General features: G+C 70.7%; 35 protein-coding genes and 1 pseudogene (1 of these 36 cut by a window edge). 21 read left to right on the top strand and 15 right to left on the bottom strand.

Annotated features, from left to right (window positions below; all coding sequences use genetic code 11):
- The 5 genes from RM590_RS30725 to RM590_RS30745 all read right to left on the bottom strand — a co-directional run.
- Positions 1 to 972: the 5' portion of a type I polyketide synthase gene (locus tag RM590_RS30725; protein WP_311708046.1), read on the bottom strand. Its footprint begins 7,572 nt before the window's first position; 972 of the gene's 8,544 nt are visible here — the first part of the coding sequence; the start codon lies at positions 970 to 972; its stop codon lies off the left edge, out of view.
- Between the two features lie 37 nt (positions 973 to 1,009).
- Positions 1,010 to 2,485 (bottom strand): amino acid adenylation domain-containing protein, encoded by a 1,476-nt coding sequence (locus RM590_RS30730; RefSeq protein ID WP_311708047.1) that lies wholly within the window; start codon positions 2,483 to 2,485, stop codon positions 1,010 to 1,012.
- Positions 2,482 to 3,621: an acyl-CoA dehydrogenase family protein gene (locus RM590_RS30735; protein WP_311708048.1), complete on the bottom strand. Its 1,140-nt coding sequence runs from the start codon at positions 3,619 to 3,621 to the stop codon at positions 2,482 to 2,484. Before RM590_RS30735 ends, RM590_RS30730 begins: the two co-directional genes overlap by 4 nt.
- The gene (locus RM590_RS30740) at positions 3,599 to 4,975 is read right to left on the bottom strand and encodes a cation:proton antiporter (RefSeq protein WP_311708049.1); all 1,377 of its coding nucleotides are present in this window, start codon (positions 4,973 to 4,975) and stop codon (positions 3,599 to 3,601) included. The genes RM590_RS30735 and RM590_RS30740 overlap by 23 nt, the downstream gene beginning before the upstream one ends.
- Before the next feature lie 313 nt (positions 4,976 to 5,288).
- Positions 5,289 to 6,878: an MFS transporter gene (locus RM590_RS30745; RefSeq protein WP_311708050.1), complete on the bottom strand. Its 1,590-nt coding sequence runs from the start codon at positions 6,876 to 6,878 to the stop codon at positions 5,289 to 5,291.
- 76 nt (positions 6,879 to 6,954) lie between these two features.
- On the opposite strand from RM590_RS30745, the gene RM590_RS30750 reads away from it, so the two are divergent.
- The gene (locus RM590_RS30750) at positions 6,955 to 7,575 is read left to right on the top strand and encodes a TetR/AcrR family transcriptional regulator (protein WP_311708051.1); all 621 of its coding nucleotides are present in this window, start codon (positions 6,955 to 6,957) and stop codon (positions 7,573 to 7,575) included.
- A 118-nt stretch (positions 7,576 to 7,693) separates the two neighbouring features.
- Here RM590_RS30750 and RM590_RS30755 read toward each other — a convergent pair whose 3' ends face one another.
- The 3 genes from RM590_RS30755 to RM590_RS30765 are packed head-to-tail and all read right to left on the bottom strand — an operon-like array spanning position 7,694 to position 14,271.
- Positions 7,694 to 8,197, bottom strand: a complete 504-nt coding sequence (locus RM590_RS30755) for a methyltransferase family protein (protein WP_311708052.1) — start codon at positions 8,195 to 8,197, stop codon at positions 7,694 to 7,696.
- Between the two features lie 57 nt (positions 8,198 to 8,254).
- Positions 8,255 to 9,916 (bottom strand): NAD(P)/FAD-dependent oxidoreductase, encoded by a 1,662-nt coding sequence (locus RM590_RS30760; RefSeq protein ID WP_311708053.1) that lies wholly within the window; start codon positions 9,914 to 9,916, stop codon positions 8,255 to 8,257.
- The gene (locus RM590_RS30765) at positions 9,913 to 14,271 is read right to left on the bottom strand and encodes a type I polyketide synthase (protein WP_311708054.1); all 4,359 of its coding nucleotides are present in this window, start codon (positions 14,269 to 14,271) and stop codon (positions 9,913 to 9,915) included. Before RM590_RS30765 ends, RM590_RS30760 begins: the two co-directional genes overlap by 4 nt.
- Positions 14,272 to 14,357: 86 nt before the next feature.
- Between RM590_RS30765 and RM590_RS30770 the strand changes: the two genes are divergently transcribed.
- Together RM590_RS30770 and RM590_RS30775 are read left to right on the top strand one after the other, a co-directional pair.
- Positions 14,358 to 14,573, top strand: a complete 216-nt coding sequence (locus RM590_RS30770) for a hypothetical protein (RefSeq protein ID WP_311708055.1) — start codon at positions 14,358 to 14,360, stop codon at positions 14,571 to 14,573.
- Between the two features lie 271 nt (positions 14,574 to 14,844).
- Entirely contained in the window at positions 14,845 to 15,705 is an 861-nt protein-coding gene (locus tag RM590_RS30775) for a helix-turn-helix transcriptional regulator (RefSeq protein WP_311708056.1), read from the top strand.
- A 15-nt stretch (positions 15,706 to 15,720) separates the two neighbouring features.
- On the opposite strand, the gene RM590_RS30780 is transcribed toward RM590_RS30775, so the two are convergent.
- Both RM590_RS30780 and RM590_RS30785 read right to left on the bottom strand, forming a co-directional pair.
- A complete protein-coding gene (locus RM590_RS30780) occupies positions 15,721 to 15,939 on the bottom strand; it encodes a hypothetical protein (RefSeq protein WP_311708057.1) in 219 nt (72 codons plus the stop codon).
- Between the two features lie 55 nt (positions 15,940 to 15,994).
- The gene (locus RM590_RS30785; protein ID WP_311708058.1) at positions 15,995 to 16,579 is read right to left on the bottom strand and encodes a TetR/AcrR family transcriptional regulator; all 585 of its coding nucleotides are present in this window, start codon (positions 16,577 to 16,579) and stop codon (positions 15,995 to 15,997) included.
- An 80-nt stretch (positions 16,580 to 16,659) separates the two neighbouring features.
- Here RM590_RS30785 and RM590_RS30790 point away from each other — a divergent pair.
- From RM590_RS30790 to RM590_RS30805, 4 genes and pseudogenes are all read left to right on the top strand, one after another.
- Positions 16,660 to 17,880: pseudogene (locus tag RM590_RS30790) on the top strand (MFS transporter); the annotation flags it as partial.
- Between the two features lie 80 nt (positions 17,881 to 17,960).
- Positions 17,961 to 19,118, top strand: a complete 1,158-nt coding sequence (locus tag RM590_RS30795) for a LacI family DNA-binding transcriptional regulator (RefSeq protein ID WP_311708060.1) — start codon at positions 17,961 to 17,963, stop codon at positions 19,116 to 19,118.
- A gap of 113 nt (positions 19,119 to 19,231) precedes the next feature.
- Positions 19,232 to 20,233 (top strand): phosphotransferase family protein, encoded by a 1,002-nt coding sequence (locus tag RM590_RS30800; RefSeq protein ID WP_311708061.1) that lies wholly within the window; start codon positions 19,232 to 19,234, stop codon positions 20,231 to 20,233.
- Entirely contained in the window at positions 20,233 to 21,648 is a 1,416-nt protein-coding gene (locus RM590_RS30805) for an MATE family efflux transporter (protein ID WP_311708062.1), read from the top strand. Before RM590_RS30800 ends, RM590_RS30805 begins: the two co-directional genes overlap by 1 nt.
- A gap of 106 nt (positions 21,649 to 21,754) precedes the next feature.
- On the opposite strand, the gene RM590_RS30810 is transcribed toward RM590_RS30805, so the two are convergent.
- Entirely contained in the window at positions 21,755 to 22,786 is a 1,032-nt protein-coding gene (locus RM590_RS30810; RefSeq protein WP_311708063.1) for a saccharopine dehydrogenase family protein, read from the bottom strand.
- 110 nt (positions 22,787 to 22,896) lie between these two features.
- Here RM590_RS30810 and RM590_RS30815 point away from each other — a divergent pair, with 110 nt between their 5' ends.
- The gene (locus RM590_RS30815) at positions 22,897 to 23,862 is read left to right on the top strand and encodes a helix-turn-helix domain-containing protein (RefSeq protein ID WP_311708064.1); all 966 of its coding nucleotides are present in this window, start codon (positions 22,897 to 22,899) and stop codon (positions 23,860 to 23,862) included.
- 77 nt (positions 23,863 to 23,939) lie between these two features.
- Complete coding sequence (locus RM590_RS30820) at positions 23,940 to 24,623, top strand: SMI1/KNR4 family protein (RefSeq protein WP_311708065.1); 684 nt, start codon at positions 23,940 to 23,942, stop codon at positions 24,621 to 24,623.
- 41 nt (positions 24,624 to 24,664) lie between these two features.
- Here RM590_RS30820 and RM590_RS30825 read toward each other — a convergent pair whose 3' ends face one another.
- A complete protein-coding gene (locus RM590_RS30825; RefSeq protein WP_311708066.1) occupies positions 24,665 to 25,123 on the bottom strand; it encodes a winged helix-turn-helix transcriptional regulator in 459 nt (152 codons plus the stop codon).
- A gap of 83 nt (positions 25,124 to 25,206) precedes the next feature.
- Between RM590_RS30825 and RM590_RS30830 the strand changes: the two genes are divergently transcribed.
- The 7 genes from RM590_RS30830 to RM590_RS30860 all read left to right on the top strand — a co-directional run bounded on the left by RM590_RS30830 (position 25,207) and on the right by RM590_RS30860 (position 35,651).
- The gene (locus RM590_RS30830) at positions 25,207 to 26,427 is read left to right on the top strand and encodes an MFS transporter (protein WP_311708081.1); all 1,221 of its coding nucleotides are present in this window, start codon (positions 25,207 to 25,209) and stop codon (positions 26,425 to 26,427) included.
- Positions 26,428 to 26,854: 427 nt separating this feature from the next.
- Complete coding sequence (locus tag RM590_RS30835; RefSeq protein WP_311708067.1) at positions 26,855 to 27,754, top strand: family 43 glycosylhydrolase; 900 nt, start codon at positions 26,855 to 26,857, stop codon at positions 27,752 to 27,754.
- Between the two features lie 78 nt (positions 27,755 to 27,832).
- Entirely contained in the window at positions 27,833 to 29,179 is a 1,347-nt protein-coding gene (locus RM590_RS30840; RefSeq protein WP_311708068.1) for a DUF6055 domain-containing protein, read from the top strand.
- A gap of 701 nt (positions 29,180 to 29,880) precedes the next feature.
- Positions 29,881 to 31,548, top strand: coding sequence for an extracellular solute-binding protein (locus RM590_RS30845; protein WP_311708070.1), 1,668 nt, complete (start codon positions 29,881 to 29,883; stop codon positions 31,546 to 31,548).
- 98 nt (positions 31,549 to 31,646) lie between these two features.
- Entirely contained in the window at positions 31,647 to 31,808 is a 162-nt protein-coding gene (locus RM590_RS30850) for a hypothetical protein (RefSeq protein ID WP_311708071.1), read from the top strand.
- A gap of 345 nt (positions 31,809 to 32,153) precedes the next feature.
- On the top strand, positions 32,154 to 33,476 hold the full coding sequence (locus RM590_RS30855; RefSeq protein WP_394814007.1) for an extracellular catalytic domain type 1 short-chain-length polyhydroxyalkanoate depolymerase: 1,323 nt from the start codon (positions 32,154 to 32,156) through the stop codon (positions 33,474 to 33,476).
- A gap of 171 nt (positions 33,477 to 33,647) precedes the next feature.
- Positions 33,648 to 35,651 (top strand): beta-galactosidase, encoded by a 2,004-nt coding sequence (locus tag RM590_RS30860; protein WP_311708072.1) that lies wholly within the window; start codon positions 33,648 to 33,650, stop codon positions 35,649 to 35,651.
- Between the two features lie 235 nt (positions 35,652 to 35,886).
- On the opposite strand, the gene RM590_RS30865 is transcribed toward RM590_RS30860, so the two are convergent.
- Both RM590_RS30865 and RM590_RS30870 read right to left on the bottom strand, forming a co-directional pair.
- Positions 35,887 to 36,588, bottom strand: a complete 702-nt coding sequence (locus RM590_RS30865; RefSeq protein ID WP_311708073.1) for a GH12 family glycosyl hydrolase domain-containing protein — start codon at positions 36,586 to 36,588, stop codon at positions 35,887 to 35,889.
- Positions 36,589 to 36,641: 53 nt separating this feature from the next.
- Positions 36,642 to 37,208 carry a cellulase family glycosylhydrolase gene (locus RM590_RS30870; protein ID WP_311708074.1) on the bottom strand — a complete coding sequence of 189 codons (567 nt, stop codon included), beginning with the start codon at positions 37,206 to 37,208 and terminating at the stop codon, positions 36,642 to 36,644.
- Positions 37,209 to 37,831: 623 nt separating this feature from the next.
- On the opposite strand from RM590_RS30870, the gene RM590_RS30875 reads away from it, so the two are divergent.
- The gene (locus RM590_RS30875) at positions 37,832 to 38,287 is read left to right on the top strand and encodes a hypothetical protein (RefSeq protein WP_311708075.1); all 456 of its coding nucleotides are present in this window, start codon (positions 37,832 to 37,834) and stop codon (positions 38,285 to 38,287) included.
- 238 nt (positions 38,288 to 38,525) lie between these two features.
- On the opposite strand, the gene RM590_RS30880 is transcribed toward RM590_RS30875, so the two are convergent.
- Positions 38,526 to 39,965, bottom strand: coding sequence for an MATE family efflux transporter (locus RM590_RS30880; RefSeq protein WP_311708076.1), 1,440 nt, complete (start codon positions 39,963 to 39,965; stop codon positions 38,526 to 38,528).
- A gap of 172 nt (positions 39,966 to 40,137) precedes the next feature.
- Between RM590_RS30880 and RM590_RS30885 the strand changes: the two genes are divergently transcribed.
- Genes RM590_RS30885 through RM590_RS30900 form a run of 4 tightly spaced genes read left to right on the top strand, consistent with a single transcriptional unit; the run spans position 40,138 to position 44,976 of the window.
- Entirely contained in the window at positions 40,138 to 41,706 is a 1,569-nt protein-coding gene (locus RM590_RS30885) for an ABC transporter substrate-binding protein (protein ID WP_394814008.1), read from the top strand.
- The gene (locus RM590_RS30890) at positions 41,691 to 42,659 is read left to right on the top strand and encodes an ABC transporter permease (protein WP_311708078.1); all 969 of its coding nucleotides are present in this window, start codon (positions 41,691 to 41,693) and stop codon (positions 42,657 to 42,659) included. Before RM590_RS30885 ends, RM590_RS30890 begins: the two co-directional genes overlap by 16 nt.
- Positions 42,656 to 43,501 (top strand): ABC transporter permease, encoded by an 846-nt coding sequence (locus RM590_RS30895; protein WP_311708079.1) that lies wholly within the window; start codon positions 42,656 to 42,658, stop codon positions 43,499 to 43,501. The genes RM590_RS30890 and RM590_RS30895 overlap by 4 nt, the downstream gene beginning before the upstream one ends.
- Positions 43,498 to 44,976, top strand: coding sequence for an ABC transporter ATP-binding protein (locus tag RM590_RS30900; RefSeq protein ID WP_311708080.1), 1,479 nt, complete (start codon positions 43,498 to 43,500; stop codon positions 44,974 to 44,976). The genes RM590_RS30895 and RM590_RS30900 overlap by 4 nt, the downstream gene beginning before the upstream one ends.
- Positions 44,977 to 45,098 lie beyond the last annotated feature (122 nt).

Consider the following 45,098-nt stretch of genomic DNA (forward strand, 5'->3'; position numbering starts at 1 on the left):
CGGGTCGCCCAGTGGCGTGCCGGTCCCGTGTGCCTCGACGTACCCCACCTCGTGCGGTTCGATCCGCGCCGCGGCCAGGGCGTCTGTCAGCAGCCGCTGCTGCGCGGTGGCACTCGGCACGGTCAGGCCCGCGCTGTGCCCGTCGTGATTCACGGCCGATCCGCGGATGACGGCGAGGACGTCGTCGCCGTCGGCCAGCGCGTCGCCGAGTCGCTTCAGCACGAGAACGGCGCAGCCGTCGCCGCGCACGATGCCGTTGGCCGCGGTGTCGAACACCTTGCAGCGGCCGTCCGGCGCCATCGCGCCGGCCTTGCACATGAACACGGTCAGCTCGGGAGAGAGCAGCAGGTTGACGCCGCCGACCAGGGCGGCGTCCGACTCTCCGGAGAGCAGCGACTGCCGGGCCAGGTGAACGGCGACCAGGGAGGAGGAACAGGCGGTGTTCAGCGAGAGGCTCGGCCCGTTGAGCCCGAGCAGGTACGAAAGGCGGCCGGAGGTGAAGCTGGACTCCTTGCCCGTGGCGTACCAGGGGTCGATCCCCGCGATCCCCGCGTCGCGGGCGTGCCGCAGAAGGTAGTCGAGACCGAGGCCGCCGGTGAACACGGCGGTGCGTGAGCCGGTCAGGTCGCCCGGCCGGATGCCGGCGTCCTCCAGGGCCTCCCATGCGACTTCCAGCAGCAGCCGCTGCTGCGGGTCCATCTGGCGGGCCTCGTGCGGGGCGATGCCGAAGAACGCCGAGTCGAACCGCTCGATGTCCGGCAGGAAGCCGCCCCACCGGGTGTACATCATGCCCGGGGTGTCCGGATCGGGATCGTAGTAACGATCCAGGTCCCAGCGGGATGGGGGCACTTCCGAGATCACGTCGGTGCCGTCCAGCAGGAGCCGCCACAGCCCGTCGGGTCCGTTGCCGCCGCCGGGGAAGCGGCATCCCGCACCGACGATGGCCACGGCCTCTTCGCCGCCACTTCTCATCGTTCCTCCGTGAGTTGTGTGTTCCTCGGGCGCCGGGTCAGGGCCGTGCCGCTTCGGCCTCGGCCAGGAGCAGGCGTCGGTCGAGCTTTCCGTTGGGGGTCCTCGGGAGGTCTTCGCGGACCGTCAGTGCGTCGACGATCATGTAGTGGGGCAGGCGCTCCGCACACCGGCGCTTGACGGCGAGCAGGGAGGGACGCCGGTCGGTGGCCGGCACCACGACGGCGTGCAGCCGGGCGGCGAGTCCGGATCCGACGACCAGGACGGCCGCGTCGGCGACGGTGTCCAGGGATGAGACGACGGCCTCGACCTCGCCCAACTCGATGCGGTGGCCGCGGATCTTGACCATGTGATCCCGGCGGCCGACGTAGTGGAGGTTGCCGGCCTCGTCACGGCGGGCCAGGTCGCCGGTGCGATAGGACCCACGCTGCGGCTCCTGGCCCCAGTAACCGAGCATGACGGTGGGGCCGGCCACGACGACCTCGCCCTCCGCCGCGTCCTCCGGGTCCAGCAGCACCGTGTCGCCGCTGCACGCACGGCCGATCGGGACGGGTGCCTCACGTTCCAGGTCGGCGTCGGTGACCTCGTAGGAGGTGCACACGTTCGTCTCGGTCGGCCCGTACCAGTTGAGCATCCGTACCTTGGGCCAGGCCTGGCGCAGCGTCCGCACATGGTGCGGGGCGAACGGCTCCCCGGCGAAGACACAGGCGCGCAGCGCGGGCGGCGGCGCGTCGTCCAGCAGTCCGCCTTCGCGCATCATCAGGCTGATCGCCGACGGCACCGAGTACCAGACGGTGATCTCGCGCTCGTGGATGAACCGCACGAGCTGGGATGGCGCGTAGGCCAGTTCTTCGGGAACGAGGTGCACCGAGGCGCCGGTGAGGAACGCGGCGTAGAGGTCGAAGACGGACAAGTCGAAGTTGAAGGGGGCGTGATTGGACAGCCGGTCGCCGGGGCCGATGTCCAGCTCCTCCGCGGCCCATTGGACGAAGGCCAGCGCCGCGCGGTGGCTGATGCACACGCCCTTGGGCATCCCGGTGGAGCCCGAGGTGTACAGGATGTACGCGGGCTCGTCCGGCAGGGCGGCGTAGGGAGGGGGAGGGGCAGAGGCGTCGCCGTCCGCGAGGAGCAGCAGGTCGGCGAAGTTCAGGAGATCCGCCGCGGCCCAGCCGGCCTCGCGGGCGCGCCGTTCGCAGTCCTCGTCGGCCACGACGAGCGCGGGTGCCGCGCTCTCGGTGATCAGGGTGAGTCGTGCCGGGGGGTTGGTACCGGTGACCGGTACGTAGAGCGCGCCGAGCCGCAGCGCGGCCTGCATGACGGCCACCGGGTGCAGGCCCTTGCGGCTCCAGACCACCACGCGGTCGCCCGCGCCGACTCCCCGCCGGGCGAGGGCCGTGGTGTAGCGGTCGGCGAGCTGGTCGAGCTCGCGGTAGCTGATGGGCCCCTCCGGGCCGTGCAGGGCCAGTGCCTCCGGGCTGCGCCGCGCGGAGTCGGTGAGCAACTGATGGAGTCTCATAGTCCCAGCTCCCTTACGATGAGTTCCCGCTGGATGTCCGACGTGCCCGAGAACAGCACCGCGGGAACGGCGTCACGCAGCGCCGCCTCGATGCCGTCGGTTTGCTGGTATCCGCGCCCGCCGAAGATCCGGACGGCGTCGAGCGCACTGGTCACCACGCCCTCGGAGATCGCCAGCTTGGACAGGGCGATCGCCAGGGTGGCCGGGCCGCCCCGGTCCATCTCCCAGCAGGCGCGGTAGAGCAGCAGCCGGGCGCTCTCGGTTCGGAGCTTCATTTCCGCGATGCGGTGGGACACGGCCTGGAAGCGGCTGATCGGTTTGCCGAACTGGCGGCGTTCGCGGGCATGGGCCACGCACTGGTCGAGGACGCGGTCGGCGAGGCCGAGGTAGCCGGCGAACAAGCAGGCCCGCTCCCAGCCCATGGAGTGCTGGAATATGACGCCGCCCTGGCCGGGCGCGCCCAGCACCTGGGCGTCCGGCACGAAGCAGTCGTCGAAACGGAGGGCACCCGCCGGGCACTGCCGCAGGCCCATCTTCTCGAAAGGTTCGCCCGCGGTGACGCCCGCGCTCGTGCGGTCCACGACGAAGCCGGTCGCGCTGAAAGGGCCGGCCTTGGGGTCGGTGGTGGCGTAGGTGACGTACACGTCGGCGGCCGGACCGTTGCTGACAAAGCTCTTCTCGCCGTTGAGGACCCAGCCACCCCGCACGCGTTCGGCGGTGACGGAGAGCCGCGAGACGTCGGAACCGGAGCCGGACTCGGTGATGGCGTTGCCGGCGATCAGCTCGCCGGAGCACATCCCGGGCAGTATCCGCCGCCTCACGTCCTCGGTGGCGAAGTCGGCGATCGGCATACCGCAGGCGAAGAGGTGCGCGCTGACGCCGAAGACCAGGCCGGTCTCCGTGCAGCCGCGGCCCAGGGCCTCCACGGCGTGCGCGGTGTCGAGCGCGCCGAGGCCGCCACCGCCGTACTCGGCGGGGATGGAGAGGCCGAGCAGACCGAGGTCGCCCAGACGCCGCCAGTCCTTGCGGGAGTAGTACTCCTGTGCCGCGGCGGTGCCGGGCGGGAACGCGTCACGCGCGGCGGCGAGTGTCGCCTCGTACCGGGCGCGTTGCTCATCGGTCCAGTCGAACTTCACGGTCCCTCACCTTCGAACGTCGAGGTCCTTCACGTGTGGTCAGGCGGTCGGTCGCCCCGCGGGCACCGGGGGGCGTTCCGGCCTCGCCGGACCGGCCCGTCCGGGTGCCCCCGCGGAGGGCGATGCTGAGCAGTGGCGACGTCATGGCCGTGGTCACGAGCGCCATGATCACCATCGTGGTGAACAGTTCGGTGTTGAGCAGCCCCAGGTCGAGACCGACGTTGAGAATCACCAGCTCCGTCAGACCGCGAGTGTTCATCAGCAGGCCGAGTGTCGTAGCCTGATGCCAGCTCATGCCCGTCATCCGGGCGGACAGCAGCACGCCGCCGAGCTTTCCCGCACAGGCCGTCAGGACGATCAGGACCATGTGCAGGGCGCCGGTCGCGGTGAGCGAGGAGAGGTCCACGGACAGCCCGGTCACCACGAAGAAGACGGGCAGCAGCAGTCGGCTCGTGTTCTCCAGAGGAATCAACGCGGCCTGGTGCAACAGCTCGCGTTCCGGACCGCGGGGCATGACGAGACCGAAGACGAACGCGCCGAAAATGGCGTGGAGCCCGATCTCCGAGGTGACGTAGGCGGAACCGAGCGCGCCGGAGGCGGCGAGCATCGGCAGGTAGGGCGCCGCTGCGGCCGTCGCGTGTCGGGCGAGGCGGGCCAGGAGCGGCCGTACGGCCAGCAGCATGACGGCGATGTACACCGCGCCCCAGCCGACGACGCCCAGGAAGCCGGCCGCGCCGGACGCCGTGACCAGCGCCACGACGGTCGCCAGCAGGCACCAGGCGAGGATGTCGTCCAGCGCGGCGAGGGCGAGGGCGAGGGTGCCGACGGGCGTGGCCTGCAGCCCGCGGTCCGCGATGATGCGGGCCAGCACCGGGAACGCCGCGATCGACATGGCGGTGCCCATGAACAGGGCGAAGTCCAGGAAGCGGAGGCTCTCGCCCTGCACGGTGTCGTGGGAGCGGAACAGCAAGGTGGCGAGCAGGACGCCGAGTGCCATGGGCAGTGCGGCGGCCGAGAACCAGATCGTGACGGTGGTGCGCCGTCGGCCGCGAAGCGTGGCGTAGTCGAACTCCCAGCCGATGAGGAACATGAAGATGAGCAGGCCGATGTGTGCGACGACGCCCAAGTGGTCCCGGACGGCCGTGGGGAAGAACAGCTCCGGCAGGTCGCCGGGCAGCAGGCCGAGCAGGCTCGGCCCCAGACAGATGCCCGCGGTGATCTCTCCGATGACGGCCGGTTGCCTCAGACGACGGCTGAGCACAATGAAGCCCACGCCCACGAAAAGCACGAGGGCGATGCCGCCGACGGCCGTGGTGGTGATCCAACCTGAGTCGCCCGATTGGGCAAGGCTCACGATAACTCCTGAGTGTGGTCGGCGCGGTGAGTCGCGATCGACGTGACCGGGGGTCGTGAGCAGCATCGGGACCAGGGCTTGAGACCCGGTCAAGATACGGAAGAACTCCGTGAAGAGGGCGGTTCGGCGCGGCCCATCGTGGGGTTCCGCGCGACGGGACGCGCGTCGGCGGCCCCAGCGGCTCGGCGGACAGCGGCCCGCCGGCCGCGTGCGCACGCGGCCGGCGGGCCCGGCGCGTCCGGTCGGGGGCCCGGCGCGCCCTCCTGAGCGCCACCGGTGCGGAGTACCCGGGGCTCAGGGGTCTTTGGAGGGGTCAGCTCGCGCGGGTCATCCCCGCACCGTTACCGGGCTGCCCCTCCGGGTCGGTCTGCCGCGGCGTCGGGTGCCCGCTCCGGCCCGGGATCAGGAACAGTCCGAGGACCGCGGTGAGTCCGGCCAGGCAGACGATGGTGAGAGAGGAGGCGTTCATGCCGTCGATGAACGCCGAACGCGCGGCCTCCAGCATCTGTCCCGCGACCTCCGGCGGTGCCTGCTGGGCGAGGATGGTGGCCCCGCCGAGCGAGTCCTCGGCGATGTCCCGGGCCTCGGGCGGCAGTTCTGCCATCAGCGCGTCGGGAAGTTCGCTGGCGTACACGCTGGTGAGCACGCTGCCGAAGACGGCGATGCCGAGCGAGGCGCCGACCTCGATGGAGGCGTCGAACGCACCGCCAGCCACCCCACTGCGCTCCTTGGGGGCATTGGACATCACCGAATCGGTCATCGACGGGATGGCGAGCCCGGTGCCGAGCCCGACGAGGACGCCGGCGACGATGACGGGGGTGTCGGTGCTCGAGAGGTCGACGGTGCTGAGCGCGTAGGCACCGGCCGCGCCGAGGAGCAGCCCGGGAACGATGGCCCAGCGCGCGCCCACGCGGTGATAGATCCGCTCGCCCACGGGCACGGCCAGCAGGATGCCGATGCCGGCGGGCAGCAGTCGCAGTCCGGTGTCGAGCGGACCTTGGCCGGAGAACTGCTGGGCGTGCAGTGTGATCAGGTAGATCATGCCGATGGACACCGTCAGGGCCAGCACGGCGAAGCCCGCGCCCGCGGCGAAGTGCCGGTTGGAGAACCAGTTCAGATCCACCATGGGCTCCGCCACGCGGCGTTCGGTGACGATGAAGAGGACGAGCGCGATCAGGGACAGCGCCCACGCACCGAGCACCTCGACCGACGTCCAGCCCTTGGACGGTCCCTCGATGAAGCCGAAGACCAGGCTGCCGAGCGTCAGACAGGACAGGAGCGCGCCCAGCGGGTCCAGCTTTCCCGTGTCGCGATCGCGCGTGGCCGGCAGCAGGGGGATCGCGGCGACGAACAGCACGACCACGACCGGCACGTTGAGGTAGAACGCCGCCTCCCAGCCCCACACCTCGACCAGTGCGCCGCCCAGCATCGGGCCGAACGCGAGACCGAGACCGGCCGAGGCCGACCACAGGGCCAGGGCCCGGCTGCGCTCCTCCTCGGGGAAGATCATGCGGACGAGGCCGAGCGTGGCGGGCATGATCAGCGCTCCCGCGATGCCCAGTCCGGTGCGGGCGGCGATCAGGTGTTCCGGCGAGTCCCCCAGGCCGCCCAGGACGCTGAACACCCCGAATCCCGCCATGCCCCACAGCAGGGCCGCGCGGCGCCCGATCTTGTCGCCGAGAGCACCGAAGGCGAAGAGGAGAGCGGCCATGGTGAGCGGGTAGGCGTCCAGCATCCACTGCAATTCGGAGCTGGTGGCGCCCGTTTCGCTCGCCACTTCACGCATCGCGACGGCGAGCGCGATGTTGCCCGTCACGACGAGGAAGAGAGCCAGGGAGAGGACGGCCAGTCCCCCCCAACGGCGCGGATCGGGCTCGCTGGCCGGCACAGATGATTCGGACACGGGACAACACCCCTTCGAGGACCAACAGTACAGTACTGTATCGTACTCTAAAGAGGTGGTGGCATACACTCCCCCCATGTCCACGGCGCGACTTCGGGGCGGCCAGGCCCGCCAAGATCAACTGCTGAGCATCACGCTCGACGTGCTCCGCGAGACCGGGTATGACCGCCTCACGATCGACGAGGTAGTCGCCCGGGCGCATGCCAGCAAGACGACCGTCTACCGCAGGTGGCCCTCGAAGTCGGCGCTGGTCGTCGCGGCCTTCGTCAACGCCGTCAGCGACCTGCCGGCGGGCCGGGACACCGGCTCGCTGCGCGGCGACCTGCTGGCCTTCTTCCATGACCTGATCGCCGAGATGGAGCGGCTCGCCGACGTCATGGCCGGTCTGGTGGGCGAGCTGAGGCGCAACACCGAGCTGGCCGCCGCGATGCGGGAGGGCTACATCTACGCGCGGCGACAGGCCGTCATCGACGCGTTCGTCCGAGCGCGGGACCGTGGCGAGATCGCCAAGAGCGCGGACGTGGACATGCTGTGGCAGATCGCGCCGGCGGTCATCTTCTTCCGGTGGCTGCTGACCGGTGAACCCGTGGGGCGCGAGGAGGCGCATCGCCTGGTGACCGAGGTGGTGCTGCCCCTGGCGCTGGCAGGCACGGACGGAGATGCCGACCGGCACTCCGGTCCGGGCACCGGCCCCTGATCCCGGTGCTCCAGCGAACCGCCCCGCCGGGCGCCCGTGACGGGCGCCCGGCGGGGCGGTGTCCTTTACAGGTACGGCGGCTCCGGTCCGGACTCACACCGGCGGAGACCGCCGGTTCTCATCCGCTCCACGGCCGCGTCCTCGGTATCCAGCGCGGCACCTCGCGCCGGTAGACGTCGTACTCCTCCCCGAAGCGCTTACGCAGGTCGGGTTCCTCGAACAGTGGGATCAAGATGGCGTTCAGGGCGAAAAAGACGAGGAACCAGGTGCCGATCCACGGCGAGCGCAGCACCAGCGCCTCGCCGCCGATCACCATGATCGCCGCGCTGAGCATCGGGTTGCGCACGTGCTTGTAGGGGCCCGCCACCACCAGCTTGGTGGGTGCGTCGAACAGCGCGAGGGTGCCTTCCCCCTTCTTGTCGAAGAGCAGCACGGTCCACACGAAGAAGTACAGGCCGCAGACCAGGAAGACGCCGCCGATGGTGGCGAGTGTCAGGGTCACTCCGGTCGGGGTGTCCACGGTTCCCACTCCCGCCAGCAGGCAGATGGTGGTGGGAATCACGACGATCATCATCACCGGGAAGGTGAGGACGGGCAGAAGATGCCGTTTCAGGGGTGCCATGCCGAGTCCTTCTGGGCTTCGAAGAGTGTGAGCGGTCGGTGGGGAGACGGGGGCGGGTCATTGCCTCTGGGCTGCCATCGCCTGCTTCTTCAAGGTCTCGATCGCCGTGAGCGCCAGCGCCCCTACGTCGGCCGGCGCGTCGCCGCGGGCCCACTGCTCCAGCGCCTGCAAGTCCTTCGGCGTCAGGTGCGGGAAGCGGGCGGAGGTGTCGAGAACGAAGAAGTCGGGCACCCAGTCGGCCTCATGGAGCCACCGCAGCAGCGTGTCCGCGGCCTCCTGCGGCTTCCTTCGGCCCTCGGCGGCCGCGGCGCACTCCGCCACGGCGTTGTTCAGCAACTCGTTGTATCCCGCGTGGCCGGGGAAGACGGAGCCGAAGAACTCGATGTCCTCCAGGGCCCGCACTTCCTCGTCGCTGCCGGTCTCCAGCAGCGTGTTCGCGGCCCGCTGCATGACGAACTGCCCGAAGCGCAGGCCTGTTTCGAAAACGGAGAGTGCGGAACGCCACAGTGCGTGATCGGTCAGCGAGGCCGTGATCAGGGAGACCACCCGATCGTCGCCGGCCAGCAGTCGGCGCGTGATCCGGTGCATGGCCGCGAACCGTTCCGTGGCGAAGTCGCCGTCCCGGACGGCGTCGAGCAGCCGCCAGGCCAGCGCGTTGACTTGTTCAAGACTGGTGATCAGGCCGCGGTTCAGCCACGGGTCGACATACCCCGCGGCCTCGCCGATGACGCACCAGCGTGGCCCCACCGTTGTGGCACACACGTACTGCTGACGCTCCTCGGTGAGCCAGGGGCCCGTCGGCTCGGCCTTCTCGAAGAGGGGGGCGATGCTTGGGAAGCGTGCCAGGAAGTCCTGGAAGTCGGCCTCGGGCGAGGCCCCGGCGGGAAAGCGGACGGCGTCCAGATTCAGGCAGACGCTCTGGGTGTGGTTCGTCGACTCCGGTCGGTTGCCGAAGTCGAATATCTCCAGCCAGCCGCCGTCGAACAGGTGGCGCACGCTGCCCTCGTGCCACGGGGTGGGGGCTTGATAGGCCTCCCCGCCGAAGACATCGTCGAAGGAGCGCACCCCGCGCATGTGGGTGTACAGGGAACGCGTTTGGGAACTCAGCGGGCACGGGTCCTCGTGCAGCCCCCAGCGTGCGGCGAACGCCGAGTTCCGGTCGCCGGCGTCCACCAGATAGCGTCCCGTCAGCACCTTTCCGCCGTCCAGGGTCACCCGTACACCCTCGGACGACGCCTCAACCTCCTCAATCCGGACGTCCGTCAGGCGCCTGGCGCCGTACTTCTCGGCTGTGCCGGCAAGGTACTCCTCGACCTCGGGACGGTAGAGGCTCGGCTCCGGCGGGATCGTCTTGGGCGGACTCATCTGCAGTAGCTCGTCCGGATTCTGCGCCTGGCCCGCGCGGTGGTACACGAAGCCGTGGCAGCGCTCCATGCCCCCGGAGGCGCCCACGATCCGGGTGAGTTCGGCCAGGCTGGTCAGGTGGGCGAACTCGGGGACGGCGTACCGCGCGGCCAGCGTGCGCAACAGCAGGGCGGAGTATCGACCCAGCATCTCGCCGCGGCCGAAGGGCTGCCGGCCGCTCTCGGCGGCCACCGTGACCCGGACCCCATGCTTCGCCAGAACGACGGCCAGGGCGTTGGCGGCGACACCCGAGCCCAGCACGATGACGTCGCTGTCCTCCGGCCCCGTCGCGGCTCCGGGGTGTGGAATGTTCACTGAAGACTTCCTTCCATGTGAGAAGCGGTCGGCAGGAAACCGGTCCGCACCATCCAGTCGAGGTAGATGTCGAGAAGATCGCCGTCCAGTGGGGGACAGACGATCCGGCTGCCGTCGAGCGCCGCGGCGAGTTCGTCGACGCCGTAGCTCATGGAGTCCTCTCCGGCGCGGACGATGTGGGCCATGGTGTCGATCAGCACGTGAAGCGGGTTGTCCCGGCCGTTGCCTATGTCGTCGCGGAGCTTCGTCACGAAGTCCTCGCCCGGGATCTGTTCGATCGGCCAGCCGCGCCGCCGCATGTGCCCGATCATGTCGTTGAACGACATACGCGCCGGGTTCACCAGATGGAAGCTGTCGCCGAACCCCTGCGTCGTCCTGGAGATGTGCACCAGCGCGCGGACCGCGTAGTCCGCCGGGATCATCTCGACGAGCATGTCCAGATAGGGTGCTGTGCCCATCTCCGCGCAGCCCTTGATGACGGCGCAGGTGAAGCTGTTGGTGAGGCAGACGCCCGCCTCGGTGTCCCCGGTGACCTGCCCGAGCCGGTACACGTTGACCGGGATGCCCCGCTCTCGCGCCTCCAGGACGACATGCTCGGCGACGTACTTGCTCTGCACGTACCCGTTGACCAGCCGTCCGGCGCGCTCCAGTCCGTCGGTCTCCGAGAAATGCGTCGTCAGATCATCGGGGATGCCCCAGATCGCGAACGTCGAGACGTGGTTGACCGGAGTGAGCGGTCCCCGGCATGCCAGCCGCAGGATCTCTTGCGTGCCACCGACGTTCGCCGCGTACAACTGCCGGTAGGTATGAACGAAGTTGACGGTGGCACCGTTGTGGTAGATCGCGTCGACCCGGTACGCGAGGGTGTCGAAGGCCGCCTCCGACATGCCGAGCAGCGGCTTGGCGAGGTCGCCGGGGATCACCGAGATCCGCGACTCGTCCCCTTCCTGCCACGGCAGGTAGGCTTCCAGGTTCCGTCGCAGCCGCGTCATGCCTTCCGCCTCATCCACACAGCGCACGAGACAGTGCACCTGCGCGCGGGTGGAACGCAGTAGCTCGTGCAGCAGATGGGCGCCGACGAAGCCGGTCGCGCCGGTGAGCAGAACCTCCTCCGGGTCATCCCACGTCTCGCGGCTCGGAGTTCCCGGCCGGATCTCCTCGGGAAGGAACGCCTCCGCCCGCAGGCGCGCGGGATCGGTCCAGTCGGCCCTGGCCGCCGACTGTTCGGCTCCGCCCGCCCCGGCCAGGCCGTGTTCACTCTCCAACAGGCGCACGATGTGCGCCGCCCAGGCCGAGACTGTCGGCTGCTCGAACAAATCCGGCAGCGACGCCGTGACGCCGAACGTGTTCTTGCAGGCGGCGACCACCTGCATGGCCATCAGCGAGTCCATCCCGAGTCCGAGCAGATCGGTGTCGGGCGCGATCTCGTCGGCCGGTGTCCACAGCGCTCCCGCGAGCACCTCGCGCAGATGGCCCGCGACCAGCCCGGCGCGCCCCTCGGGCGCCGTCTCCATGACCAGGCCGAGCAGCTCCGCGTCGCCGGAAACGCCACCGGAACCCCCGGCCGGCTCCTGCCGCGGCCCTCCGTCCGCCACCTCTCCCAGGGCGATGGGCTGCCGTTCGGCGAACCAGTACCGTTCCCGCTGAAACGCGTAGGTCGGCAGATCGACCGGTACGCTCGGCTCCTCCGGGTACAGGCGGGTCGTGTCGACCGGGGCGCCTCGCACGAACAGCTCACCCAGAGCGGCCCGGATCTGCTCGCCGTCCGCCGCACTCCGGCGCATCGACGCGATCCAGGCGCGGTCGTCTCCCGGCAGGCATGCCGAGCCGAGACCCAGCAGTGTCCGGCCGGGGCCCGTCTCCAGGAACGTGGTGAACCCGGCGTCCGCCAGCGCGCGCATTCCGTCGCGGAATCGCACGGCCTGCCGAGCGTGGCGGCACCAGTAGTCGGGGTCGGCGAGGGTGTCCAGGCCCACCGGCTCGCCCGTGACGTTGGAGATCAGCGTCAGCCGCGGCACGGCGTACTCCACGGAGGCCGCGACGGCACGGAACTCGGCGAGTGCCGGCTCCACCAGCGGCGAGTGGAAGGCATGGCTGACACGCAGCCGTTTCGCTTCGACGTTCCGCGCGGCGAGGCGCGCCGCGATCTCCGTGATGGCGTCCTCGGCACCGGACAGCACGGTGTCCCGCTCGCTGTTGACGGAGGCGACGGAGACCAGGTTGCTGACGGCCGCGGCCTCGGCGGATGCCTCCTCCTCGGACAGCGGTACGGAGATCATCGCGCCCGGCTCGGGAAGCGACTGCATCAGCCGGGCCCTCGCCGCCACCAGCCGTGCGGCGTCTTCCGGGGCGAGCACCCCGGCGACGCAGGCCGCGACGAACTCGCCGACGCTGTGCCCCATGACGGCGCCCGGCTGCACGCCCCACGACCGCCACAGTTCGGCGAGCGCGTACTCGACGGCGAACAGCGCGGGCTGCGTGTACTCCGTCCGATCCAGCAGCGCCTGCGCCTCCGCGTCGCCGTACAGCACGCTCAGCAGCGGCCGTTCCAGCAGCGGGCGCAGTGCCTCGTCACAGCGGTCGAGGGCGGCCCGGAACACGGGTTCCGTCTCGTGGAGACCGCGGCCCATGTCCGGGTACTGGCTGCCCTGACCCGGGAAGAGGAACGCGACACGGGACTTGCGGCCCGGCGCCGCCCGGCCGCTGACCAGTCCCGGAGGCCGCCCGTGCGCGGTGAACGCCGCCAGTCGCTCCCGCAGTTGCTCGGGCGATCCGGCGACGACGGCCAGGCGGTGCGGCAGATGCGCCCGGCCGACGGCCGCGGCGCGGCACAGGGAACGGAACGGTACATCGTCCCGGTTCGCGAGCCAGTCGGCCCAGCGCCCGGCCTGGCCGCGCAGCGCCGCCTCGGACTTTCCGGACAGCAGCAGCAGTTCATGGGGGCGGTCGGGCTCCGGCCGTGCCTTGCGGGCGGGCGGACTGCCGAGCACCATGTGGACGTTTGTCCCGCTCGCACCGAACGAGCTGACGCCCGCGCAGTTGCCGTCCTCGCCGCTCGGCCAGTCAACGGCCTCCGTGGGAACGGCCAGGTGCATCCGGTCCCACTCGATGTTCGGGTTCGGGGTGGTCAGGTGCTGGTTCGGCGGGATCTCCCGGTGTTGCAGGACCAGAGCGGCCTTCAGCAGTCCCGTGACGCCCGCGGCGGCCTCCAGATGACCCACGTTCGTCTTGACGGACCCCACCCACAGCGGGTCGTCCACCGACCGGCCGGCGCCCATGACGGCCTCGAGCGCCCGCAGTTCGATCGGGTCGCCCAGCACGGTGCCCGTGCCGTGCGCCTCGACGTAGCCGACACGGTCGGGCGTGACCCCCGCGTCGGCGAGCGCGGCGCGGATCACCTCCTGCTGGGCGGTGCCGCTGGGCACCGAGAGGCCGCTGGAGCGGCCGTCGTGGTTGACGGCACTGCCGCGGATCACCGCGATCACGTTGTCGCCGGCTGCCTGGGCGTCCGACAGCCGCTTCAGGACCAGGATCACCGCTCCCTCGCCCCGGCCATAGCCGTTGGCCGAGGCGTCGAACGTCTTGCACCGCCCGTCCGGCGAGATCGCGCCGGCCTTGCTGACCAGGACGAAGCCGTAGGGGGTGAGCATCAGATTGACGCCGCCGGCGAGCGCGAGGTCGCACTCGCGGTCACGCAGGCTCCGGCACGCGAGGTGCGTCGCCATCAGGGAGGAGGAACAGGCCGTGTCCACGACATGGGAGGGGCCACGCAGGCCGTACTGATAGGAGATGCGCCCGGCCAGGAAGGCCGGCTCGCCGAACAGTTGGTAGGGGTCCACGTCCGTGACATCGCTGAGCTGCTGCCGCATCCGCACGTAGTCGCTGGTGCTTGCCCCGAGGAACACCCCCGTGCTGCTGCTCTCCAGGTTGTCGGGCGGGATGCCGGCGCGTTCCAGGGCTTCCCAGGAGACCTCCAGGGCCATGCGATGCTGCGGGTCCATCCCCACCGCGTCGCCGGGCGAGATCCCGAACAACGACGCGTCGAACGAGGCGGCGTCGTCGATGAAGCTGCCCTCGACGCAGTAGGCCCGGCCCGGGGTGTCCGGCGCCGGATCGAACAGCGCCTCCGCGTCGCCCCGTTCGGCGGGGAAACGGGACACCGTGTCGTCCCCGTCCCGCAGCAGCCGCCAGAACTCCTCGGGCGAGTCGGCACCACCGGGGAGCCGGCACCCGATCCCGATGATCGCGATGGGCTCCTTCCTGGCCCGCTCGCGGTCCTCTATGAAGGACCGTAGCCGGACGATCATCTCGTGCGCCCGGCCGAGTTGCTCCTGATGGTCAACCTCTGGGCTCATCGCTTGTCCACCTTTCTCGTCCTCCTCCGTTTCCGCGCACGACAGGACGGGCGGGCTGAAGCGTGGCAGGTGGACCTGGATCCTGGGTGGAGTCGGCGTGGGGCGGCTCGGTCCGCGGCACGGCGAGCACGACATCGGGAATCACGGGTGCGGCGCGTCTCGTCGCCGCGGGCTTCGGGGTGGGCTCGCGCGCCTGGCGGGCCCCCGGCGGCCCGCCGCTGGACTCGCTCCGCACCCCCTTCGCCTGGCAGCCGGGCTGGACCTACGCGCTGCCCGCGGACTGGTCGGCCGCCACCGGGTGAACCGCCGGATTCATGGTGCCGGGACCGACCGCGCCGCCAGCCGCCATGGACCCCGCCGGAGGGCCGGACTCAGTTCCCCACGCCGAGGTTGGACATGAACGCCGCCGGGTAACGGTCGCCTGCTGCCCAGGGTTCGTGTCTGCATCGCAGTCTCCTTCGTCGTCGATCTGTCACCCACCTTGCGCCGACGCCGCGATGCGCGGGAGCGGAGCGTTCATCAGGGGAGAGCCGCTCCCTGGATAGGCCCGCCGCCGCGCGGGAGCATGGGGCCATGGAACGTGACCAGCTCGCCGACTTCCTGCGCCGCCGCCGCGAGGCGATCCGCCCGGCCGAGGTCGGCATCGCCGACGGCCCGCGCCGCCGCACGGCCGGCCTGCGCCGGGAAGAGGTCGCGATGCTCGCCGGCATGTCGGTGGACTACGTCGTACGCCTTGAGCAGGGCCGCAGCAGTCAGCCCTCGACCCAGTTGCTCGGCGCGCTGGCCCGGGCGTTGCGCCTCTCCGACGACGAGCGCGACCACCTGTTCCACCTGGCCGGCCACCGGCCCCCGCCCGCCGACGGGACGGCCCGCCTGGCCCGGGCCGGCCTGATGCGCATGCTCGACCTGCTCGGCGACACCCCGGCCTTGGTGCTGTCCGGCCTGGGCGAGGTGCTCGCCCAGAACCGGGCGGCCGTCCTGCTGGCGGGCGACCACACCCGCTTCACCGGCGACCGGCGCTACTCCGTGTACCGCTGGTTCACCGACCCGGAAGCCCACGCCGCCCACCCGCCGGAGGAGCACGAGTACCACTCCCGCCAGATGGTGGCCGACCTGCGCGCGGTCGCCGGCCGCCGGTCCGGCGACCCCGTGGTCGCCGGACTCGTCGACCGGTTGCGGGCGGCGAGCGCCGACTTCCGCCGGCTCTGGGCCCAACACGAGGTGGCGGTCCGGCGCGCCGACCGCAAGACCATACTGAACCCGCGGGTTGGCCGCGTGGAGATGGACTGCGAAACCCTGGTCACGCCCGACCTGGGCCAGCAGCTGCTGGTGCTCACCCCGGCGAACGCCGAGGCCCGCGAGCGACTGGAGCTGCTGCGGGTCCTGGGTACCGAGGAATTCCCCACCGGGACAACGGACACGCCCACACGGTGAAGTGCGCGGCGGTGGCTACTCGAACCAGCGATAGCCTCGCCGGGCCAGCAGGAATGAGCCGAATACACACCCCAGGCCGACCAGCGTCATCACAGTATCGAGGATCAAGAGAGTGTTCCTGTCCGGTATTTCGGAATCGACGAACAGCAAGTAGTGCCCCAGGAAGCCTCCGAGGCCCGTGATGAGCAGGCCCGCGAAGAGGAGCGTGAATCGATTGACCGGCAACCAGAACATGGTCGCGAGTGTGCGGGACGGCGGTCGTCCCCTCAAGTGACCTTCTTGTCCGGGTTCATTGCGAGGTGAGGCGTTCGACGGCGGCGGTGGCGAGGGCCGGGTCCTGGGGTTCGATGTCGAGGGCGCGGTGGATGGTCAGGCCCTCGATGAGCGCGTCGAGCAGGCGGGCGGTGGTGGGGTCGAAGTGGCGCTCGAGGGCGGCACGGCTGCGGGACATCCACGCGTTGGTGAGCTTGCGGAACGCCGGCTGGCGGGCGGCAAGTGTGTACAGCTCGTGGGTCAGCACGAGGTCGCGCTGCCTGCCGAACACCTCCGCGGTGATGAGCGCCGTGATCGCTTGCTTGGCCGACTCCGTGTCCGTGGCCGCGGACATGCGCCGTTCGAACTGGTCGATGACCGACGAGGCGAAGCGTGTGAATGCCTCCTGGAGCAGTTCGTCCATCCCGGAGAAGTGGTAGGTCATCGAGCCGAGCGGGACGCCCGCCGCGGCGGCCACCTTCCGGTGTGAGGTGCCCGCGACGCCGGACTCGGCGATCACGTCCAGGCATGCCTGGATGATCCGTTCCCGCCGTTCGGGATCGCGGCGACGTGTGCTGCCGTCGGCGTTCTTGGCCGCCGCGGCGTCGGAGGTGTCGGTCATGCCCGTCCTGGAGCGCTCGTACGAGTGGTCCCCCGATGCTACGTGTACGAACGTACGCCATTGGGTGTACGTTCGTACACGTGAGTATCGACGTACGCGCCCGGCCGGCCGAAGTGGACCGGCGGGCCAGAACCGCTGTGGCGGCGCTCTTTCTGACCAACGGGGCGCTGTTCGCCAACCTGGTCCCGAGATTTCCGCAGATCAAGGCCGACCTGGACATGAGCACCGCCGGCTACGGGCTGACCGTGGCCGCGTTCCCGGCCGGTGCGATCACGGCGGGACTGGCGGCCGCGGTGCTGATCCGGCGATTCGGCTCGGCGCCGATGGCGGTCGCGGGCACGTGCTTCACGGGTGCGGGCGCGCTGGCCGCGGCCCTTGGACCGTCCGCGGCCGTGTTCGCCGCCGCCCTGTTCGTCGCTGGGGCGACGGACGCGGTCACCGATGTCGCGCAGAACGCGCACGGTCTGCGCGTCCAGCGCCGCTACGGGCGCTCGATCATCAATTCGTTCCACGCGGTCTGGTCGATCGGTGCCGTGCTGGGCGGCTCGATGGCCGCGGGCGCGATCGCGCTGGACGTGCCGCGCGGCGTCCACCTCGGAGTCGCGGCCGCGCTGTTCTCGCTCCTCGCCTTCGTCGCGCTGCGCTTCTGCCTGCCGGGCCGCGACGACGAGCCCAACGACGACCCTGGCAGCGCCCCCGGCACCGGCGCCCAGCGCCTGCCCGAGATGTCGCGCTCACGCCTCCGACCCCGGATCGTTCTCCTGATCGCGGCCCTGGTCCTCATAGCCATCGGCGGCACGATCGTGGAGGACGCCGGGAGTTCCTGGGCGACGCTCTACCTGTCGTCCGATCTGCACGCCGCCGGAGCCCTGGCCGCGACCGGCTACATCTGCCTGGTCGGCGCCCAGTTCGTCGGCCGAATGATCGGCGACCGGCTCGTGGACCGGTTCGGGCAGCGGGCCGTCGCCCGGACCGGCGGCCTCATGGTCGCCGTCGGCATGGGCACGGCCCTCGCCTTCCCGACGATCCCGGGCACGATCGCCGGCTTCGCCGCCGCGGGCCTGGGCGTGGCCACCCTGGTGCCCGCCGCCATGCAGGAGGCCGACGAACTTCCGGGACTGCGAGCCGGGACGGGGCTGATGATCGTCTCCTGGCTCATGCGTCTGGGGTTTCTGCTCTCGCCCCCGCTGGTCGGCCTGCTCGCCGATTCGGCCGGGCTGCGCGTCGGTCTCCTGATCGTGCCGGCCGCCGGCGTCCTGGTCGTTCTCCTGTCCGGAGTGCTCCAGAGGCGCGGACTTCCGGAGGCCGGCCCCGTCGTCCACGGTCCGGGGACCGGAACCGCCGCGAAACCCGTGCCCGCCGTCCAGGAATCCCCGCGGTCATGACCCGGCCGAGGGGAGCGGCGGCCAGGGGCGTCTTCCCGGCCGTGCCCGCGGTCCGGGCCGCCACCATACGGGACGTGGCCAAACGCGCCGGCGTGTCCGTGTCCACGGTGTCGCGGGTGGTGAGCGGGACGGGATACGTGAACGCCGACACCCGCCGGCTGGTCGAGAAGGCGATCGCGGAGTTGGGGTATGTGCCCTCGGCGTCCGCTCGCGGACTGGTGGCCCGCAGAACCGGAACGCTGGGCCTGTGCCTGCCCGACGCGGGACCGGCGGCCCACCTGCGCGAACCGGCGCGCACCGGCTCGGGCGTGGAACTGATCACCGACGACGGAACGGCACCCGGCGGGCCCGCCTGGGGCAGCCTGTATTTCGGCGAGGTCGTTCGGGGTGCGGAGTTCGCGGCGTGGCAGGCGGGCCTGTCGGTGATCGTGGCGGTCGCCCGGCCCCCGGAGGCCGAGGCGCGGGCGCGCGACCTGGCGGGCCGGGTCGACGGGCTGATCGTGGTCGCCGGGACGCTGCCGGACGACGTTGTGGAACATGTGGCGCACCGGGTGCCGGTCGTGCTCGTCGCGGGGCCGCGCCCGGCCGGCGGGTACGACCACGTGGGCGTCGACAACGCGCGGGGAGTGCAGGTCCTGGTCGAGCATCTCGTCCGGGCGCACGGGATTCGCGACGTGCGGTATGTCGCCGGGCGCGCGGGCACTCCCGACGACATCGGCCGTTTCCGGGGCTTCCGCGCGGCCATGCGGGCGCTGGGGCTGCCCGTGCCGGCGGAGCCGGCGCTGCGCGGTGACTTCTCCCGGGCGACCGGGCGCCGGCTGGCGCGGGGCCTGCTGGCCGAGCACCGAGGCGGTCGGAGCCCGATGCCGGGGGCGCTGGTGTGTGCCAACGACGAGACGGCCCTCGGTTTCCTGGACGTGCTGACCGCCGAGGGGTTCGACGTGCCGGGGGACGTGGCGCTGACGGGTTTCGACGGCATCGACGGCGGGCGCACCTCCTCGCCCCGCCTGACGACGGTCGAGCAGCCGATGACGGGTCTGGGGCGGCTCGCGGTGGACGTCCTGCGCGCGTGCCTGGCCGATCCGCGGCTGCCCCGGCAGGACCTGCTCGTGCCCGTGCGGGTGCTGCTGAGGGAAAGCTGCGGCACGCACTGACCCGGCACGCCGCCGTATGGGAACGTTCCCCTACTTCCCGGGCGCCGGCCCGCACTACGGTGGCCGGACTGTTCCCGTGGAGCCGCACCCCCGAAGGAGCGTCTGTGGAAGCCGTGACCGAGAGCATCACCAAGAACCGGCAGTCGCCGCGGACGCTGCGGGCGATGATCGAGCGAGCCTACGGGGCCGAACAGGCGCCCGACGGCGACGACTTCGCCGAGGAGATAACGCACGGCTGGTTCAATGTGGCTTACCGGATCCGGCTTCGCGACGGACAGCGGGTGGTGTTGAAGATCGCGCCACCCGCCCACGTCGCGGTGCTGACCCGTGAGCGGGACATGATGCGCAACGAACTCGCCGCCATGGCACTGGTCCGCGAGCACACCCAGGTCCCGATTCCACGGGTCGACCACGCTGATCTCTCCCGGGAGTTGGTCGACGCCGACTACTTCTTCATGGAGTACGTCGACGCGGACAACTTCGGCATCGCCACCTCGGAGGGCCGTCTCCCGGCGGAAGTCGTCACCGCGGGCGGACGGCAGTTGGGCGCGCTCAATCGGGAGCTCAACTCGATCGTGGGGCCGCACTTCGGTCCCCTGCGGGGCCCGGGATCGGCGACCTGGCGTGCGGCGTTCGGCCAACTGGTCGAGGACACCCTCGTCGACGGAGAGCGTGTGTCCGTCGACATCGGCCGGAGCTACGACGAGATACGCGCGACAGTCGCCGCACACGCGAGCGTGCTCGACGACGTGACCGAGCCGCGATTCGTCGAGGTCGATCTCTGGACGAAGAACTCGATGATCAGGGACGGCCAGATAGTCGCGATCCTCGACCATGAACGCGCCATTTACGGAGATCCGATCATGGAGGCCGGATTCACGGGCATCGACCTGCCGGTGTTCGGGGAGCCCACCGACTTCATCCGGGGCTATGGGCGGGGGGAGTTGTCCGAGTCGGAACGCGTACGGCGGCGGCTGTACTCCCTGTACCTTGCCGTCATCATGATCGTCGAGACCAAGTACCGCGGCCACCGGGACACCGCGACCTACGACTTCGGCCGTGAACAACTCGACCTGCTGATGGCTCAGTTCGGCCGCAGCCCCGCAAGGTGCTGATGCGCGACCACACGTCGGCGCTCGGCACCCGGCCGGTCGGGCGTCTGCTGTGGAGCACCAGCGCCCACACGACCATGTCGGTCGCCACCTATGGCATCTACGCCCTGACCAACGCCTGGTTCGTCTCCCGGGGGGTCGGCCCCGAGGCGCTGGTGGCCGTGAACGTCGTGTCGCCCGTCCTGTTGATCCTCGGGGCCGTCTCCACGACGGTCGGCGTCGGGGGCGCGTCCATGGTCTCGCGCAGCCTCGGCAGCGGGAACCCACGGCAGGCCGCGCGGGCGGCCGGCAACACCTTCCTCGTCTACTGGACGACGGCGATCGCCATCACCCTGCTCGGCCTGCTCCTCCTCGACCCGCTCCTCACCCTGCTGGGCGCCAGGGGAGACGTCCGCGGCCACGCGCACGACTACGCGCTGATCATGCTGGCCGGCGCGATCACCGCGACCGGCTTCTCCAGCCTGGTGCGGGCCGAGGGGCGGCTGCGCTTCTCCGCCCTGCTGTGGATGCTCCCGGTCCTGTGCCAGATCGCGCTCGATCCGCTGCTGATCTTCGGCCTCGGCTGGGGCGTTCGCGGCGCCGCCCTCGGCACGGTCGGCGGGCAGGCGGTCTCCATGGGGCTGAGCCTGTGGTTCTTCTTCCTCCAGCGCGACCGCCCCTACCGCATCACCCTCGCCGACCTGCGACCGCACGGCCCGACCCTGCGGGAGCTGGTGGCCGTGGGCACCCCGTCCTTCCTCGGCGGCTTCGGCAACACGCTCATCATGTTCATCGCCAACAACCGCCTGGCGGCCCTCGGCGACCCGGCTGCCCTCGGCGCGTACGCCACCTCCATCCGCGTCACCACGTTCGTTCTCATGCCCCAGACCGGCATCGCCCAGGGCATGCAGCCGCTCATCGGCTACAACGCCGGCCGCGGCCTGATCGCGCGCGCCGAACGCACCCGGGTCCTCGCACTGCGCGCGACCGTGCTCTACGGGACGGCCGCCTGCCTGGTCCTGCTCGCCGTGGCCGACCCGCTCGCCGCCGCGTTCACCGACGACCCGGCCACGCGGCGGGCCACGGCCGAGGTGATGCGTGTCGTCGCGCTCGGCTATCCCTTCGCCGGCGTGACGGCACTCCTGGCGACCTACTTCCAGGCGCGCGGCCGGGCCCGCCCCTCATTCGTGATCTCCGTGGGCTCGATCCTCGCCGTCCACATTCCGCTCCTGCTCGCCCTCGGCCTCTTCGGAACGCCCTGGCTCTGGATCAGCTTCCCCGCGGCAGCGCTCCTCTCCGCCGCCGGAGCGATACTCATCCTCCGCCGCACCACGCCCGCCGAATCCTCGCGGGTTCGCGACGACGTGACGCGAGGAACGACAGCGCCGGCCGAGCCGGCCACCACGAACGCCGCCACCGACGCGGGTCAGGAGCGTTGACCCGAGGTCCGTACTCGGCGGATCCCGGGCCTTTTGCCACGCCCCTCGGGGGAGATCGAGAGCCCAGAACACACAGCAGCCCGGCGCAGCCTGGCCCCTCAGCCCGCTACCGACGCAGTTCCAGGGAAATGTACGAGGACAGCGCGCGGAGGAAATCGGGCGCGTCGAAGATCTCGCCGGCGGAAGCAACGCCGACCGTCCTGGTCCGTCCCGTGAGGACCCGGTCGACCGCTTCCCCGACGAGCGGCGCGGTGACGGCGTAGATGTCCCGGCCCTGCGCCACGGCGCGCCGTTCGCTGCCGCCGGAGCGCACGACGACGTCGACGAGGAAGGTCTGCGCGGACCGCCCACGTTCATCGGCCGCGGCCGGCGGCGGTGTGTCCGGTGCCGACACCTCCCTGGCCGCCTCGCTCGTCATGTAGGTGCGCACCTCGGGGATGGACAGGTGGCTGGGGACGGTGACGACATCAGCCATTGTGAACTCCCCGATGACGGCCCGGGGACCCATCGGGTCGGGGAAGGGCCACTCCAGGGTCGGCGGGTCGTCATGGCGGTACTCCAGCCGCCCGTTCGCGTAACGGACGCGTCGGCCGTCCCGCCGCTGCCGGGAGACCGCGCCAGCGGCGCGCGTTCCGGCGGTGGGGTGCCAACTGCTCAGCCCGTACGCGATGTGCGCCTCGTCGGCCGCCGTCCAGTCGCCCATCGCGGCCGTGGTCAGCAGGTCGCCGAGGCCGCCGTAGAAGGCCATCGCGGGGACGACCACCGCTCCCGCGGCGCGGGCGCGGTCCGCGAAGTGCGCGAACGTGTCGACGTTGGCCTCGATCTCGGCCGCCACATCCACATACGGGATCCCGGCGCGCAGGGCCGCCTCGATCACGGGGGCGGCCGTCGTGGCGAAGGGCCCGGCGCAGTTGATCACGGCCGCCGCGCCGGCCAGTGCTCGGTCGAGCGAGGCCGGGTCGTCGACCGACGCCGGGCGGGCGTCCAGTCCGGGTTCGGACACCGCCAGCACCTTCAGCTTGTCGGCGTCACGCCCGGAGAGAACCGGGACGAACCCGCGATCCCGCAGCTCTGCCACCACAAAGCGCCCGGTGTGCCCGTACGCGCCGAACACCGTCACCTTGAGCCCGGATCCCATGGGTTCTCCCTCGCACTTGAACGATCTGTTGCGATCAGTTGTGGACATCCTGTCGAGGGTGGGCGCCCACCACGAGTGTCTGGAACGCCATGACCCATACAATTCCGGACGTGACCACTATCGCGCTGGCCGTCACCGACGGGATGCTGCACTTCGAACTGTCCCTCGCGTACGAGGTGTTCAACGCCGCCCCGGACGGCGTGACGGTCCCCTGGTACGACCTCGTCGTCTGCGGGCCGGGCGCCGTGCGGGCCGGGCGGTTCGCGCTGGAGCCCGACCACGGCCTCGACCGGCTCCCGCACGCCGACACCGTGATCGTCCCGGGCTGGGCCGACGTCGATGCGGACCCACCCGCCGACCTGGTCGACGCGGTGCGCGCGGCCCACGAGGCGGGCACACGCGTGGCCTCCCTCTGCACGGGCGCGTTCGTGCTGGCCGCCGCGGGCCTGCTCGACGGGCTGCGCGCGACCACGCACTGGGCGCACACCCAGGACCTGGCCGTCCGCTACCCCCGGGTGGAGGTGGACCCGGACGTCCTCTACGTGGACAACGGCAGGGTGCTCACCTCCGCCGGAAAGGCCGCCGCCATGGACCTGTGTCTGCACCTCGTCCGCCTCGACCACGGCTCGTTGGTCACCAACGCCGTAGCCCGCCGCCTGGTCGTGCCGCCGCACCGGGACGGCGGCCAGGCCCAGTTCGTCACCACCCCGGCGCCCGCCCCGGACAACCACCCGCTCGCCGAGCTGTTCCCCTGGGTGATCGAACGACTGGACCAGCCGCTGACCGTGGAGGACCTGGCCCGCCAGGCGCGGATGAGCTCGCGCAACCTGGGCCGCCATTTCCGGTCGGTGACCGGTACGACCCCGCTGCAATGGCTGCTCACCCAGCGGATCCGCCACGCCCAGGAGTTGCTGGAGATCACCGACGACAGTGTCGACACCATCGCGGCGGCCACCGGCATGGGCACCGCCACCACGCTGCGCCGGCACTTCAACCGCACGGTCGGCGTGCCTCCCGACACCTACCGACGCACTTTCCGCTCGCGAACCCGCCCCGTCCCGAGCGACAGCGGGTGATGGCCAGGGCCAGGTCGAGTGATCGCCGTCGCCGGGCGCAGCATGACCTGTCGGACCCAGCCCGTAGTGTCGTCGGCATGCCGGATCAGTACAACGCGGACAGCGAGGCCGCCAGGGTGGTCGCGGCCTGGGGGCGGGTCGAGGCATGGCTGCGCACGCACGCTCCGGTGTCGGCGAAGACGATCCTGCCCCCGGCCGACGCGCGGGTACTGGCCGACGCCGAGGTCCAGTTGCGCGCCGCGCACGGGCACGGCTTCCCCGAAGAGCTGACGGCGCTGTGGCACCTGTGCGGCGGGGTGGGGTGGGTTGATTTCGGGGAGGACGAAGGTGGGGTTATGGCCGCCTACGAGTTCCTCGACTCCGTGCTGTTGGGACCGGGTGAGGCGGTGTGGGCTCGCGGCGCCTGGGAGGGGATGGCCGGGAGCCCGTCGGGTGTCCCGCGTCCGGTGACGGACTGGGTTCCCTGGCTGGGACCGGACAACGACGCGCCCGACAACGGCCGGTACGCCTCCTCGTCGGGCGTGGGCCGGTGGGCCTTCCACGAGGGCGCGGAGCTCGATGCCCCGACCGGGTTTCCATCGGTGGCGGCGTATGTGGAGGCGGTGGCGGACGCTTTCGAGCACGGCACCGGCCCTCTGGTGTCGAGGCCGGCGCCCGACCGGCATGTGCCCGGGGTCGTGGGCGGAGCGCTGATATGGGCGCGTCTGGACCGCCCCCACGGGGTTCCGGACGGCTGGGAGCCGATCCACCCGCTCCCCTGAGCACCTGCCGCCGAGGAGTGAACGCGCCGAAGGCCGCTCTTCTACGGGGTCTTCCGCACGTGGGTGTTGTCGGTGTCCAGGAGCGCGCCGTCGGCGCCGGTCGGCGTGATGTCCGGCACCGGGGTGCCGTGCTGGTCGACAAGGGTGGAGTGCGTCTCGCCGGGGGCGAAGGCGTGGCGTTCTCCCCATTGCCGCAGGGTGACGATGACCGGGAAGAGGTCGCGGCCGACGTCGGTGAGCACGTATTCCTGGCGGCGGCCCGATGGCGCGGTGCGCTGGGCGAGGACCCCGTGAGCGGTGAGCTTGCGGAGGCGGTCGGTGAGGATGTTGCGGGCGATGCCGGTGCGTCGCTGGAACTCGGTGAACGATCGTGCCCCGTCCATCGCGTCGCGGACGACGAGAAGGCTCCACCTGTCGCCGATGAGGTCGAGCGTGCGGGCGACGGGACAGTGGGGGTCGGTCCAGTCGGAGTTCGGGGCGCGCATGGTCATGCGCGACATGACACCTCCCGATGAGTTGCAGATTGAAACAATCATGCCGTACGGTCCAATCGGTTGCAATCTACTACCGATTGAGGTGTGCGATGGACGTGTGGCGGCGGTTGCTGCTCGCGGTGGTGTGTGGTGTCGCTGTGGCGAGCATCTATGCCGCGCAGCCGGTTCTGGGGCCGATGGGACGCGACCTCGACGTGTCGGCGGAGCTCACCGGATGGATCGTCGCGACCGGCCAGTTCGGCTATCTGGCCGGGCTGGTGCTGCTGGTGCCGCTCGGCGATGTGATCGACAGGCGCCGGCTCATCGCCGCGCACCTGGCGCTCACCGCGGTGGGCATGATCCTGACGGCTTCGGCGTCGGCCGCATGGGCGGCGTTCCTCGGGCTCGCGGCGGCCGGGGTGTTCGCGGTCGTGGTGCAGACCGCGGTGGCCTACGCCGCGTCGGTGTCGCCGCCTGCCGAACGCGGGCGGAACATAGGCGTCGTGACCTCGGGCGTCGTGGTCGGCATCCTGGGCGCGCGGATCGTCACCGGCGCGCTCGCCGAGGTGTGGGGCTGGCGGAGCGTCTATGCCGTGCTCGCGGTGCTGTCGCTCGGCCTCGCGGCCCTCGTCCTCGTCGTGCTGCCGTCGGAGGAACGCCCCCACCGACTCGCGGGGTACGGGCGGGCCGTCGTCTCACTCGGCGAACTGTTCGGGCAGCGCGCCTTCCTGACGCGCGGGCTCATCGCGTTCTTCCTGTTCGCGTCGTTCGGAACCCTGTGGAGCGGACTGTCCCTGCCGCTGACGGACACGCCGTGGCAGTTGAGCGAGAGCCAGACCGGACTGTTCGGCATCGCCGGACTCGCCGGCGCGCTCGGCGCGGCGCGCGCGGGACGGTGGGCGGACGCGGGACGGGCGATCCCGGTCACCGGCCTCGCGCTCGCCCTGCTCATCCTCTCGTGGGCGGCGATCGCTCAACTGCCGTGGTCGCTGTGGCTTCCCCTCGCCGGAATCGTGGTTCTGGACCTCTCGGTCCAGGCCGTGCACGTGAGCAACCAGCACCTGCTCACCGCCGCGCATCCGGAACGCACCAGCGGCGTCATCGGCGGCTACATGGTCTTCTACTCGCTCGGGTCCGCCCTCGGCGCGGCCGCAACCACCGCCATCTTCGCCAGCCACGGCTGGACGGGTTCCAGCCTCCTCGGCGCGGGCTTCGCGGCCTGCGCGCTGGCCGTGTGGGCGACCGACAGGCGACGACTGGATCCCGACAGCGCGGACCTCCGATCCGTTCCAGGCCACCCCTCCAAGTTGCTCGGAAGCGCCAGAAGTTGATGCTGTTTCCCGGGTTGACGCGGCCGGTATCGGCAGTAGCTTTCTAGGTGCCAAATCCCGTACGTCGTTCGAGATTTCAAACGGCAGGAGCCGGAGATGGCTGCCTCCCATGAACGAACGGCCAGGCACACGGCGGGTGCTGGCGACGGCTACCGGTACTGCGGCGGCGATCGTGCCCGGCGGACCCGCAGCCGCGAGAAGCGTCCCCCCCTTCTCCTCGTTCTTCGTGCAGAAAGGAGGCACCGCGATGACGCGTCGTCGATCGTTCAGGCAATTTGTCCTGGCGGCGGCAGCCCTGGTTCTCACCGCCGTCGGACTCGCCACGACGGAAGGTTCGGCCTCGGCCCAGCAGACCGCGGACACCGCCAGAGTTGAATCGTTAGAACCGTCAGGAGCCGCGCCGGACACCCCGGACGGCCCCGGGCTGATGGCGAACCCCATCGTCACCGACATCTACACCGCCGACCCCGCCACACTCGTCGTCGACGGCACCGCGTACATCTTCACCGGGCGCGATGAGGCGGCGTCCGGCCAGCAGCAGTTCGTCATGCGCGAATGGCACGCCTTCTCCTCGCGGTCCCCCTCGAACGACCCGGCCGCCTGGCAGCACCACGGAGCGGTCCTCTCGCTCAACACCTTCGCGTGGGCCGGCGCGAACGCCTGGGCCTCCGAGGTCGTGCAGGGTCCCGACGGCCGGTTCTACTGGTTCGTCTCGGTCGACGGCCGCACGGACAACGGGTGGATGAACATCGGAGTCGCGGTCGCCGACCACCCGCTCGGCCCGTACCGGGACGCCATCGGCGGCCCGCTGATCTCGGACGCCACCCCCAACTCCTCCGCGCTGAACATCGACCCGACGGTGTTCAGCGACGACGACGGCGAGATCTACCTGTACTGGGGCTCGTACTGGGAGCCCAGAGCAGTGCGCCTGCGGGACTCCATGACCGCACTGGACGGCGGGGTCTTCGAGCCGGCGGGCCTGACGGGCTTCTGGGAGGCGCCCTGGCTGTTCGAGCGCAACGGCGTCTCCTACATGGCGTATGCCTCCAACTCCGGCACCGACTGCGTCACCAGCTCGTCCTACGCCTGCATCAGGTACGCGACCGCCAACAGCCCCGCGGGCCCCTGGACGCACCGGGGAGTCGTGCTGGGCCAGGTGAGTTCGACAACGAACCACCCGGCCATCATGCAGTTCGGCGACCAGTGGTTCATGGTCTACCACACCGCCGACGCCCCCGGCGGCGGGAACTTCCGCCGTTCCGTGGCCATCGACCAGCTCTTCTTCAACACGGACGGCACCATGCGGAAGGTCGTCCAAACACCTTGAGCCGATGGCGGCCCGACCCCCTCGGGACCGCCCCCCACATCGCAACGGAAAGGTGATTCCATGATCCGGAGATTACAGATGCCCGGCAGACGGGCCCCGTGGCGGCGCGGTCTCGCGCTCGTGGCCGCGTTCGCAACGGCACTTGTGCTCGCGGGCTCGGCAGGCCCGGCCAGCGCGGCACCGGACACAGAAGTCCAGGCGGAGAAACTGACGCGGGTCCCGCAGTTCATCATCGACGAGGGCGCCGAGACCAGGAACGTCGCCGAGTCCGAGCACTTCGCCGTCCGCTGGGGTGACGCGGTCGACGCCGTCGCGTGGGGACGCCAGAACCGCGGGATCGACAACTACCCGCAGTGGGTCGCGGACCACATGGACGACATCTACGACTTCTACGTGAACCAGGTCGGGTTCGTCGATCCCGCCGATCACCCGGTCGGGTCCCAGTACAAGATCAATCTCTACCTGTGCGGGACATGGTCGGGCGGTTTCCTGCCCCCGGCGAACTGGGCCGGCCGCGACGACATCGGACTGGGGCACATGTGCCTGCCCTACGACAAGATCTGGGACGACTGGGTCGAGTCGCACGAGTTCAACCACGTCCTCCAGAACTACGCCGTCGACATCAACATCGCAGGCGGCAACGGCGGTGGCTGGGGCGCCGGCAACCCGGTGGCCGGGCCGGTCTGGGAGGCGCACGCCAACTACATGGCCCGCATGAAGCGCCCCGAAGTGGTTGTCGGATCCGGCTACTACGTCGACCGCCAGCACCGCCGGTGGCTCTCCCAGGAGACCTACTACGGCGACTGGATGCTGTTCAACACCATCCGGGACCTCTACGGAGCAGAGGTGATCGACCGGTTCTGGTTCGAGGCGCGGCAGGGCGAGCACCCGATCGACACCATCAAGCGCGTCCTCGGTCTCGACCACCAGGAGTTCGCCCAGCTCATGGCCGAATACACGTCCCGGCAGGTCGTCTACGACTTCACCGACGGCGCCGCGATCCGCAGCGACCTCTGGCGCGGCGGCGGGAGCTACCGGCCCCTGCACACCGATTTCCTGCAGAACCTCGGCGGCGGTCAGTACCGGATCGCCGACAGCGACGCCCCACACCAATACGGCCACAACGTCATCCGGTTGAACCCGACCGGCGGCCAGGTGTCCGTCCAGTTGCAAGGACAGTCGAACCTCTCCGGCGCCGACTGGCGATTCCGGCTGGCGGCGGTGTCGTCCAACTTCTCCGTCCGGTACAGCAACACCTTCGCGCCCGGCCAGACGGCGAACTTCAGTCTCCAGAGCGGCGAGACGCACATGATGCTCGTCGTCACGGCCACTCCCTCGCAGCACCGCAACTACCCGATGTGGCAGGTCGGGGTCGGGGACCCGTTCCCCTACCAGCTCTCGATCCAGGGCGCCTCTCCGGCATAGAAACGCGGTAGCGCCAGGATCGGGAGTGAAGGGATCAAGAGCGACAGCACGCGTCGGCCCGCCGCACACCAGGCGGCGGGCCGACGCCGGCACGACAAACAAGGGCGCCGACCGAGTCCCGGCCGGCCCCGCGCCTGGGCGTACCGATGTGGTGGGTTGTTGACACAACCTGCTGAGCTGCGCTTTCGCGATGTCAGCGACCCCTCAGCACAGCTTGAGCAACGCAGTTGGCACATGACTGTGAGTGCTCGTCAGAGTTTCAGGGGAGCACTGGAGGGCGGCCCGTGACGGGGTGCCCAGCTGACGTTGTGGAGCTGTCCACGGAGGTAGTGGAGGACAGCGTCGTCAGGTATCCGCAGGGAACGGCCGACTCGGACCGTAGGCAGGTGATGCACCAGATGCCGGCGGAGGACGACAGGGCAGGAGGAACTGGGCTCCGTCTTCAGCGTTACGCAGGAGGTGTGGATTCGAAGCGCTTCGATGCTCAGCCATAGCCCTGATCCTGTCAAGGGTTCGCGCGACAACGACTGAGATGCCCAAAGCTCCCCCTTGGTCACGTCTCTGATTCCCGCATCGAACTCGTGCCGCAGACCTTGTGCAACCCGCCGAGGGGTCCTAATCTCCCCGTGCATCGAAGCGCTTCGACCATTCGTCTTACGTATCACTGGTGAAGCGCAATATCGCGAAGGAGTGCCGTCGTCATGCCGAACTCACGCTCCGGGCCGAGCCGGAGAAGCTTCCTCGCCTCCACCGCGGTCGCCACCGCCGCGGTCGGCGGTCTGCCGCTGCTGTCCGCGTGCGGGGGTGAGGGAAGCGGCGGCCAGGAGGGGCGGGTCTCCGAGGACGCGCTGCGGTCCATCCTGCCGACCTACCGAGCCTCGGACGCCGCCGTCGAGCCCGACATCGCCAGCGAGAACGGCTCCAGCGCCGGCTACACCCGGTGGATACCGCAGGAGGAGTTGGGCGTCTCCGTGCCCGAGCCGCGGGGCAGCGGCAACCAGATCACCGCCATGACCCCGCTGTGGGGCACGCCGCCGGAGTCGGGCAACCCCTTCTGGCGGGCGATGGACGAGGCCATCGGCGTGCGCATGAAGTGGCAGGTCCAGGACGGCAACACCTACGGCGAGAAGCTCGCCGCCACCCTCGCGTCCAGCGACATCCCCGACGTGGTGTGCATCCCCGGTTGGGAGTTCCAGGGCCAGATACCCCAGGCCATCTCCAGCCGTTTCGCCGACCTCGGCCCGTTCCTCTCCGGCGACGCGGTGCTGGACTACCCGAACCTCGCCGCCATTCCCACCGAGGCCTGGCAGCCGGCGGTCTTCGGCGGCGCGCTGCGCGGCCTGCCCATGCCCGCGAACCCCAACAGCGGCGTTCTTCTCTACTACCGGCAGGACATCTTCGACGCCAACGGCTGGACGCAGCCCAGAAGCGCCCGGGAGTTCTTCGACCTCTGCGTGGAGATCACGAGCGCCCGCAACCGGGTCTGGGCGATCGACGATCCCAAGTGGTTCGGGGCGCGGATGTACGGGGTGCTGCCCGACAAGCCCCTCTACTGGAGGCGGGAGAACGGGCGGCTGATCAACCGCGTGGAGACCGAGGAGTACCTCGAGGCCCTGGAGTGGACCCGCACCCTCTTCGAGGCCGGGGTGGTTCACCCCGACGCGGTCGCCGCCGCCGGTGACCAGACCGGCCGCTTCGCCGCCGGCGAGTGCCTCATGTACATCACGGGTGAGGGGAGCTGGTATGGCGTGGCGGCCGAACAGCGGACCGCCAACCCCGAGTTCCGCATGAACGCCATGGACTACTTCGCCCCCGACGGCGGCGACCCCGTGCTGTGGCGGGGCAACGGCTCCAGCATCTGGACGTTCGTCAGCAAGAACCTCCCCGAGGACCGCATCCGTGAGGTGCTGGAGCTGGCCAACTTCACCGCCGCGCCGTACGGCACGGTGGAGCAGCGACTGAAGACCTACGGCATCGAGGGCACCCACTACACCCTGGAGGACGGGCTGCCGGTCCGCACCGAGCAGGGCAACATCGAGGTCGTCCCGGAGACCTACACCTTCATCGCCTCGCCGCAGAGCTTCGTCGCCTACCCCGACCTGCCGCAGGTCGTCGAAGACTTCACCAGTTGGCAGCACCGGAACTTCCGCTTCACCCAGGACCCGCTCTTCATCGGCCGGCAGATCCAGGAACCCGCGCGCCTGGCCAACCTCAGCGACGCCTTCGAGGACCTGGAGGACGACGTCGTGCGCGGCCGCCAGTCCATCCGCGACCTGCGCAACGCCGTGGACGAGTGGCGTCGCAACGGCGGCGACGAGCTGCGCGACTTCTACCAGGGCCTCCTGGACGAGGGAGACGGGGCCGCCTGACCTCGACGCGTACTCCACGACACCACACAGGCGGTGCTCCGGGCCGGGCGGGGGCCTCCCGCCCGGCCCGGGATACTGCGGAGAGCAAGGAGAGTTCCGTGTCGCAGAGCACGGTTTCGCGGCCCTCCGTATCGCGGGAGAGCGGTGGTGGCCCGCCGCATCATCGTGAGCAGGGACGGCTGCCCCGGTCCGGCCGCCGTCAGTTCTACGAGCCCTACCTCGGCACGAACTTCTTCGACTCCATGTCGCAGAGTGCCTGACGGGGCTGGAGACCTTCGAGCGGATGATGGACGACCCGGAGTTCTGGAACGCCGTCCGGAGCACCCGGTCTTCTTCACCCTCCAGCTCATCTTCCGCATCCCCATCGCCCTCGCCGTGCTGATCAACAGCTTCCTCCACAGCAAGGTCCGCGCCTGGTTCCAGGCCATCCTCCACCGTTCGTCCAGCGGCACTTCACGAAGGGCATGCTCATCGGCGCCATGAAGAGCTGAAGCGTGCCTCCCCCAGTCCTGCCTCCGGCGGCGGCGCACCATGCCCGGACACGTCTCCAGGAGCCTTGGACCCCGCCTGTCCCACGGTCCCCCTGACAACGAAGGAACGAGCCCATGTCCACGGTCATCCGATTGCGCCGCGGCGCGACAGCGGTCTTCGCGATCGCGCTCGTGCTGGCCTCCGCGCTGATGGTCTTCGTGACCCCCAAGGCGGCGCACGCCGCCCAGCTCCAGCAGATCACGAACTTCGGGAACAATCCCGGCAACCTCGAGATGTACCTGTACGTGCCGGACAACGTCCCCGCGGACCCGGCGATCGTGGTGGGCAACCACTGGTGCACCGGGCCCGCGACCGACTTCCACAACGGCACGCAGTTCGACGAACTCGCCAACCAGTACGGCTACATCGTCATCTACCCCTCGGTCACCCGCAGCAGCAAATGCTTCGACGTCGCCTCCCAGGCCTCGCTCAGCGGCACCGGCGGCGACTCGGTCAGCATCAAGTCGATGGTCGACTACACCCTCGCCAACTATGGGGCCGACCCGAACCGGATCTACGCCACCGGCGTGTCCTCGGGTGCGATGATGACCAACGTCCTGCTCGGGGTCTACCCCGAGGTGTTCAAGGCCGGGTCGGCCTACGCCGGCGTCCCGTTCACCTGCTTCGCCACCACCAACGGCTCGGAGTGGAACAGCGACTGCGCGACCGGGACCATCGACCGCACGCCACAGCAGTGGGGCGACGCGGTCCGGAACGCCAACCCCGGCCACACCGGGCCCTGGCCGCGCATGCAGATCTGGCACGGCACCGAGGACGAGGCGCTCTACTACCCGAACTTCCAAGAGCAGATCGACCAGTGGACCAACGTCAACGCCACCGACCAGACGCCGGAGTTCACCGACCATCCGCAGTCGAACTGGACCCGCACCCGCTACGGCGGCACCGGCGGCCAGGCCCCGGTCGAGGCGATCAGCATGGAGGGCGTCAACCACGGCCTGCCGCACCAGCCCGCCGAGACACTCCGCTTCTTCGGCCTGACCGCGTCCACCGGCGGTTCCACCGCGATCGTGGGCACGGCGTCGAACCGCTGCGTGGACATCCCGAACTCCTCGACCACGAACGGGACGCAGGCGCACCTGTGGGACTGCAACGGCGGTTCCAACCAGATGTTCACCCGCACCTCGGCAGGAGAGCTGACGGTCGACGGCAAGTGCCTCGACGCCGAGGGCTGGGGTTCGGCCAATGGCACCCGAGTGGTCGTCTGGGACTGCTCCGGCGGCGCCAATCAGCGCTGGAACGTGAACGCGAACGGCACCATCACCAACGCCCACAACGGCCTCTGCCTGGACGCGATGGGCGCCGCCACCGGCAACGGCACCCAAATCATCCTCTGGACCTGCAGCGGCACATCAAACCAGCAGTGGACGCTCACCTAGCTCCGATTCCCGAGCACCCGACCCGAGGTGCCTGGACTCGCCTCCAGGCACCTCGGTGACCTCCAAAGAACTGGATCGGAGCGCACTCGCCCGGCTCGACTCCGTTCACCGCCTCGTGCGCTGCGAGACCGCGCCGGCCCACCCGCCACCGACCCGAACCAGAGGAACTCCATGAACCGCTTCGCCGCAGGCCAGGACCTGCCCGACCTCATCGTCGGCGCCAACTACCACCCGCACGACTCCGACCCCGCCACCTGGCGGCGCGACGCCGCGATGATGCGCGAGGCCGGCATCCGCATGGTGCGCCTGGGCCACCTCGCCTGGGACACCTTCGAACCGAGTGACGGCGAGTTCCGCTTCGACTGGTTCGACGAGGTCATGGACCTCATGCAGGACAACGGGATCGGCGTCATCCTCGACATCGCCGTCCGGCCCGCACCGCTGTGGCTCCACCGCAAGCACCCGTCCATCGACATCACCGACGCGAACGGCAACCGGCTCCATGCCAACCACCGCTACATGGAGGACGTCGGCGACCCCGCGTTCCGGTCGCACGCGATGCGCTTCGCCGACGCGCTGACCAAGCGCTACGCCGCCCACCCCGCGCTGGCGGCGTTCGGCATCGACAACGAGCCCGGCGACGGCCCGATCTCCTACTCCGAGGACGTCAGGTCCCGCTTCATCGCCTGGCTGGAGGCGAAGTACGGCACCACCGAGGCGCTCAACGCGGCCTGGGCCGGCCACCGGTGGTCCCGCCAAATCGGCGACTTCGCCGAGGTCGGCCTCCCGAAGTCCGGGACCTACCCGGGCGCCCCCGAACGCGTCCTCGACTTCCGCCACTTCGTCTCGCACGAGGTCGAGACCTACCTCGAGGAACTCCTCGACGTCGTCGGCGCCAACGCCCCGGACGCCCTCACCACCACGAACATGTGGTACTACGCCGACAGCAAGCACTTCGACTACGCACCGATCGCCTACACCGGACGGATCACCCGCGCCGGGAACGGCTTCTACCCGGGCGGCTCGATCATCGACAACGGCGGCCTGCGCGCCGCCCTGTTCGGCATGGCCCGCATCCAGTACGAGAACACCACCCCGTTCTGGTGCACCGAGTTCACCACGATGACCGCGGTTCCCGGCTCGATCCGCAAGTCCGCCTACGCGTCCCTCATACTCGGCAACCAGCTCGTGTGCGGGTGGACCTGGCAGACCATGCACGCCGGCGAGGAGCAGTTCCTCCAGGGCATGGTCGACTGGGACGGCCGCCCCAACCGCAAACTCGACGAGTACCGGCGGATCGCCGCCGAGTTCGCCAAGCTCGAAGGCCGCGGCTTCCCCTACCGGCCCCGACCCGAGATCGCGGTGGCGCTCGACTTCCCGAGCCAGATCGCGAGCGTGGTCCTCCCGGAGCGCCACGACGCCCAGGCGCAGACCGCGTTCGAAGCCGTCATTGATCGCAACCTCGACGTCCGCCTGGTGGACCTCGCCCGCAGCGAGCTCGACTACAAGCTGCTCCTCATCCCCGGCGTGCTGGTCCTCGACGAGGTGGCCGCCTTGCGCGTCCGCGCGTTCGTCGAAGGCGGCGGGACCGCGATCATGACCTCCAACTCAGCGACGCTCGACGCCGACGGGCAGGCGTTCGCCACCACCCGGCCGGGCCGGCTCGACGACGTCTTCGGCATCCGCGTCGGCTCCTACGAGGAGACCGCGATGCTGAACGAACTCGCGCACGGCCGCACCGGACACGAGGTGCTCGACCTCGAGTTCGACGGCCGCGCCATCGCCGCCGTGACCCCGCGGTTCGACGTGGTCGAGCCGGTCACGGCCGACGTCCTCGCCCGCGCCGCCGTACTCGACGGGGACCGCCCGCTCATCACCGCCAACCGGTACGGGGCCGGACGCGCGGTCTACATCGCGCTCCCGGCGCGGCGCGAGGTCCTCGACCCGCTGCTCGAATCCGAGATCACCCGCCTGGGCATCGCTTCGGGCCCGCCGGTCCCGCCGGGGGTGATGGCCCGCGCCGTCGACGGCCGCCATGTGCTCTACCTCAATCTTGACGCCGAACCCAAATCGATCGTTCTGCCGGGCAAGGCGACCGGTGTTCTCCGCGAGACGCGCCACGACGGCGGGCTCACTCTCGGCGCCTACGATGCCGAAGTGGTCGAACTCGACTGACTGTGGCTCGCGACCACCGCACGATCTTCAGGAGTCCACAACCCCCGGTGATCACGCGGTGGCCGAGCCCGTTCCCGCCGGGTCCGACGCGAGATCGCGAAGCCGGACTGGAGCACTGGGCCGTGTTTACGAACCCCCTGGCCAGAAGCCCGGGGTATGCGTGGGCGGTTCCGCCTCCAGGGCTGAGACGGCGGACCGCCGGGCCCGCTCTCGGGCCCGGCGGTCGGATCGGCCGCTACGTCCACACCCCGTAGCTGTTGCAGTTGAAGTTGTGCCCTCCGGCCGACGAGGTGATCTCGAAGCCGAACGCGATCTCGTCGATGCTGACCTGCGGCATTCGGCCCTGGCTCACCAGCCACTGGCAGTGCGCGGTGATGTCCACCCACGAGTCGGTGGTGTGGTTGCGCGCCAGGAAGCTGTGAACGGCGTTTGACCCGTTGCTTCCCTGGTAGTAAGCCCAGTCGCGGTAGCCGAGGTTGACGTCGGTGACGTACGAGCCGATCGGGCCGACCGAGCCGTGCCACTGCGTCCAGATCATGATCTCGTAGTCGTGGCCGTTGCCCCACACGTCGTAGGTGGTGCAGTAGGCGAGGCCCGAGCCCGAGGGCACGGTGACGTTGTGGTTGCTGGAGACGTTCCCCATGCTCCAGACGTCGCGCCCCAGCATGTACCTGGCATGTGGGTAGGACTTGACGCCTCCCGTGTTCGGGTGATCGGCCCAGACGCCCCAGTTCGAGTAGGAGTTCGCCCAGATGCTCTGGGGGCCGGTGCCGCTGCCCCAGACGTGGTTGTGCACCGTGTACGCGCCGTCCCTCCACTCCCCCCACTTGTCGGAGGAGGACCAGGTGGCGGCCTGTGCGGGGGACGCGAGGGCGCCGACGGCGCCCGCGGCCAGCGGTGCGGTCAGTGCTGCGGTGAGGAGTGATCTGCGTCGCATGAAACACCTTTCTCGAGAAACTCGGCTTCATCTCTGATCGGTTCGGTTGCCGGTCAGGCTGTGGTGCCGGTACGGGTCAGGGTGTAGGTGAGCGTCACGGTGGAGATGTCGTTGACTTCGGCGAAGAAGTCCTGTTTCAGGGTGATCTGACCGGCGGCGTAGTTGGGGGTGAAGGTGCGGCCGTATTCCTTGTAGGAGGTCCAGTTGTGAGGGCCCGCGTTGGTGCCGTCGGCGTAGACGGCCTTCATGGTGGCCAGCCGGTCGCCGTCGAAGGCGGTGGGGATGGTGAGGCCGCTGGTGGTGCCGGTGGCGTTCCCCAGCGCGGGGGGTGTCGTAGCTGATGACATTTGCCAGGAGTCGTGGTGGACGTTGAGCAGGGCGTACAGGCCCTCGTCCAGCGCCATGTTCACGACCTGCTCGACGCGGTCGAGGTAGGCGGGGTCGATGGTGTAGCCGGGGGCGCCGCCCTGGTGGTCCTTCCAGGTCACGGGGAGCCGGATGCTGTTGAAGCCCTGGTCGTGGACGGCGGCGAGAGGTTCGGGAGAGATGCGGGCGTTGCCCCAGGAGGTCTCGTCGGGGATGGCGTCCAGGGTGTTGCCCACGCTCCGGCCCGGCTGCATCGCCGCGACCACCTCCTCCGTCGTGGAGGGCTGGCGCGGCTCCTGGTGTGCTTCGGTGCCGGCGGTCGAGCCGAAGGCGGTCGCCGAAGGGCCACCAGGCTGAGGAGGATCGCCACGAGGGCGATCAGAAGTCTGTGCTCACGAGGCTTCACGAGTCATTCCTCTTGCTTGAGGTTCCTCGAGGGGGGGTGAAGCGGCTCGTGCCTGTCGACGGAGGTGACGTGGGCACGAGCGTGGGCTGGTGCGGTGATCGCTGGGTCAGCGCACGGGAACGTGCGATGGCGCGGGTGGTGTGGGGGAAGCGGCTCATCGTCGCGCCGGGGTCATACGTCAGACAAATGATCGAAGCGCTTCGATTGCGCTGAGATTAGGACTCATGGGCGGGTCGCGCAACCCCTGCTGCAGCGTTCGATGAGCGATTCGACGGCTGTTTTTGAGAATCGAAGCGCTTCGACAAGGGAAGGGATGCGGGAGGCCTCGGCCAGCGGCACCATGTGGTCGATGTCCAGCCGACGGGAGCCGGTGCGGCCAGCCGCCATGGTCCTTCCTCGCCCATACCGGGTTGACCATCCACCCACCAGCCCCACGGAACCAGCGAAAAGATCAGTAATTGGCACGCGACGGTGCTGACGGACGACGTGTTTACTGCGACGAACCCGTCACGAGAGGATGCGAGACGGCGGACCGCCCGCTCTCCGGCGGGCGTGCCGGGCGAGGGAGGCGGCATGTCGCTGGGGTGGAAGATCACGGTTATTGTGCTGGCGGCGGCAGGGGTTGTCTCCACGCCGTTGATCTGGCTGCTGGATAGCCCCGATACGGGACAGTTGGCCGGGGCTTCCGTCCAGGCCGCTGTCGGTATCGCCGCCCTGGTGTGGGCGTTGTTCCAACCCTCGGGCAACAGCGCAGACGACACCGTCGTGAGGACTGGACAGTCCCGCGCGAGCGACGGAGGTACGGCCATCACGGGCATGCGACGCCCTGAGGGCAGGGGCAGCGGATCAGCGAAGGCGGACACGACCGGCGACGCCACGGCCACCGGCGACGGCAGCAGCGCGGTCTGCGGCATCGACTACAGATGACCAGACCGGCTCTCCGGGCAGCGCACCCAAGACGAGTGAGGGACGTGGTCGTGTGGCAGAGGACAAGCGCCCACAAGACCCTGCGGACAACGCTCCTGATGAGCAACTGTGTTGCATGGTGGGGGAAGTGCCACGGCAGCGTCCGGGGGCACAGCGGGATCGTCAACGGATGGCCCGGCCCCGGTAGCGCGGGTGCCGGTCGGTGGCCCTCCACGGTCCGTTGTACGCTCCGCTATCCCTATCCCTGTGTCAGTGTGGGTGTTGCGGGGGGGTTGCTCGTGTGTGCGGTGAGGCCGCGGTGGTAGCGGCGGAGGAGCAGCAGGGCGGTGGCGGCGAGGCCGGTGAGGAGGCCGAGCCAGACGCCGGTGGTGTCCAGGCCCGCGGCGTGGGCGAGGAGCCAGGCGGCGGGCAGGCCGATCAGCCAGTAGCCGACCAGGGTGACGTAGAAGCCGCCCTTGGTGTCGTTCAGGCCGCGGAGCAGGCCGACGCCGATGTTCTGGGCGCAGTCGAAGAACTGGAGGATGGCGGCGACCAGTAGCAGGTCGGTGGCGATGGCGGTCGCCTCGTGCTCGGAGGGGGAGAGGAAGGGCCGCAACACCAGCGCGGGTGCGAGGGCGTAGACGGCGGCGACGGCGGTCATGACGGCCGTGGCGCAGGCCAGCGCGGTGTTCTTCAGGCGGCGGGCGGCGGCGACGCGGTCGAGGGCGAGTTCGCGGCTGACGTTGATGGACGCGGCGTGGGACAGGCCGACGGCCACCTGGAAGACAATGTAGACGAGTTGGTTGACGGCCGTGTGTGCGGCGAGGGCCGCGCTGCCTAGGGTGCCGGCCAGGAGCGCTACGACGAAGAAGAACCCGGCCTCCGAGCCGTAGGTGGCGGCTATGGGGGTGCCGAGACGAGTGAGCTTGCGCAGCGTGGTCCGGCGCGTGGTCCAGACTCGGATGTCGAGCAGCGGAGCGAGTTCAGGGTCGCGGCGCGCGGAGGCGTACAGGGCCAGGCAGGACAGCAGGTACACCAGGGAGGTGGCGACGCCGATGCCCGGCAGGCCGAGTTCGGGCAGGATCCAGGTGCCGCGGATGAGCGCCGCGTTGAGGGCGGCGTTGACGGCGATGGAGGCGAGGGTGATGCGCAGCAGGGCCTGGGGGCGGCGCATGCCGACGGTGAACTGCCGGATGGCCTGGAACCACAGGCAGGGGACGAGCCCGGGCGCCATGGCGTAGACGACGGGGAGGGCCGCGTCGACGACCTCGGGGTCCTGGCCGAGCCAGGCGACAGCGTGGCCGATCAGCACCATGAGGACGGCACCGGCGAGACCCGCCAGGGTGGCGAGGGCGAGCGCGGCGCGGACCAGGCCGCGCACCTCCTCGTCGGCCCGCACACGCGAGGTGCCGGAGTCGGCGGACTCGGCGCGGGCGGCCGCGGCGGCCACCTGGTTGCCGACGGCGGTGACCATGCCCACGCCCATGGTGCGCAGTTGGTTGAAGATGACGAGAGCGAGGCCGCCCGCCGCCAGGGCCTCGGTGCCCATCAGGCCCATCATCACCGTGTCGGTTGTGGTCAGGGCGACCTGGGCGAGCTGGGTGAGGGCGAGCGGCACGGCCAGGGTTGCCAGGGCCCGGCTGTCGCGGAGCAGCGTGCGTGTCGGCGTTGGAGTTGGCGTCGGCGTTGGTATCGGCATCGCGAGCTTGTGCTGGCCTGTGCTGGCTTGGACGGAGCGGTCGCCGAGGACCCTAGCGAGACAGACCAAGTTAGGCAATTCCTACTTTTTGACCAGGGGGCACTTTGCGCATCCCGCGTTCTTAGGATAGGCACACCTAAGCACAGCCATCCGCGTGGGACGACTTTCGGACATGGAGCAAGACGACGTGACCTGGACCAGACGACAACTGCTGGGGGCGGGCGGCGGCATGGGAGCGGCCGCACTGCTCGCGGCGTGCGGGGGCGACGCCACCTCCTCCGGTCAGCCGTCAGGCGGCCCGACCGGCCGGCCCCGCCGCGGCGGCACGCTGCGCGTCGGCGCGCTCGGCCGCGCCGCGGCCATCACCCGTGACCCGCACGGCACGCAGGCCAACGAGAGCGACTACCTCATCCTCTCCCTGGCCTACGACACCCTCACCGTCCCCGGCGACGCCGAGACCACCGTGCCGCGTCTCGCCACCGCCTGGGAACCCTCGGACGACCTGCGGACCTGGCGGTTCACCCTCGCCGAGAACGCCGTCTTCCACGACGGCAGCCCCGTCACCGCGGCCGACGTCGTCTGGTCCTTGCGGCGGCTGCGCGGCACGCCCGCCGGGGGGTCCCGGCTGCCCGGCATCCAGGCATCGAACATCACCGCCGACGGTAACCGGACCGTCGTCCTCGTCTCCGACTACCCCAACGCCGAACTCCCCCTGCTCACCCGGCTGACCACCTTCGTGCTCAAGCGCGACACCGCCGAGGCGGACATCGCCGGCGCGCCCGGGACCGGCCCGTTCGCGCTGGAGTGGTTCCGTGACGGCAACGCCCGCCTGGTCCGCAACGACGACTGGTACGGCGGCGAGGTGCACCTGGACGCCATCGAGGTCAAGATCTTCGAAAGCCCGCAGGCGATGGGCAACGCCATGCTGGCCGGCCAGCTCGACCTGGCGTCCAACGTGGGCGCGGTCGCCGCCCGCACCGCGGAGGGCCGGGGCGACGTGCGGATCGTGCGCCGCCCCGACGACATGGCGATGCCGATCGTGATGCGCACCGCGGACGGCCCGTTCGCCGACGAGCGGGTACGCCGGGCGCTGCGGTTGGCCGTCGACCGCGAGGCCATGGTCGAGCAGGTCCTGTCCGGCTACGGCACGGTCGGCAACGACATCCTCGGCACCGGCGACCCGGCCTACGCCGGCGACATCCCGCAGCGCACCCGCGACCTGGACGCGGCCCGGCGGCTGCTGGACGAGGCCGGATTCGACCTCGGCCGCACCTACGAGCTGTACACCACCGAGGACATCGCGGGCCTGGCCGAGTCGGCCTCCCTGTTCGCCACCCAGGTGCGGGAGGCGGGCGTGGACGTCGAGGTGGTCAAGCAGGAGTCGGCGACCTTCTGGGAGGAGACCTGGCTCAAGGGCGACCTCTACACCACGTACTGGGGCACCAACGACTCGGTCGTCTTCTTCGCCAGCAAGACCATGGTGTCGGAGAGCGGGCAGAACGAGACCGCCTGGGACGACGCGGAGTTCGACGCGGCGTACGAGGACGCCATGGCCACCGCCGACGCGGGCGAACGGGCGCGGCTGCTGCACCGGTTGCAGGAGATCCAGCACGAACGGTCCGGCTACCTGCTGTGGGGGATGGCCGACGGCATCGACCTGGCCCGGCCCGAGGTGGGCGACCTGCCGCGCCTGCCGGGGTACGGGCGGGTGCAGCTCGAACGCGCATGGCTGGACCGCTGAGCCCCGCCCGCCTCCGCAGGCTGGGAGGCGGGCTGGCCGGGCGGCTGCTGGAGCGGGCCGCGCTGCTGGTCTGCCTGCTCGCGCTGGTCTTTCTCGCCGTCGAACTCCTGCCGGGCGACGCCGCCACGGCCACCGCCGAGCGGGGGGAAAGCGCGGCGGACGTCCAGGCCCGCCGCGAACTCCTGGGCCTTGACCGCCCGTTGCCGGAGCGGTTCGCGGACTGGATGCTCGGCGTACCCACCGGGGACCTGGGTACGTCGGCGCGGGGCGAGCCCGTCGCGGAGCTGCTGGCCAGGCCGTTTCCCAACACGCTGCTGTTGGGCGGGCTCGCGCTGCTGCTCACGGCCACCGCCTCCCTTGCTCTCGGCTGCTGGGCGGCGCTGCGTCCCGAGGGCGCGGTCGACCGGGCCGTGACCGGGTCGGCCACCGCGGTGCTGGCGCTGCCGGAGTTCGTGGTCGCGACCGCCCTGGTGCTCGTGCTGTCGCTGTGGGCCGGCTGGCTGCCCGCCGTCACCCTCACCGACGCCGACGGGCACCCGGCCTCCTGGCGGATGATGGTCCTGCCGGTCCTGGCCCTGACGATCCCCCAGATCGGCTGGAACACCCGCCTGGTGCGGGCCGCCCTGGCCGACGAGGCCCGCGCCCCGCACGTCGAGGCGGCGGTGCTCGACGGGCTCCCGCCGCGCCGTGTCCTGAGCCACCACGTGCTGCCCGGCGCGCTGCCCGCGATCGCCGCCGGGCTGGCCACCTCGACCGGCATGCTGCTGGGCGGTGCCGTGGTGGTGGAGACCGTCTTCAACTACCCGGGGGTCGGGTCGGTCCTGGCCGCCGCCGTGCAGGCGCGGGACATCCCGGTCGTGGCCGGCGTCGTCGCCCTGACGGGCGCCGTGATCACCGGCGTGCTCCTGCTCGCCGACGTCGTCCGCGACGCCCTCGCCGGAGACCGCCCATGAAACGCCCCGTGAAACGCCGGGGAGCCGCCGCGCGGCTGCCGCGGCGCGCGCTGCCCGCGCTCTCCCTCGCCGTGCCCGCGCCCGCCCTCGCCCTCGCCGGCCCGTGGCTCGCCCCCGAGCCGCTGGACGTCCCGGTGACCGCGCCCTACGCGACGCCCGGCCACGGCGCGCCGCTGGGCGGCGACCAGCTCGGGCGCGACGTGCTCAGCCGGCTGCTCGCCGGCGGGCGGGACCTGATCCTCACCTCCCTGCTCGCGGCGTTCCTCGTCACCGCCCTCGCCGCCGTGCTGGGGACGGTCAGCGCGCTGCGCCCGGCCGTCGGCCGGGTGATCGAACGCGCCGCCGACATGCTGATGCTGCTGCCCGCCGTGCTCGGCGTCCTGCTGATCGCGCTGGCCTGGCCGGACGGCGGCAGGTGGGCGGTGATGCTGGCCGCCGTCGTCCTGGGCACGCCCTACGCCGTCCGGTTCGTGGCCGCCGCGGCGGCACCGGTGGTCTCCTCCGGTCACGTCGACGCGGCCGCCGCCGGCGGCGAACGCCTGTGGCACCTGGTGCTGGTCGAGGTGCTGTCCAACCTCCGGGCCACGCTGCTCGCCCTGTTCGGGCTGCGCTTCGTCGCCGCCGTCTACGTCGTCTCCACCGCCGGGTTCCTCCAGGTCGGGCCCCAGCCCCCCGCCGCCGACTGGGCGCTCATGGTTCGTGAGAACACCCCGGGCATCCTCCTCAACCCCTGGGCGGCGATCGCCCCCGGCGCGGCCATCGCCCTGTTGGCCGTCAGCGTCAACCTGCTGGCCGCCACCCTCGTCCCACGCACCGGCCGGAAGGCGGTATCCCTCCGATGAGCGACCCCGTGGTGGAACTCACCGGCCTCACGATCCGGGCCGCCGACCGAACGCCTCTGGTCGAGGACGCCCACCTGCCCCTCCTCCCCGGGCAGGTCACCGCACTCACCGGCCCGTCCGGCTCGGGAAAGACCACCCTGCTGCGCGCCGTACTCGGCGTACTGCCCCCCGGCACCACCCTCGACGCCGGGCACGCCCGTGTCCTGGGCCGGGACGTCTTCGCCCTGGGCGAGCGGGACCTGCGCCTGCTGCGCCGCCACCACCTCGCGTACGTCGGGCAGGACCCGGCCTCCGCGCTCAACCCCCGCATACGGGTCGGCTCCCTGCTGCGGGAGGTCGCCGCCGACCGGTCACCACGTGCCATGGCGGCGCTGCTGACCGAGGTGCGGCTGCCGGAGCCGGAACGGCTCCAGCGTCGCCGTCCCACGGCGCTGTCCGGCGGGCAGCAGCGGCGGGTCGCCCTCGCCCGTGCCCTGGGCCGGCGGCCGGACGTGCTGCTGCTGGACGAGCCGATGGCGGGACTCGACCCGGCGCTCCGGGCGGAGATGGGCGACCTACTGCGCCACGTCGCGCGCGAGCGCGGCGTGGCCGTCGCCCTCTCCTGTCACGACGCGGAGCTGGTGGCGCGCATCGCCGACGAGACGGTGGCGCTGGGTCCCCCCGAGCCCGCCGCGGCGCCGCCCCGCCCTCGCCCCCGCCGGCCGGCGCGCCGGGAACCGCGAAGCGACCCCCCGCTGCTGGCCGTCCGCGGCCTGGGCGCCGCCTTCGGCCGCGGCGCACGTGCCGTACCCGTCCTGCACGACATCGATCTCACGGTTGCCCCCGGCGAGGCGGTGGGCGTGGTCGGCGCGTCCGGCGCCGGCAAGACCACGCTGGTGAGAACCATCGTCGGCCTGCACCCCATCGCCGCGGGAACCGTCACCCTCGGCGGCCTGCCGCTGCCCTCCGGGCTGCGCGGCCGCCCCCGCGAGCAACGGCGACGCCTCCAACTCATCCCCCAGGACCCGCTGGGCGCCCTCAACCCCAGCCGCACCATCGGCGCCACGCTCGGCAGGCCCCTGCGCCTGCACCGCCGAGCCGCGCCCGCCGACATGCCCACGCGCGTCGCGGAACTCCTCGCCCAGGTCGGCCTCCCGGAGGACTTCGCCCGGCGCTACCCCCACCAGCTCTCCGGCGGACAGCGGCAACGCGTCTCCATCGCCCGCGCCCTGGCCGCCGACCCGGACGTGCTGGTCTGCGACGAAGTGACCTCAGCCCTGGACGACGCCACCGCCACATCGGTCATGGACCTGCTCACCGGGCTCCGGGAGCAACGCGGACTCGCCCTCATCCTGATCAGCCACAACCTGCCACTGGTCGCCGACCGCACCGACACCGTCACCGTCCTGGCCACCGGCCGGGCTGTGGAGTCCGGCCCCACGCGAGAGGTCCTCACCACCCCGGCACACCCCGCGACGGCGGCCCTGCTGCCCTAGCCCCGTACTTCGCGGGTCGCTGATTCAGGTCTGCAACCGGCGCGGTTGCATCACTTCTAGGCCGAGGAGGTCCAGCAGGTGGAGGTGGACTCCCCGGGCCATGAGGATGGTGGGCGGGTCGG

This window comes from Streptomyces litchfieldiae, assembly GCF_031845365.1.
Lineage (GTDB): Bacteria > Actinomycetota > Actinomycetes > Streptomycetales > Streptomycetaceae > Streptomyces > Streptomyces litchfieldiae.

What these genes read in the sequence shown, in the direction of transcription:
- RM590_RS30900 (WP_311708080.1), top strand. Translation starts at nt 43,498, where the DNA reads ATGAGCGACCCCGTGGTGGAACTCACCGGCCTCACGATCCGGGCCGCC.
- RM590_RS30755 (WP_311708052.1), bottom strand. Translation starts at nt 8,197, where the DNA reads ATGGCACCCCTGAAACGGCATCTTCTGCCCGTCCTCACCTTCCCGGTG.
- RM590_RS30835 (WP_311708067.1), top strand. Translation starts at nt 26,855, where the DNA reads ATGGCGAACCCCATCGTCACCGACATCTACACCGCCGACCCCGCCACA.
- RM590_RS30825 (WP_311708066.1), bottom strand. Translation starts at nt 25,123, where the DNA reads ATGTCGCGCATGACCATGCGCGCCCCGAACTCCGACTGGACCGACCCC.
- RM590_RS30895 (WP_311708079.1), top strand. Translation starts at nt 42,656, where the DNA reads ATGAAACGCCCCGTGAAACGCCGGGGAGCCGCCGCGCGGCTGCCGCGG.
- RM590_RS30765 (WP_311708054.1), bottom strand. Translation starts at nt 14,271, where the DNA reads ATGAGCCCAGAGGTTGACCATCAGGAGCAACTCGGCCGGGCGCACGAG.
- RM590_RS30780 (WP_311708057.1), bottom strand. Translation starts at nt 15,939, where the DNA reads ATGTTCTGGTTGCCGGTCAATCGATTCACGCTCCTCTTCGCGGGCCTG.
- RM590_RS30855 (WP_394814007.1), top strand. Translation starts at nt 32,154, where the DNA reads ATGTCCACGGTCATCCGATTGCGCCGCGGCGCGACAGCGGTCTTCGCG.
- RM590_RS30775 (WP_311708056.1), top strand. Translation starts at nt 14,845, where the DNA reads ATGGAACGTGACCAGCTCGCCGACTTCCTGCGCCGCCGCCGCGAGGCG.
- RM590_RS30805 (WP_311708062.1), top strand. Translation starts at nt 20,233, where the DNA reads ATGCGCGACCACACGTCGGCGCTCGGCACCCGGCCGGTCGGGCGTCTG.
- RM590_RS30785 (WP_311708058.1), bottom strand. Translation starts at nt 16,579, where the DNA reads ATGACCGACACCTCCGACGCCGCGGCGGCCAAGAACGCCGACGGCAGC.
- RM590_RS30810 (WP_311708063.1), bottom strand. Translation starts at nt 22,786, where the DNA reads ATGGGATCCGGGCTCAAGGTGACGGTGTTCGGCGCGTACGGGCACACC.
- RM590_RS30750 (WP_311708051.1), top strand. Translation starts at nt 6,955, where the DNA reads ATGTCCACGGCGCGACTTCGGGGCGGCCAGGCCCGCCAAGATCAACTG.
- RM590_RS30890 (WP_311708078.1), top strand. Translation starts at nt 41,691, where the DNA reads ATGGCTGGACCGCTGAGCCCCGCCCGCCTCCGCAGGCTGGGAGGCGGG.
- RM590_RS30840 (WP_311708068.1), top strand. Translation starts at nt 27,833, where the DNA reads ATGCCCGGCAGACGGGCCCCGTGGCGGCGCGGTCTCGCGCTCGTGGCC.
- RM590_RS30820 (WP_311708065.1), top strand. Translation starts at nt 23,940, where the DNA reads ATGCCGGATCAGTACAACGCGGACAGCGAGGCCGCCAGGGTGGTCGCG.
- RM590_RS30885 (WP_394814008.1), top strand. Translation starts at nt 40,138, where the DNA reads ATGGAGCAAGACGACGTGACCTGGACCAGACGACAACTGCTGGGGGCG.
- RM590_RS30845 (WP_311708070.1), top strand. Translation starts at nt 29,881, where the DNA reads ATGCCGAACTCACGCTCCGGGCCGAGCCGGAGAAGCTTCCTCGCCTCC.
- RM590_RS30795 (WP_311708060.1), top strand. Translation starts at nt 17,961, where the DNA reads ATGACCCGGCCGAGGGGAGCGGCGGCCAGGGGCGTCTTCCCGGCCGTG.
- RM590_RS30880 (WP_311708076.1), bottom strand. Translation starts at nt 39,965, where the DNA reads ATGCCGATACCAACGCCGACGCCAACTCCAACGCCGACACGCACGCTG.
- RM590_RS30870 (WP_311708074.1), bottom strand. Translation starts at nt 37,208, where the DNA reads ATGCAGCCGGGCCGGAGCGTGGGCAACACCCTGGACGCCATCCCCGAC.
- RM590_RS30865 (WP_311708073.1), bottom strand. Translation starts at nt 36,588, where the DNA reads ATGCGACGCAGATCACTCCTCACCGCAGCACTGACCGCACCGCTGGCC.
- RM590_RS30860 (WP_311708072.1), top strand. Translation starts at nt 33,648, where the DNA reads ATGAACCGCTTCGCCGCAGGCCAGGACCTGCCCGACCTCATCGTCGGC.
- RM590_RS30730 (WP_311708047.1), bottom strand. Translation starts at nt 2,485, where the DNA reads ATGAGACTCCATCAGTTGCTCACCGACTCCGCGCGGCGCAGCCCGGAG.
- RM590_RS30830 (WP_311708081.1), top strand. Translation starts at nt 25,207, where the DNA reads ATGGACGTGTGGCGGCGGTTGCTGCTCGCGGTGGTGTGTGGTGTCGCT.